The organism is Nocardia sp. NPDC056952, assembly GCF_042674185.1.
In the GTDB taxonomy this organism is placed as follows: domain Bacteria; phylum Actinomycetota; class Actinomycetes; order Mycobacteriales; family Mycobacteriaceae; genus Nocardia.
In genome coordinates, this window is the sequence record NZ_JBHURA010000010.1 from 173,015 (window position 1) to 230,685 (window position 57,671).

49 protein-coding genes (2 of these 49 running past the window's edge) are annotated in these 57,671 nt (G+C 68.7%); 26 read left to right on the forward strand and 23 right to left on the reverse strand.

The window, feature by feature from the left end; translation table 11 throughout:
* From ACFTS5_RS28140 to ileS, 8 genes are all read left to right on the forward strand, one after another.
* Nucleotides 1-2,535, forward strand: the 3' portion of a protein-coding gene (locus ACFTS5_RS28140; protein WP_378636698.1) for an AAA family ATPase. The gene continues 255 nt to the left of window position 1, outside the view; 2,535 of the gene's 2,790 nt are visible here — the last part of the coding sequence; its start codon lies off the left edge, out of view; it ends in the stop codon at nt 2,533-2,535.
* A gap of 146 nt (nt 2,536-2,681) precedes the next feature.
* Nucleotides 2,682-3,413, forward strand: coding sequence for a peptidoglycan editing factor PgeF (pgeF, locus tag ACFTS5_RS28145; protein ID WP_378636701.1), 732 nt, complete (start codon nt 2,682-2,684; stop codon nt 3,411-3,413).
* The gene (locus tag ACFTS5_RS28150) at nt 3,410-4,141 is read left to right on the forward strand and encodes a YggS family pyridoxal phosphate-dependent enzyme (RefSeq protein WP_378636703.1); all 732 of its coding nucleotides are present in this window, start codon (nt 3,410-3,412) and stop codon (nt 4,139-4,141) included. Before pgeF ends, ACFTS5_RS28150 begins: the two co-directional genes overlap by 4 nt.
* Nucleotides 4,142-4,248: 107 nt before the next feature.
* Entirely contained in the window at nt 4,249-5,004 is a 756-nt protein-coding gene (locus ACFTS5_RS28155; RefSeq protein ID WP_378636706.1) for a cell division protein SepF, read from the forward strand.
* Between the two features lie 89 nt (nt 5,005-5,093).
* The gene (locus ACFTS5_RS28160) at nt 5,094-5,396 is read left to right on the forward strand and encodes a YggT family protein (RefSeq protein WP_056816435.1); all 303 of its coding nucleotides are present in this window, start codon (nt 5,094-5,096) and stop codon (nt 5,394-5,396) included.
* Nucleotides 5,397-5,456: 60 nt separating this feature from the next.
* Entirely contained in the window at nt 5,457-6,314 is an 858-nt protein-coding gene (locus ACFTS5_RS28165) for a DivIVA domain-containing protein (protein WP_101463560.1), read from the forward strand.
* Between the two features lie 89 nt (nt 6,315-6,403).
* On the forward strand, nt 6,404-6,604 hold the full coding sequence (locus tag ACFTS5_RS28170) for a hypothetical protein (RefSeq protein ID WP_378636709.1): 201 nt from the start codon (nt 6,404-6,406) through the stop codon (nt 6,602-6,604).
* A gap of 279 nt (nt 6,605-6,883) precedes the next feature.
* Nucleotides 6,884-10,018: an isoleucine--tRNA ligase gene (gene ileS / locus ACFTS5_RS28175; RefSeq protein ID WP_378636711.1), complete on the forward strand. Its 3,135-nt coding sequence runs from the start codon at nt 6,884-6,886 to the stop codon at nt 10,016-10,018.
* Between the two features lie 60 nt (nt 10,019-10,078).
* Here ileS and ACFTS5_RS28180 read toward each other — a convergent pair whose 3' ends face one another.
* A complete protein-coding gene (locus ACFTS5_RS28180) occupies nt 10,079-10,492 on the reverse strand; it encodes an organic hydroperoxide resistance protein (protein WP_378636713.1) in 414 nt (137 codons plus the stop codon).
* A gap of 110 nt (nt 10,493-10,602) precedes the next feature.
* Here ACFTS5_RS28180 and ACFTS5_RS28185 point away from each other — a divergent pair, with 110 nt between their 5' ends.
* Both ACFTS5_RS28185 and ACFTS5_RS28190 read left to right on the forward strand, forming a co-directional pair.
* Nucleotides 10,603-11,136 (forward strand): TetR/AcrR family transcriptional regulator, encoded by a 534-nt coding sequence (locus tag ACFTS5_RS28185; protein WP_378636714.1) that lies wholly within the window; start codon nt 10,603-10,605, stop codon nt 11,134-11,136.
* A gap of 317 nt (nt 11,137-11,453) precedes the next feature.
* Nucleotides 11,454-11,969: an NlpC/P60 family protein gene (locus ACFTS5_RS28190; RefSeq protein ID WP_378636717.1), complete on the forward strand. Its 516-nt coding sequence runs from the start codon at nt 11,454-11,456 to the stop codon at nt 11,967-11,969.
* Here ACFTS5_RS28190 and ACFTS5_RS28195 read toward each other — a convergent pair.
* Nucleotides 11,966-12,847 (reverse strand): UTP--glucose-1-phosphate uridylyltransferase, encoded by an 882-nt coding sequence (locus tag ACFTS5_RS28195; RefSeq protein ID WP_056816413.1) that lies wholly within the window; start codon nt 12,845-12,847, stop codon nt 11,966-11,968. The two genes, ACFTS5_RS28190 and ACFTS5_RS28195, sit on opposite strands and share 4 nt — an antisense overlap.
* A gap of 177 nt (nt 12,848-13,024) precedes the next feature.
* Between ACFTS5_RS28195 and ACFTS5_RS28200 the strand changes: the two genes are divergently transcribed.
* The 3 genes from ACFTS5_RS28200 to ACFTS5_RS28210 all read left to right on the forward strand — a co-directional run bounded on the left by ACFTS5_RS28200 (nt 13,025) and on the right by ACFTS5_RS28210 (nt 18,222).
* Nucleotides 13,025-14,323, forward strand: a complete 1,299-nt coding sequence (locus ACFTS5_RS28200; protein ID WP_378636840.1) for a DNA polymerase IV — start codon at nt 13,025-13,027, stop codon at nt 14,321-14,323.
* A 59-nt stretch (nt 14,324-14,382) separates the two neighbouring features.
* Complete coding sequence (locus ACFTS5_RS28205) at nt 14,383-14,880, forward strand: hypothetical protein (RefSeq protein ID WP_378636720.1); 498 nt, start codon at nt 14,383-14,385, stop codon at nt 14,878-14,880.
* A gap of 105 nt (nt 14,881-14,985) precedes the next feature.
* Nucleotides 14,986-18,222 carry an arabinosyltransferase domain-containing protein gene (locus ACFTS5_RS28210; RefSeq protein ID WP_378636722.1) on the forward strand — a complete coding sequence of 1,079 codons (3,237 nt, stop codon included), beginning with the start codon at nt 14,986-14,988 and terminating at the stop codon, nt 18,220-18,222.
* 90 nt (nt 18,223-18,312) lie between these two features.
* Here ACFTS5_RS28210 and ACFTS5_RS28215 read toward each other — a convergent pair whose 3' ends face one another.
* On the reverse strand, nt 18,313-19,242 hold the full coding sequence (locus ACFTS5_RS28215) for an ADP-ribosylglycohydrolase family protein (RefSeq protein ID WP_378636724.1): 930 nt from the start codon (nt 19,240-19,242) through the stop codon (nt 18,313-18,315).
* Nucleotides 19,243-19,364: 122 nt separating this feature from the next.
* On the reverse strand, nt 19,365-20,282 hold the full coding sequence (gene rarD / locus ACFTS5_RS28220) for an EamA family transporter RarD (RefSeq protein WP_378636725.1): 918 nt from the start codon (nt 20,280-20,282) through the stop codon (nt 19,365-19,367).
* A 34-nt stretch (nt 20,283-20,316) separates the two neighbouring features.
* Between rarD and ACFTS5_RS28225 the strand changes: the two genes are divergently transcribed.
* Both ACFTS5_RS28225 and ACFTS5_RS28230 read left to right on the forward strand, forming a co-directional pair.
* Nucleotides 20,317-22,740 carry a cation-translocating P-type ATPase gene (locus tag ACFTS5_RS28225; protein WP_378636728.1) on the forward strand — a complete coding sequence of 808 codons (2,424 nt, stop codon included), beginning with the start codon at nt 20,317-20,319 and terminating at the stop codon, nt 22,738-22,740.
* A gap of 124 nt (nt 22,741-22,864) precedes the next feature.
* Nucleotides 22,865-23,038 (forward strand): hypothetical protein, encoded by a 174-nt coding sequence (locus ACFTS5_RS28230; RefSeq protein ID WP_378636730.1) that lies wholly within the window; start codon nt 22,865-22,867, stop codon nt 23,036-23,038.
* A 34-nt stretch (nt 23,039-23,072) separates the two neighbouring features.
* Here the strand turns inward: ACFTS5_RS28230 and ACFTS5_RS28235 are convergent, their stop codons facing one another.
* The 3 genes from ACFTS5_RS28235 to lspA are packed head-to-tail and all read right to left on the reverse strand — an operon-like array spanning nt 23,073 to nt 25,433.
* Nucleotides 23,073-23,900 (reverse strand): hypothetical protein, encoded by an 828-nt coding sequence (locus tag ACFTS5_RS28235; RefSeq protein ID WP_378636733.1) that lies wholly within the window; start codon nt 23,898-23,900, stop codon nt 23,073-23,075.
* The gene (locus ACFTS5_RS28240; protein WP_062988582.1) at nt 23,893-24,819 is read right to left on the reverse strand and encodes an RluA family pseudouridine synthase; all 927 of its coding nucleotides are present in this window, start codon (nt 24,817-24,819) and stop codon (nt 23,893-23,895) included. Before ACFTS5_RS28240 ends, ACFTS5_RS28235 begins: the two co-directional genes overlap by 8 nt.
* Nucleotides 24,816-25,433 (reverse strand): signal peptidase II, encoded by a 618-nt coding sequence (gene lspA, locus ACFTS5_RS28245; RefSeq protein WP_378636736.1) that lies wholly within the window; start codon nt 25,431-25,433, stop codon nt 24,816-24,818. The genes ACFTS5_RS28240 and lspA overlap by 4 nt, the downstream gene beginning before the upstream one ends.
* A gap of 148 nt (nt 25,434-25,581) precedes the next feature.
* On the opposite strand from lspA, the gene ACFTS5_RS28250 reads away from it, so the two are divergent.
* Together ACFTS5_RS28250 and ACFTS5_RS28255 are read left to right on the forward strand one after the other, a co-directional pair.
* Nucleotides 25,582-26,472, forward strand: a complete 891-nt coding sequence (locus tag ACFTS5_RS28250; RefSeq protein WP_378636737.1) for a hypothetical protein — start codon at nt 25,582-25,584, stop codon at nt 26,470-26,472.
* Between the two features lie 5 nt (nt 26,473-26,477).
* Entirely contained in the window at nt 26,478-27,185 is a 708-nt protein-coding gene (locus ACFTS5_RS28255; RefSeq protein WP_378636739.1) for a hypothetical protein, read from the forward strand.
* Nucleotides 27,186-27,198: 13 nt separating this feature from the next.
* Here the strand turns inward: ACFTS5_RS28255 and ACFTS5_RS28260 are convergent, their stop codons facing one another.
* The gene (locus ACFTS5_RS28260; protein WP_378636741.1) at nt 27,199-28,047 is read right to left on the reverse strand and encodes a TIGR03619 family F420-dependent LLM class oxidoreductase; all 849 of its coding nucleotides are present in this window, start codon (nt 28,045-28,047) and stop codon (nt 27,199-27,201) included.
* 192 nt (nt 28,048-28,239) lie between these two features.
* On the opposite strand from ACFTS5_RS28260, the gene ACFTS5_RS28265 reads away from it, so the two are divergent.
* The gene (locus tag ACFTS5_RS28265) at nt 28,240-28,707 is read left to right on the forward strand and encodes a VOC family protein (protein WP_378636744.1); all 468 of its coding nucleotides are present in this window, start codon (nt 28,240-28,242) and stop codon (nt 28,705-28,707) included.
* A gap of 55 nt (nt 28,708-28,762) precedes the next feature.
* Here ACFTS5_RS28265 and ACFTS5_RS28270 read toward each other — a convergent pair whose 3' ends face one another.
* Entirely contained in the window at nt 28,763-29,185 is a 423-nt protein-coding gene (locus ACFTS5_RS28270; RefSeq protein ID WP_378636746.1) for a ubiquinol-cytochrome c reductase iron-sulfur subunit, read from the reverse strand.
* Nucleotides 29,186-29,382: 197 nt separating this feature from the next.
* On the opposite strand from ACFTS5_RS28270, the gene ACFTS5_RS28275 reads away from it, so the two are divergent.
* Nucleotides 29,383-30,366, forward strand: coding sequence for an NAD(P)-dependent alcohol dehydrogenase (locus ACFTS5_RS28275; RefSeq protein ID WP_378636749.1), 984 nt, complete (start codon nt 29,383-29,385; stop codon nt 30,364-30,366).
* Nucleotides 30,367-30,368: 2 nt separating this feature from the next.
* Here ACFTS5_RS28275 and ACFTS5_RS28280 read toward each other — a convergent pair whose 3' ends face one another.
* The 8 genes from ACFTS5_RS28280 to ACFTS5_RS28315 all read right to left on the reverse strand — a co-directional run bounded on the left by ACFTS5_RS28280 (nt 30,369) and on the right by ACFTS5_RS28315 (nt 39,417).
* The gene (locus tag ACFTS5_RS28280) at nt 30,369-30,989 is read right to left on the reverse strand and encodes an LON peptidase substrate-binding domain-containing protein (RefSeq protein WP_378636751.1); all 621 of its coding nucleotides are present in this window, start codon (nt 30,987-30,989) and stop codon (nt 30,369-30,371) included.
* Between the two features lie 121 nt (nt 30,990-31,110).
* A complete protein-coding gene (gene acs, locus ACFTS5_RS28285; protein ID WP_378636753.1) occupies nt 31,111-33,015 on the reverse strand; it encodes an acetate--CoA ligase in 1,905 nt (634 codons plus the stop codon).
* A 77-nt stretch (nt 33,016-33,092) separates the two neighbouring features.
* A complete protein-coding gene (locus ACFTS5_RS28290; protein ID WP_378636756.1) occupies nt 33,093-34,730 on the reverse strand; it encodes a cation acetate symporter in 1,638 nt (545 codons plus the stop codon).
* Nucleotides 34,727-35,080: a DUF485 domain-containing protein gene (locus tag ACFTS5_RS28295; RefSeq protein ID WP_378636758.1), complete on the reverse strand. Its 354-nt coding sequence runs from the start codon at nt 35,078-35,080 to the stop codon at nt 34,727-34,729. Before ACFTS5_RS28295 ends, ACFTS5_RS28290 begins: the two co-directional genes overlap by 4 nt.
* Nucleotides 35,081-35,232: 152 nt before the next feature.
* Nucleotides 35,233-36,987, reverse strand: a complete 1,755-nt coding sequence (locus tag ACFTS5_RS28300) for a cation acetate symporter (protein ID WP_378636760.1) — start codon at nt 36,985-36,987, stop codon at nt 35,233-35,235.
* Between the two features lie 31 nt (nt 36,988-37,018).
* Nucleotides 37,019-37,384: a hypothetical protein gene (locus tag ACFTS5_RS28305; protein ID WP_378636762.1), complete on the reverse strand. Its 366-nt coding sequence runs from the start codon at nt 37,382-37,384 to the stop codon at nt 37,019-37,021.
* Nucleotides 37,381-38,178 (reverse strand): LytR/AlgR family response regulator transcription factor, encoded by a 798-nt coding sequence (locus tag ACFTS5_RS28310; RefSeq protein WP_378636765.1) that lies wholly within the window; start codon nt 38,176-38,178, stop codon nt 37,381-37,383. Before ACFTS5_RS28310 ends, ACFTS5_RS28305 begins: the two co-directional genes overlap by 4 nt.
* Nucleotides 38,179-38,238: 60 nt before the next feature.
* A complete protein-coding gene (locus tag ACFTS5_RS28315) occupies nt 38,239-39,417 on the reverse strand; it encodes a sensor histidine kinase (RefSeq protein WP_378636767.1) in 1,179 nt (392 codons plus the stop codon).
* A 201-nt stretch (nt 39,418-39,618) separates the two neighbouring features.
* Here ACFTS5_RS28315 and dnaE point away from each other — a divergent pair, with 201 nt between their 5' ends.
* Nucleotides 39,619-43,182, forward strand: coding sequence for a DNA polymerase III subunit alpha (gene dnaE, locus ACFTS5_RS28320; RefSeq protein ID WP_378636768.1), 3,564 nt, complete (start codon nt 39,619-39,621; stop codon nt 43,180-43,182).
* Nucleotides 43,183-43,239: 57 nt separating this feature from the next.
* On the opposite strand, the gene ACFTS5_RS28325 is transcribed toward dnaE, so the two are convergent.
* Both ACFTS5_RS28325 and ACFTS5_RS28330 read right to left on the reverse strand, forming a co-directional pair.
* A complete protein-coding gene (locus ACFTS5_RS28325) occupies nt 43,240-44,436 on the reverse strand; it encodes a Cmx/CmrA family chloramphenicol efflux MFS transporter (protein WP_378636771.1) in 1,197 nt (398 codons plus the stop codon).
* Nucleotides 44,437-44,519: 83 nt separating this feature from the next.
* Nucleotides 44,520-45,092 (reverse strand): TetR/AcrR family transcriptional regulator, encoded by a 573-nt coding sequence (locus ACFTS5_RS28330; RefSeq protein WP_378636773.1) that lies wholly within the window; start codon nt 45,090-45,092, stop codon nt 44,520-44,522.
* Between the two features lie 130 nt (nt 45,093-45,222).
* Here ACFTS5_RS28330 and ACFTS5_RS28335 point away from each other — a divergent pair, with 130 nt between their 5' ends.
* The 3 genes from ACFTS5_RS28335 (at nt 45,223) to ACFTS5_RS28345 (ending at nt 50,271) form a co-directional block, all read left to right on the forward strand.
* Entirely contained in the window at nt 45,223-47,148 is a 1,926-nt protein-coding gene (locus ACFTS5_RS28335; RefSeq protein WP_378636776.1) for a hypothetical protein, read from the forward strand.
* A gap of 45 nt (nt 47,149-47,193) precedes the next feature.
* On the forward strand, nt 47,194-48,945 hold the full coding sequence (treZ, locus tag ACFTS5_RS28340) for a malto-oligosyltrehalose trehalohydrolase (RefSeq protein WP_378636778.1): 1,752 nt from the start codon (nt 47,194-47,196) through the stop codon (nt 48,943-48,945).
* A gap of 75 nt (nt 48,946-49,020) precedes the next feature.
* Nucleotides 49,021-50,271, forward strand: a complete 1,251-nt coding sequence (locus tag ACFTS5_RS28345; protein WP_378636781.1) for a serine hydrolase domain-containing protein — start codon at nt 49,021-49,023, stop codon at nt 50,269-50,271.
* Between the two features lie 16 nt (nt 50,272-50,287).
* Here the strand turns inward: ACFTS5_RS28345 and ilvA are convergent, their stop codons facing one another.
* A complete protein-coding gene (gene ilvA / locus ACFTS5_RS28350) occupies nt 50,288-51,640 on the reverse strand; it encodes a threonine ammonia-lyase IlvA (RefSeq protein WP_378636783.1) in 1,353 nt (450 codons plus the stop codon).
* Nucleotides 51,641-51,728: 88 nt separating this feature from the next.
* Nucleotides 51,729-52,163: a nitroreductase family deazaflavin-dependent oxidoreductase gene (locus ACFTS5_RS28355; RefSeq protein ID WP_378636786.1), complete on the reverse strand. Its 435-nt coding sequence runs from the start codon at nt 52,161-52,163 to the stop codon at nt 51,729-51,731.
* Nucleotides 52,164-52,260: 97 nt separating this feature from the next.
* Here ACFTS5_RS28355 and ACFTS5_RS28360 point away from each other — a divergent pair, with 97 nt between their 5' ends.
* Complete coding sequence (locus ACFTS5_RS28360; RefSeq protein WP_378636789.1) at nt 52,261-52,476, forward strand: hypothetical protein; 216 nt, start codon at nt 52,261-52,263, stop codon at nt 52,474-52,476.
* A gap of 40 nt (nt 52,477-52,516) precedes the next feature.
* Here the strand turns inward: ACFTS5_RS28360 and ACFTS5_RS28365 are convergent, their stop codons facing one another.
* Nucleotides 52,517-55,351 (reverse strand): AAA family ATPase, encoded by a 2,835-nt coding sequence (locus ACFTS5_RS28365; RefSeq protein WP_378636790.1) that lies wholly within the window; start codon nt 55,349-55,351, stop codon nt 52,517-52,519.
* Between the two features lie 158 nt (nt 55,352-55,509).
* On the opposite strand from ACFTS5_RS28365, the gene ACFTS5_RS28370 reads away from it, so the two are divergent.
* Together ACFTS5_RS28370 and ACFTS5_RS28375 are read left to right on the forward strand one after the other, a co-directional pair.
* A complete protein-coding gene (locus ACFTS5_RS28370) occupies nt 55,510-55,866 on the forward strand; it encodes a nuclear transport factor 2 family protein (RefSeq protein ID WP_378636793.1) in 357 nt (118 codons plus the stop codon).
* Between the two features lie 26 nt (nt 55,867-55,892).
* Nucleotides 55,893-56,312, forward strand: a complete 420-nt coding sequence (locus ACFTS5_RS28375) for a hypothetical protein (RefSeq protein ID WP_378636795.1) — start codon at nt 55,893-55,895, stop codon at nt 56,310-56,312.
* 83 nt (nt 56,313-56,395) lie between these two features.
* Here the strand turns inward: ACFTS5_RS28375 and treY are convergent, their stop codons facing one another.
* Nucleotides 56,396-57,671 carry the 3' portion of a malto-oligosyltrehalose synthase gene (gene treY, locus ACFTS5_RS28380; RefSeq protein ID WP_378636841.1) on the reverse strand. 1,112 nt of this gene lie beyond the right edge of the window, so 1,276 of the gene's 2,388 nt are visible here — the last part of the coding sequence; its start codon lies beyond the right edge, outside the window; the stop codon is at nt 56,396-56,398.

Consider the following 57,671-nt stretch of genomic DNA (forward strand, 5'->3'; position numbering starts at 1 on the left):
TCCGCGGCGGCACCGAAGGACTCGGGAGTGACGCCGGATTCACGCGACCATGCCGACCTGGTTCGCCACGTGCGGCGTGCGCTCGGCGCGGTCGAGACCCTGCTCGTTGTCGACGACGCGCAGTGGGCAGACCTGGAATCGGTGCGGCTGCTGGCCTTTCTGATCCGGAACCGGCCCGCGCGGGGATTCCGCCTGCTGCTCTCCTTCCGCGACGGCGGTTGCCCACCGTCGATCGCCCGATCGGTGCGCGCGCCGCAGGTGCGGACGGTGCACGTGCGGGTTCCACCGTTCACCGAGGCCGATGTCGACGGGTTGCTGCCGGGGGAGGACCCGGGTCGGCGGGCCAGATTGTTCGCCGCGTCCCATGGCAATCCGCTGTACCTGACGCTGCTCGCCGATCTGCCCGACCGCGAATTGGACCGGGCATTGCACGGGGAGGAACCCGACCCCGCGTCGAACGATTTCGCGGCGCTGGACCGGACGATCCGCGCCGAACTGGCCCAGCTTCCGGATACCGAGCGGCTCGTGGCGCAGGCCATCGCGGTGTGCGGGCTGCCCCCTGACCTCGAACTGTTGTGCTCGACGGCCGATCTCGCGGAGGGTGCGGTGGTCGCGGCGGTGGATGGGCTGGTTCGGCGCGGAGTGGTCAGCATCGGCGACGGCGCGGTGACGTTCGCGCATCCGCTGATTCGCACGGCCGCCTACCGGCTGTCCGGCCACGGCTGGCGAGCGATGGCGCACCGCAGGGCCGCGCTCGCACTGCGCGCACGTGGTGCGTCGATGCCCTCGCGCGCACGTCATCTCGAGCACACGCTCCTCGGTGTCGACGAGCTCGCGGGCGCGGAACTGAGACTGGCCGCCGAACAGGTGCTCGCCGACGCCCCGGCGGCGAGCGCCCGCTGGCTTTCGGCCGCTGTGCGGATCGCGCCCGCGACCGACGACCCGCTCGCCGACGCCTTGGCGCTGGGCCGGGCGCAATTGCTGTCCGGTGCGGCCGCACAGGCGGTGGAGACCCTCGAACCGGCTGCCGCGACCGCGGGTCGGCACCAGTTGGAGGCGCTGCTGCTGTCGGCCCGTTGCGCGCGCATGCTCGGTCGCATCGACCAGGCGCGCACGCTGCTCGCGCACGGTGCGACGCTGCCTCGCCGCCCGGGCGACGGACCGGTGCAACTGGAACTCGCGATCCTGGAAATGCAGGACCGCCAGGACTCCGAGGGCCAGGCCCGCCTCACCGCGCTGTTCGACTCCGATGCCATCGACGACCCGGCCGTCCGCGCCGCCGCGACGGCCCTGCGCTGCCTCGGTCTCCTGGCCGACGCGCGCATCGCCGAGGCCGCCCAGCTCTACGACCCCTGTGGCCGAGCGTTCGGCGTGCTCACCGACACAGTCCTGCGTGAAGTGGTCCACGCCGCCCCCGCGTTCGGCTGGTGCGCGTACTTCCTCGACCGCGACGCCGACGGCCTGCACCACCTGGACCGCGCGATCGCGGTGAGCCGCCGCTTCGGCCGCACCTACGCTCTCGCCGAGCTCCACACGGTCCGCGCCTACTCGCTGGCCAAACTCGGCCGTCTCCACGACGCCATCGCCGCCGCCGATGAAGCCACCGACGCCGCGACCACCTTTGGCTATCCCGACCTGCTCTCCTTCGCAGGCGCGCTGAAACTGCGCACTCTCCAACTGACGGCCCCGCAGGCGGCGGTAACCACCCAGTGGCACACCGTTTCCGCGCTCGCGCGCCCCACCGTGCGCTGGTGGCGCCAGGTTGTGGAGACAACCCTCACCGAAGTCGCCCGCACCCTGGATCTGCCCGCCTGCGCACCCCCACCCCAGAACGGCCGCCCCGGCCCGCTCACCCCGACGCACCTGTCCAGGGCCGCCCGCGCCGCGATAGCCACCGGCGACCTCACCGCCGCCGCGGACCTGATCACTCGTGCCGAAGCGGCCGCCGCGGCGACCAGCCACGCCGTCCACCTCGGCGAGCATTCCGTCGCGACCGTGCAGATCACCCCGGGCAGTGACCTCGGCAGTCAGGTGGGCGCGGCCGCGCTGGCGCGGGCCGACTACGCCGCGACCACGGGCGAGCTGGCCGTCGCGGCAGCGGCTGCCGAGGTAGCGGTCGCGGCGTTCGCGCGTGCCGGAATGGTGGTGAACCGGGCACAGGCCGAATTGATCGCCGGTGTCGTCGCGGGCAGAGGTGGTGATTTCGGTCGCGCGACCAGTCGATTCGCCTCCGCACGCGCGGTCTTCCTCGCCACCGGTGCCACCCGGCTGCTCGACGAGGTGACCACCGAACAACGTCGTCTCGCAGGCGCCCAGCGGGTCGGCCCCCCGGCCGCGCTGACCAGGCGCGAACGCGAAGTCGCCGACCTGGCCGCCAACGGCCACACCAACAAGGCCATCGCCGAGCACCTCTGCCTCAGCCCCCGCACCGTCGAAGACCACCTCAGCCGAGTGCTTCGCAAACTGGGTCTGGCCGGCCGCGCGGGCATCGCGCGCAAGCTCGGCGAGCTCGACATCGCGGAGTCCACCGCGTGACCGGGCGCGCGGGCATCGCCGTAGCGGTCGACGGCGGCGGTCCGTTCGGTGCGGTCGGGCACCTGTCCGCCCTGTCGTTTCGCGCTTGACCGACGTCACTACGCGCGATGACCGCCCGACCCGGTGACCGCACTACGCTCGAACACATGACTTCCGCACCCTCAACCGTGACCGTTCGCCGGGTGACCACCACCCGCGCCGGTGGCTTCTCCGCCGCGCCCTACGACTCGTTCAACCTGGGTGACCACGTCGGTGACGATCCGGAAGCTGTGCGCCGTAACAGGATTCGGCTGGCCGAGGGCATCGGCCTCACTCCCGACCGGCTGGTGTGGATGGAGCAGGTACACGGGCGCACCGTCGAGATCGTCGACGGGCCGCGCGCCGAACCGGTGCCGGTGACCGACGCGCTGGTCACGACCGTGCCGGGACTGGCGCTGGTGGTGCTCACCGCCGACTGCGTGCCGATCCTGCTCTCCGACGACGAGGCCGGCGTCATCGCCGCCGTGCACGCGGGCCGCATCGGCGCCCGGATCGGCATCGTGCCGCGCGTGCTGGACGCGATGGTGTCGGTCGGCGCCCGCGTCGACCGCATCGGCGCCTTCCTCGGCCCCGCCGCCTCGGGTCGTCAGTACGAGGTCCCGGCCGCGATGCGCGCCGACGTCGAAGCCCACCTGCCCGGCAGCGCGACCACCACCGTCCGGAAAACTCCCGGTCTCGACCTGCGCGCGGGCATCCGCCGACAGCTCACCGAGGCGGGGGTCGCCGGAATCGCCGTCGACCCCCGCTGCACCATCGAGGACAAGACCCTGTTCAGCCACCGCCGCGGCGCCCCGACCGGCCGCATCGCCGGCGTGATCTGGATGGATGCCGCCGCATGACGACGGAAACCGCGACGGACCGCACCGCGGAGCTCTCGGCCCGTCTCGACGGGCTGCTCGCGCGCGTCGACGCCGCCGTCGACGCCGCCCGACGCCCGGCGGGCTCGGTCCGTCTGCTCCCGGTGACCAAGTTCTTCCCCGCCACCGATGTGGCCATCCTGCACGCCCTCGGCCGGCGCGAATTCGGTGAGTCGCGCGAGCAGGAAGCCTCGGCGAAGGTCGAGCAGCTGGCCTACGACGATGTCGAATGGCACATGATCGGCCGTTTACAACGCAACAAGGCGCGCTCGGTCGCGCGATGGGCGCACACCGTGGCCTCGGTCGACAGCGAACGTCTGGCAAACGCCCTGGACAGGGCTGCGCAGGACGCACTCGCAGCCGGCGAGCGTATCGCGCCGCTGCGGGTGCTGCTGCAGGTGAGCCTGGACGCCGACCCCGGACGCGGGGGTGTCGCACCGGCCGATCTGCTCGCCCTGGCCGACCTGGTAGCGAAGGCGCCCGGGCTGCATCTGGCCGGTCTGATGGCGATTCCGCCCCTTGACGCCCCGAGTGATGTGTCGTTTGCGAATCTTGCGACATTGCACACTTCGCTGCTCGCGCAACACGCCGAAGCCACCGAGCTTTCTGCAGGTATGTCGGGTGATTTGGAGATTGCGGTCGAACACGGTTCGACGTGTGTGCGTGTCGGAACCGCCCTGATGGGCGCGCGACCGATAACCTCGGCGTAGCAAAGAAACCTCACCAGTCACATTCGACACATACGATTGGGCTGAAGAGGCGCTGAGCAAGAACTTCAACACCCGGCCGCCACCGGGGCCGAAGGAAGGTCGACCAGATGAGTACCCTGCATAAGTTCAAGGCGTACTTCGGCATGGTTCCGCTCGATGAGTACGAAGACGACTACGTCGACGATCATGCCCCTCGCGGCGTCGAGGAGCGCGCGGGTCGCGTTCGTCCGCGCAGCTACGACCGTTATGCCGAAGACCGCTACGGCGCCGACCGTTTCGAGGACGAGGCCGACGACTTCCCGCAGCCGGCATACAAGTCGGCCTACCAGGCGCGTCGCGACGACTATGTCGCCGACACCTACGCCGACGATCGCTACGAGACGCCGCGTCGCCCCACCAGGATCGAAACGGCGCCGTCGTCGGGCCGGTCCTTCCGGGCAGGCGGTGTCGCACCCGGTATGCGCGGCTCCACTCGTGGTGCGCTCGCGGTCGATCCCGACGCCGAGGAGCGCAGGCTGGAGGAGCGCTTGCGCCCCGAGCCCGCCCCCGCGCGGCGTCCTGGGATCTTCGAGGACGGAGGTCCCTTGTCCAAGATCACCACGCTGCGTCCGCGCGATTACAGCGAGGCCAGGATCATCGGTGAACGGTTCCGCGAAGGGAATCCGGTCATCATGGACCTGGTCGACCTGAGCAATGCCGATGCCAAAAGGCTGGTCGATTTCGCGGCCGGACTCGCTTTCGCGCTGCGTGGTTCGTTCGACAAGGTGGCGACGAAGGTGTTCCTGCTCTCACCGGCCGATGTCGACGTATCAGCGGAAGAACGCCGCCGCATCGCCGAAAACGGCTTCTACAACCAGAAATAGAGAACGCACACCGGATACCGAGATGGCCGCCCGCGCACTGCGCGGCGCGGCCATTTTGCACCATGCCGATTTTGCGGCAGAGTGAAGCCGTGGCCCTGTTCGCGGTTCTGTACCTCGTGCTTTTCATCTTCTGGCTGTTGCTCATCAGTCGGGTGATCGTCGAGTTCATTCGCAGTTTCGCGCGCGACTGGCGCCCGACCGGTGTGGTGGTGATCGTCCTCGAGGTGATCTTCACCGTTACCGACCCCCCGGTGAAACTGCTGAGGCGGTTGATACCTCCTGTGAATCTTGGGGGGATTCGTCTCGATCTTTCGATAATGGTCCTGCTCTTCCTCGTCTTCATCCTGATGTCGATCGTGGGTAGGCTCGGTCAGCCCGTGACCTCCGTGTGACACAATGAATCGAGAAGACCGCTTGCTAGTTCTCCAAAAGACGCGTGAAGGGATCCTTCGATGCCGCTGACTCCTGCCGATGTGCACAACGTCGCGTTCAGCAAACCGCCGATCGGTAAGCGCGGCTACAACGAGGACGAGGTCGATGCCTTCCTGGATCTCGTCGAACAGGAGCTTTCGCGCCTGATCGAGGAGAACGCCGACCTGCGTCAGCGGGTCGCCGAACTCGACACCGAGCTGGCCGACGCCAAGAAGAACCGTGGTCCTGCCCCGGTCAGCGCCGTGAAGGCGCCCGTGCAGCAGGCACCTCCTCCCGCGCCGGAACCTGTTCCGCAGCCGGTTCCCGTCGCGCCGCCCGCTCCGATGCCCGTCGCGGCGCCGGCGCAGAACAACGGCCCGGACGCGAACATGCAGGCCGCGAAGGTGCTCACCCTGGCGCAGGAGATGGCCGACCGCCTGACCACCGACGCCAAGACCGAGGCCGAGGGGCTGCTCTCGAACGCGCGAGCAAACTCCGAGCGACTGGTCGGCGACGCCCGCACCCGTTCGGAAGCGATGATCGCCGACGCGCGTCAGAAGTCCGACGCGATGCTGGCCGACGCGCAGAACCGCTCCGACACCCAGATCCGGCAGGCCAAGGACAAGGCAGAGGCGCTCACCGCCGACGCCGAGCGTCAGCACGCCGAGATCATGGCCACGATCACTCAGCAGCGCACGGTGCTGGAAAGCCGCATCGAGCAGCTGAAGACCTTCGAGCGCGAGTACCGCGTGCGCCTGAAGTCCTACCTGGAATCGCAGCTGGAAGAGCTCGAGAACCGTGGGTCGGCCGTGCCGGTCGACGGTGGCGAGTTCGCGGGCGAAACCAACGGTTCGGCCAACAGTCTGGCTCCGGCTTCCTTCGCCAAGGGCGGCAAGTAAACTGGTTCCCGAGTCGCGCGACGCAGCGCGTCGCGTGATTCGGGAATGCCCAGTTATCGTCGGGCTGCTCGGTTGGCTTGGGAGTCACCATGCTCGTCTTGACGCTTGTTCTAGCGGCGATCGGCTTCGGACTGCTCGTCGCGGCGCTCGCCACCGGTTCGGTGGTGTGGGCGTGGGGATGCATTCTGATCTGCGTAGTCGGTGCCGCGAGTTTGCTCGTGAGCGCGCTGGCCACCCGAAAACCCGAGAGCGAACCGGCCTCACCCGGCCGACACGCCCGGCGGAACTGAACGGGCGCGGAATATCCACTGGACGCGCCCGGTTAGAATCGAACTACACATAGCGCTGATCCGGCTATCACCGGGGAGCTTTCGGAAGAACGGCGCGCAGCGCTCAGTAGAACCGAACGGGTGAGCCCGTCACAGCTCACACAACGAGAGGCCTGAACCCTTCGCAGGGAGTGGATCAGGCAAACGGGGTGGTACCGCGGTACGGCGCACCGGCGCCGACATCGTCCCCGTGCCCACATCTCGCGCTCACGGCGCGGCGGCACGAGGAGCAGATCCGCGATGGCGGACGAGACAACTACCGGTAGCGCATACCCCCGGGTCGATTTCGGCGCGGCTGCGGGCGCGACGTTCCCGGAGCTCGAAACCCAGGTGCTCGACTACTGGGCTCGCGACGACACCTTCCGCGCCAGCATCGACAATCGCGACGGTGAGGGTGAGTTCGTCTTCTACGACGGGCCCCCGTTCGCCAACGGCCTGCCGCACTACGGCCACCTGCTGACCGGCTACGTCAAGGACCTGATCCCGCGCTTCCAGACCATGCGCGGCAAGAAGGTCGACCGCCGCTTCGGCTGGGACACCCACGGTCTGCCCGCCGAGATCGAAGCCGAGAAGCAGCTCGGCATCACCGACAAGGCCCAGATCGACGAGATGGGGCTGGCCGAGTTCAACGCCGCCTGTAAGTCGTCGGTGCTGCGCTACACCGGTGAGTGGCGCGATTACGTCACCCGGCAGGCCCGCTGGGTCGACTTCGACAACGACTACAAGACCCTCGACCTCGACTTCATGGAGTCGGTCATGTGGGCGTTCAAGTCACTGCACGAGAAGGGCCTGATCTACCAGGGCTTCCGCGTGCTGCCCTACAGCTGGTACGAGCAGACGCCGCTGTCGAACCAGGAGACCCGCCTCGACGACGCGTACAAGATGCGCCAGGACCCCGCGGTCACCGTCGACATGCGCCTGTCCGTCCCCGCCGAGCACCCGTTCGCCGCGCTGGACGGCGCGAACGCGCTGATCTGGACCACCACGCCGTGGACTTTGCCGTCCAACCTCGCGATCGCGGTGCACCCCGACGTGCGCTATGTGCACGTGCGCGGCGCCGACGACAAGCGCTACCTGCTCGCCGCCGAACGTCTGTCGCACTACAGCCGCGAACTGGGCGAGGAGCCGGAGGTGCTCGGCGAGTACGACGGTGCGGCCCTGGCCGACCTGTCCTACGCCCCGCCGTTCGACTTCTTCGTCGGCCACCCGAACTCGCACCGCGTGCTCACCGCCGACTACGTCACCACCGACTCCGGCACCGGCATCGTCCACCTCGCACCGGCTTTCGGTGAAGAGGACATGGACGTGGCCTCGGCCAACGGCATCGAGATCGTCCAGCCACTGGACCCGGCGGGCAAGTTCACCTCGATGGTGCCGCCGTACGAGGGTCTGATGGTCTTCGACGCCAACCCGGTGATCATCAAGGACCTCAAGGCCGCCGGAAAGCTGTTGCGGCACGAGACGATCGAGCACTCGTACCCGCACAGCTGGCGCTCCGGTCAGCCGCTGATCTATATGGCCGTGCCGTCCTGGTTCGTCGCGGTCACCAAGTTCCGCGACCGGATGGTGGAGCTGAACCAGCAGATCAGCTGGGTGCCCGAGCACATCCGCGACGGACAGTTCGGCAAGTGGCTCGAAGGCGCGCGCGACTGGAACATCAGCCGAAATCGCTACTGGGGCAGCCCGATCCCGGTCTGGGTCTCCGACGATCCGGCCTACCCGCGCGTGGACGTCTACGGTTCGCTGGACCAGCTCGAAGCCGACTTCGGCGTGCGCCCCACCGACCTGCACCGCCCGCACATCGACGACCTCACCCGGCCCAATCCCGATGACCCGACCGGGAATTCGACGATGCGCCGGGTCCCCGAGGTGCTCGACTGCTGGTTCGAGTCGGGCTCGATGCCCTACGCCCAGGTGCACTACCCGTTCGAGAACAAGGAGTGGTTCGACAGCCACTTCCCCGGCGATTTCATCGTCGAGTACAACGGGCAGACTCGCGGCTGGTTCTACACGCTGCACGTGCTCTCGACCGCGCTGTTCGACTCGCCGTCGTTCAAAACCGTGGCCGCGCACGGCATCGTGCTCGGTGAGGACGGCCTGAAGATGTCGAAGTCGAAGGGCAACTACCCCGACGTCAACGAGGTATTCGACCGCGACGGTTCCGACGCCATGCGCTGGTTCCTGATGAGCTCGCCCATCCTGCGCGGTGGCAATCTCATCGTCACCGAGCGTGGCATCCGCGAGGGCGTGAGCCATGCGATGCGGCCGCTGTGGAACGCGTGGACCTTCCTGCAGCTCTACGCCTCGAAGCCCGGTGTGTGGCGCACGGATTCGCCGAATGTGCTCGATCGCTACATCCTGGCCAAGCTCGCGGTCACCCGCGACGTGGTCACCGAGGCGCTGGAGACCTACGACATCGCCGGTGCCGCCGACGAGTTGCGTGGGTTCGCCGACGCGCTCACCAATTGGTATGTGCGCCGGTCGCGTTCGCGGTTCTGGTCCGAGGATCGCGACGCGGTCGACACCCTGCACACGGTGCTGGAGGTGGTCACCCGGCTCGCGGCGCCGCTGCTGCCGCTGATCACCGAGGTGATCTGGCGCGGGCTCACCGGCGAGCGCTCGGTGCACCTCACCGACTGGCCGACCGAGACCGAGCTGCCGCACGATCCCGACCTCGTCGCCGCCATGGACGAGGTGCGGGTCGTGTGCTCGACGGTGCTGAGCCTGCGCAAGGCGCAGAACCTGCGGGTGCGGTTGCCCCTGGCCGAGGTCACCATCGCCGCGGCCGATGCCGAGCGGCTCGCGCCGTTCACCGAGCTGATCGCCGACGAGGTCAACGTCAAGAAGGTCGACCTGACCACCGACGTCTCCGCGCACGGCAGGTTCGAGCTGGTCGTGAACGCGCGCGCCGCTGGCCCGCGCATCGGCAAGCAGGTCCAGACGGTGATCAAAGCCGTGAAGGCGGGGGAGTGGAGCGAGTCCGCCGACGGTGTCGTCACCGCCGCGGGGATCACCCTGCTGCCCGAGGAGTACACCCAGCGTCTGGTGGCCGCCGAACCCGAGTCCACCGCCGCCCTGCCCGGCAATGCCGGCCTGGTGGTGCTGAACTCGGTGGTCACCGAGGATCTGGAGGCCGAGGGCTGGGCCCGCGACCTGATCCGCGACCTGCAGGAAACCCGCAAGTCGCAGGGGCTGGAGGTGTCCGACCGGATCAGTGTGGTGCTGGACGTACCCGCCGAGCGGGCCGAGTGGGCCGCGACCCACCGCGACCTGATCGCCGGGGAAATCCTCGCCACCGCACTGGCTTTCGGTGATGCCGGTGCCGATGCCGCCGAGATCACGGGCGGCGTGAAGGTGTCGGTCACGAAGGTCTAGTACTTCGAGACAGCGAAAGGGCGGGACCTGCCGGTCCCGCCCTTTTTCGCGTGAATGCGGTTACTCGACAACCAGTTCCACCGGGATGTTGCCCCGAGTGGCGTTGGAGTACGGGCACACCTGGTGGGTCGCCTCGATGAGCTGCTGCCCCTGCTCGTTGTGCAGGTGCTCGGGCAGTTCCACGCGCAGCACGACCGAGAGTCCGAATCGGCCGCCGTCGAGGGGGTTCAGGCCGACTTCGGCGGTCACCGACGCGTCGTCGGCGTCCAGCTTCATCCGCTTGGAGACCAACTGCAGCGCACTGGCGAAACAGGCCGAATAGCCCGCCGCGAAGAGTTGCTCCGGGTTGGTGCCCGCGCCGTCGCCGCCCATCGCCTTGGGGCGGGCGAGCGTCAGGTCGAGCACGCCGTCGTCGGTGTAGGAACGGCCGTCGCGGCCGACCGAGGTGGCTACTGCGGTGTAGATGGGTGCCATGGTGTCCTCCTAGACAGACTTGTCTGTTCGTTTGTGTCCTCAGAGTAGACAGACCTGTCTGGTATCGTCAAGGGAAAGCGCTGAATCCCGGAAAGGACACAGGTCAGGCGATGAGTGCGGCTCGTGAACGTCTGCTCGATACGGCAACCCGGTTGTTCTATACCGAGGGTGTCCACACGGTGGGCATCGACCGGATCATCGCCGAGGCCGGCATCGCCAAGGCCACGTTCTACCGGCACTTCAAGAGCAAAGACGACCTGGTAGTCGCCTATTTGCAGCGCGAATACGCGCGCCAGCGCGAGGCGCTGGAATCGGTCGAGGGCGAAGGCTTCGCCGCGGTCACCACCATCTTCGACGCGCTCCGTGACATCAGTTGCGGCCCCGGCTTCCGTGGCTGCCCTTTCCTCAACGCCGCCGTCGAATTCACCGACCCGCAACACCCGGTCCGCCGCGTCGTCGACGACTACCGCACCTGGTTCCGTGAACTCATGGCCGAACACCTCCGCGCCGGCGGTCACTCCGCCCCCGACGACGCGGCCCGCGCCCTGCTGCTCACCCGCGACGGCGTCACCATCAGCGGCGGCGTAGGCGACAACGACACCGTGCGCGCCGGCATCGAGGCGGCGCTGAAACTCATCGGCTGATCACGCGAGAAGACGGGGAACTCGCCGGGTGCGCCCATACGGCCCGGCTACCTCCTGGCCACGCCGTCACGACCGGCGGAAGTCGGGGAGAGGCCGCACAGTCGTGCAGAATTATGGCGTTACTGCTGATGCGCATGGAACCGCTGAGGCGACAGTGACTGCTCGTGACGTTTGTCCTGTGGAAACGGTGCCGCGCCGATGATGGCGACATCCCGGCGCGACACCGGATCAGTGGGTGGCTCACCCGGATCAGGCGATGCCGCCCGATAGCCGACCAGCCGGAAGCTCCGCTCCCGGCCGTGAGGAAGGGCGCGCACATGAAGCGAGAACTCCTGGGACGGTTGGCCTTCGGCTTCGTCGCCACCGTCACCACCACCATCGTCCTCGCTGGGCCCGCGTGGTCGCAGCCGGGCAGCTCGTCGGGCTCGGGGACGTCAGGTTCCTCGTCGGGTAGTTCCAGTGGCTCCGGCATGATTCCGCTGCCCAGCGCCACCGGCATCGGCGCGCTCACCGCCGCCATGACCCAGCTCGGCAAACCCTACGAGTGGGGCGCCATGGGGCCGCACTCCTGGGACTGCTCGGCGCTGGTCCAGTGGGCGTTCCGGCAGGTCGGCGTCACCTTGCCACGCACCACGTGGGAGCAGGCGAAGGTCGGCCTCCCGGTGACCTTCGGCGGCCTGGCACCCGGCGATGTCGTCATCCTCAACGGCGACGGCTCCCACGTCGGCATCTACGCGGGCATGGGCCAGCTGCTCGACGCCCACGACTGGGGCGTCCCGGTCGGCCTGCACCCGTTGCGCGAATTCGATATCTTCGCGATTCGCCGGTTCTAGTTCTCGTCCACCAGCTGACGCAACAGCGGGCCGTATTCGGGATGGGCCAGTGCCGAGGCGAACTGGGCCACCAGGTAGTCGGCGGGGTTGCCGGTGTCGTACCAGCGGCCCTGGATGACCTGGCCGTACACCGCGTGCTCGGCGGCGTAGTTGTTGATCGCGTCGGTCAGGTACACCTCGCCGGTCTGGTGGGTGTACCAGTTCTCGGTCTGGATGCGCAGCTCGTCGATGATGCCCGGCGTCACCACGTAGCCACCGATCGCCGCGAAGGCCGACGGCGCGTCTTCGGGCTTGGGCTTCTCCATCAGGCCGGAGATGCGCAGCAGCCCGTCGTCGAGGTCCTCACGCACCACGGGCACGCCGTAGCGCTGCGATTCGCCCGGCGACATCGGCAGCAGCGCCAACACCGGGCATCCGGTGGATTCGTAGGCGGTGATCAGCTGCTGAGCGCGCGGTACCTCGGCGACGAACACGTCGTCGGGCCACAGCACCAGCATCGGTTCGTCGCCCAGATGACGTGCGGCGTTGAGCACCGGCGTGCCGTTGCCGTACGGGCCGTGCTGGTCGAGGTAGGTGATGTGGCCCTCGCGGGAGAGCTCGCCGACCTCCTCCACGGCGTCGGCGTAGGCGGACTTGCCGTCGGCGCGCAGCTGCGCGACCAGTGCCGGATTCGGCCGGAAGTGATCCTGGATCAACGACTTGCCGCTGCTCACGACGATGGTGATGTCGGTGATCCCGGAGGCCACCAACTCACGCACGGTGTGCTCGATGACCGGTTTGTCCCCGACCGGCAGCATCTCCTTCGGCGTCGCCTTGGTCAGCGGAAGCAGCCGGGAGCCGATTCCCGCCGCCGGAATGACAGCCTTGCGGATCTTCATCTCCCGATCATCACATATTCGGCTGTGTGATCGGTGTGCGACGGCTGGCAACGGGCTCGAGGAATTGTCGGTGACCCGGCGTAGATTGCGCTCGTGAGCACTCACACTCCTGCCGCCGGGGCTCCGGCCAGGCCAGATGCGGCGGTCACCGCCCGTCGCTGGGTGCTGCACATCGATATGGACGCTTTCTTCGCCTCGGTCGAACAATTGACCAGACCCACGCTGCGCGGCCGTCCGGTCCTCGTAGGTGGGGCGAGCCAGCGTGGCGTCGTCGCGGGGGCCAGCTACGAGGCTCGGGTCTACGGCGCGCGTTCGGCCATGCCGATGCACCAGGCCCGGCGGCTGATCGGCGTGTCGGCGGTGGTCGTCCCGCCGCGTGGCGCGCTGTACTCGGTGCTGAGCGGGCAGGTGTTCGACGCGTTGCGCAGCTGTGTCCCGGTGCTGGAGACGCTGTCGTTCGACGAGGCCTTCGCCGAACCGGCCGAGCTGGCGGGAGCGAGTGTCGCGCAGGTCGAGGACTACTGCGCGATGCTGCGCGCGCTCGTCCGAGCGCAGACCGGGCTCACCGCCTCGATCGGCGCGGCGACCGGGAAACAACTCGCCAAGATCGGCTCCGGTCTCGCCAAACCCGACGGGATGCGGGTCATCTCGCCCTCGGAACAGGGCGAGCTGCTCGCCTCGCTGCCGGTGCGCAAGCTGTGGGGGATCGGCCCGGTAGCCGAGTCGAGGCTGCGCAGCCTCGGCATCGAGACGGTCGGCGCGTTCGCCGCGCTGCCGGAATCGGAGGCGGTCTCGACCCTCGGCGGCAGCATGGGCGCCGCCCTGCACCGGCTCGCGCGCGGGATCGACGACCGGCCGGTCACCGAACGCGCCGAGGCCAAGCAGATCAGCGCCGAGAACACCTACGAGCGCGACATCGTCACGATGGCCGACCTGCGGGCCGCCGTCACCGCGATGGCCGCGTCGGCGCATCGCAGACTCGAACGCGACGGCCGTGCCGCCCGCACCGTGGTCCTCAAGCTCAAGAAGTCCGATATGGGCATCGTGACCAGGTCCTTCACCCTGCCGTACGCCACCGCCGACCTGACCACCCTGGCCGCGGCCGCGCAGCGTTCGGCGATCGATCCCGCGGAGCTGGGCCCGATCCGGCTCGTCGGCGTCGGGTACGGGGGATTGTCGCTGGTGCGCCAGGAATCGCTGTTCCCCGAACTGGATCAGGCGGTACCCGCCGATCTCGGCACCGTCGAGGATCCGCCGCCGCCGTCGCCGGACGAGCCGAATCTGCCTGCGGGACTGTGGTTTCCTGGCATGGATGTGCATCATCCGGAATTCGGGCACGGCTGGGTGCAGGGCGCGGGCTACGGCGTGGTGACCGTGCGTTTCGAGACCAGCTCGACAGGTCCCGGTGCGGCGCGTACCTTTCCAGCCGACGACACGGGGCTGACACGGGCCGATCCGCTCGCCAGTCTCGCGTGAAGAGTAGCCTCGGCTACCGCGATGGAACGACTCCCACCTCGAACGCAAAGGACGAGCAGTTGAAGCTTCGTACGACCGGACGTGTAGCGATCGCCGGACTGGCCGTGGTCGCCGCCCTCGGCCTGAGCGCGTGCAGCGACGACAAGGGTGACAAGCCCGCCGCCAAAGCCACCACGAGCGCGAAGGCTTCGGCTTCGGCGGCCGCGGACCTGCCCCCCGTGCCGACCGTGGAACAACTCAACCAGCAGCTCACCACCGCGCTGGATCCCTCGGTCCCCAACGACCAGAAACTGGACTTCGTGCAGGGCGGCGAGGCCGACCCCGAGCTGCCGAACCGCTTGGCCCAGGCCGCCTCGGACGCCAATGTCCAGGTGCAGGTCACCGAGGTGACCTCCTTCGGTGACAGCGTCAACGCCAAGGCCAACTTCACCGTCAACGGCCAGACCAACGTCGTCGACGTGCCGTTCGTGGCCGAAGACGGCAAGTGGAAGGTCCAGAAGTCGTGGGCCTGCGGCATGATGACCAACCTGGGCCAGACCTCGGTCGCCTGCCCCTGATCTGCCACGCTCGAGCCCCGTTCGGATGTTTCCGGGCGGGGCTTTCGCGTGTGAGTCGCGACGGTGTTTCGCCTGCTGCCGGTGGCGCGGCTACTATCGGGCCCCGTGGTAGAGACGATCGTGCGGCAGGGGCATCCGCCCAAGGATGTGTCGGAGCCGGCGCGACGTGATCGCCCGGGGTGGGCGCGCATCGTCGCGATCGTCGCGGGACTGATCGGCATTCTCAGCGCCGCGGTGATCCCGTTCCTGCCCGTGCGGGTCGACGCCGCGACGGTGTCCTGGCCCCAGCAGGGGTCGCCCGCCGCGGTCGAATCGCCGCTCGTCGCCTACGCGCCCGCCGCTCTCTCGGCGACGGTGCCGTGTGCCGCGCTGAGTTCGCTGGCCGCGACCGGCGGTGTCGCGGTCTCGACCGTGCCGCGGCAATCGGCCGATATGGAGAAGTACGGCTTCGTCGTGAAGGTGGTCGCCGACACCGCCGAACGCCCCGGCCGGGTGGACGTGGTCTCGCGCTCGACCCTGGTGTGGACGGCACCGCTCGCCGACGTGCTCGACCGGTCCTGCGCGCTGACGATCGCGATCACTCCGCAGGAATCCACGGTCACCACAACAGGTCTCGGTGCGGGCGCCGCCGTGGCCGCCGATCTGCGTCCCCAGGTCGTGGGCGTTTTCAGTGAACTCACCGGCGCCGCCCCCGCCGACCTCGCGGTGCGCGTCGATGTCGACGCCCGCTACACGTCGTCGCCGACCTGGCTCAAACTGGCCGCCATCGTGCTGTGCCTGCTGGCCACCGCGGTGTCGTTGTTCGCCCTGCACCGTCTCGACGCCCTCGACGGCCGCTCCGCGCGCCGGTTCCTGCCGCAACGCTGGTGGCGGCTGCGCCCGGTCGACTGGCTGGTGTTCGCGGTGCTGCTCGTCTGGCATTTCATCGGCGCCAACACCTCCGACGACGGCTACATCCTCGGAATGGCGAGGGGCGCGCGCAGTTCGGGCAACATGTCCAACTACTACCGCTGGTTCAGCGTCGACGAGGGCCCGTTCTACACCCCGTACGTCGACATCATCGGCTGGCTCACCCACATCTCCGCGGTCAGCCCGCTGGTCCGGCTGCCTGCCCTCGGTGCGGGCGTGCTCACCTGGTGGTTGATCAGCCGCGAAGTGCTGCCCCGCCTCGGCGTCGCAGTGCGCCGTGAACGCATCGCCACCTGGACCGCGGCCTTCGTCTTCCTGGCCTTCTGGCTGCCCTACAACAACGGGCTGCGTGCGGAATTCGTTGTCGCGCTGGGCGTTCTGGTCACCTGGGTATCGGTTGAACGAGCGATCGCGACCCGGCGGCTCGTGCCGTTCGCCGTCGCGGTGATCGTGGCCGCCTTCACCCTCACCGGCGCACCCTCGGGCCTGATCTGCCTCGGCGCGCTGGTGGCCGGTGCGCGCGTCGTCACCGCGATGATCGTGACGCGGTCGAAGTCGGTGGGCTACCTCGCGCAACTGCTGCCGATCCTGGCCGCGGGCACGGTGGTGCTCACCGTCGTCTTCGCCGACCGGACGTTCGCGGGGGTGCGGGAGATGTTCGCCGTGCACAGCGTGATCGGGCCGGGGGAGTCCTGGTTCTTCGAGTTCCTGCGTTATCAATATCTTCTGCAGCTCAATGCTGATGGCTGGCTGACCAGGCGATTCGGTGTCTTCGCGATGCTGATCGGCCTGATCGTGTGCACTGCCGTCATGCTGCGGCGCGGCGGCCATATCCCCGGCATCGCCGTCGGCCCGACTCGGCGCATGCTCGGCATCACCCTCGCCGCCATGGTGCTGATGATGTTCTCGCCCACCAAGTGGACCCACCAGTTCGGCGTGTTCGCGGGCCTGGCCACCTGTGTCGCCGCGGTGACGGCGGTCGCGGTGAGCGCGCACGTCCTGCGGCCGATGCGCAATCGCGCGCTGTTCGCCGCGGGTGTCTTCTTCGCCCTCGCCATGACCTGGGTCGGCGCCAACGGCTACTGGTATGTCTCTTCGTGGGGGATCCCCTGGTGGGACAAGCCGCCGACCGTCGCCGGATACGGCGTCTCGACCTTGTTCGTCGGTCTGACCCTGCTCGCGCTCGCCGCGGCGGCGTGGTACCACGTCCATCCGAACCTGAACCCGAAGGCCAAGGTCGGCTGGTTCGCGGGGACACCCGTTCTCGCTGTCGCCGCCGCGCTGATGGTGCTGTTCGAGGTGGCCTCGTTCGCCAAGGCCACTGTCGCCCAGTACCCCGCGTACTCCCTCGCCGGCTCCAACCTCTCCGCCGCCTTCGCCGGTGGGTGTGGGATGGCCGACGAGGTGCTCGTCGAAACAGACCCGAACGCCTCGATGCTCGCGCCGCTGTCCGGCGACCTGACCAGCACGATGAACGGCACCGACTCGACCGGCTTCCGGGCCGGCGGTGTCGCGCCGGTGCTCACCTCCGACGAGGTGGAATCGACCACCGGCCAAGCGAATTCGGTATCCGACGACCCCGACAAGCTGCGCGACGCCTCCACCTCGGCGGGCTCGGAATCACGACAGGGCTCGCTGCAACTGCCCTTCGGTCTCGACCCCGCGACCCCGGTTCTCGGCAGTTACCGCCCCGGCACCCAGGAGCCCGCGGCGCTGACCACGGGCTGGTTCCGGCTGCCCGACGGCCCGCGCGGCCCGCTGCTGGCGATGTCGGTGGCAGGCCGGATCCGCTCGGTCGACGCCGACGGCATCGTCCACCCCGGCCAGGAACTGGCCCTCGAATACGGCACCGCCGCGGCCGACGGCACTGTCACCGTGACCGGCCAGATCGCGCCGACCGATATCGGCCCGGCGCCGATGTGGCGCAATCTGCGTGTCCCGATGGATCAGCTGCCGTCCGAGACCAGCGTGGTCCGCTTGGTCGCCGTTGACAAGGACCTCGGCCCCGACCAGTGGCTCGCGCTCACCCCGCCGCGCATGCCGCAGACCACCACGCTCAGCGCGCTGGTCGGCCGTGAGGCGCCGGTGCTGCTGGATTGGGCTGTGGGACTGCACTTCCCGTGCCAGAACCAGATGCCCACCTACAACGGCATCGCCGAACTCCCCGAATACCGCATCCTGCCCGACCGCAACGGCGCCACCATCACCAACCTCTGGCAGGGCCACGACGGTGGCGGCCCGCTCGGCTGGACCCAGCTCCTCTTCACCGCCCGCACCCTGCCGACGTACCTGAACAACGACTGGGACAGGGACTGGGGCTCCCTCGAGCAGTACCTTCCCCTCGACGCCACCGCCGGCCCCGCGAAGGTCACCGTCGACTCCGAAAACCGCTGGGGCACCTGGACCCCCGGCCCGATCATCACCGCCTGGTAGTCATACCGGTGGACAGCTGATCACCACGCTGTCAGGGGAGCATCGCCGAGTGCGGTCCGCCACCACGGTGGGGTGATCGGCTGCCCACCTTCAGCGGGAGTTGGTGGCGATGCGCAGAGCCAGATCGGGGAGGTCGGCGCCGGTGAGGCCGGGGTAGCCGTGGAGGATGGCGCGCCAGCGGGCGGGGACCGCCGAGGCGCCCCAGCGGGCGCCGAGGAGGCCCCCCGCGATGGCCGCGGTGGTGTCGGTGTCGTTTCCGGCACGGACACACGCCTCCAAGGCGAGCGGAAGGTGCTCCGGCGTCGACTGATCGGTGGTCGTGATCGCCCACCACGCGGTCTGGAGGGCGTGCACGACCCAGCCGTTGTTCGGGAAGTCGGCGGGCGTGCCCTTCTCCGCTTCGTCGAGACGGTCGGTCCAATAGGCGGACTGCGGTGAGCCGCTGACGTATTCGCGAACGCCGTCGAAATCGGCGTTCAGTACCGCATGCCGGATCGCGTAGGTCCACATCTTGCACGCCTCGACAGCGTTGTCGTCGTAGTGCGTGAGCAACCCGACCCGGCCCGCCGCCGCGACGCATTCGGCGGCGTCGTCGAGATAGGCCAGCGCGACCGGCGCGGTCCGCATCAGCGAGCCGTTGCCGCCGGTTCGGCCGGTGAGCGACATCGCCACCGCCTGCATGTCCAGTGCGGAGGAAGGTCTGGCGGACAACACGTTTCGCGTCTGGTTCCCGATGTCCGGCGGCTTCGAGTCGTACCAGGAGACGAACCCGGCCGCGACCGCGTCGAGATCGATGCCCGGCCCACTGGACGCGGCTACCGCCACGGCGACCGACATCGACGTATCGTCGGTCCACTCGCCCGGCGCCCAGTCGAATACCCCGCCGCCGATCATGTCGATCACAGTGTCCGGTCCGGGATGTGTGAACTCGTAGCCTGCCCCCAGCGCGTCGCCGGCGGCGGTACCGACCAGCACGCCGGCGACCCGATCCGAGTACCCCGCATCGTGCACAGAATCCACCCCTCTCGGGTGTGCCCACTATCCGATTGTCCGATGGGCAAGCCTACCGGTCGGCTTGTGGTCCACCGGCGATTCATGCCGGTGTGACACCGAATCGAGCTTCGGGTGTGACACCGAACGGGCTAGTGCGTGGCCGCGTCCGCCGTCTCGGCCACCGAGAGCTGCCTGGTGCGGCGCGCACGCAGCAGGGCGTCGGTGGTGAACACCGCCAGCGCCGTCCAGATCAGGGCGAATCCGGCCCAGCGTGACACGGGCATGGGTTCGTGCATGACCGCCACCCCCCAGGCCATCTGCAGGGCGGGGGTGAGGTATTGCAGGATGCCCATGGTCGAGAGCGGGACCCGCTTGGCCGCCACGGCGAACAGCAGCAGCGGCAGCAGCGTGACGGGCCCGGTCGCCAGCATGAGACCGAAATGAGCGGGGCTGGAGGTCATCTCGCCGCGGCCGGTGGCTATCAAGACGATCAGAAAGGCCAGGGCGAACGGCACGGCGACAATCCCCTCGGCCGCGATGCCGGGGAGCGCGTCGAGCCGGATCACCTTCTTCACCAGCCCGTAGGCGGCGAACGAGCAGGCCAGGATCAGCGCGATCACCGGCGGCCTGCCGTAGTCGACGGTCAGCACCACCACCGCCAGCGCGCCCAGCCCCAACGCCACCCACTGCGCCCTGGTGAGCCGCTCCCGGAACAGCAACACGCCGATGGCGACGGTGACCAGCGGATTGATGAAGTAGCCGAGCGCGCATTCGACGATGTGCCCGGTGGTGACGCCGAAGACGTACACGCCCCAGTTCAGCGACAAGGCCGCCGAGGCCGCGGCCGCCAGGCGCCAGGTTCTGGCATCGATGCCGCGCAGGTTCCCCAGCCGTCCCGTCAGCGTGAGTACCAGCAGGACCACGACCAGCGTCCACACGATCCGCTGTGCCACCACCTCGGCGGGGGAGGCGAACGACAACAGCCCGAAGAAGGCGGCGAACGAACCCCAGATGAGGTAGGCCCCCGCCCCGAAAACGACACCGGGCGGGGATGAGCTGCGCTGCATTCATCCCATGTTACGACCGGCTAATCTGGCGAGCATGTCCATTTCCGTGCAGGAACCGGCGGCTGCCGGGCTCACCGCCGCACAGGTCGACGAGCGCCGCCGCGACGGGCGCACCAACGATGTCCCCGCCAGGGCGAGCCGGTCGGTCGGCGAGATCGTCCGCGCGAATGTGTTCACCCGCATCAATGCCATTCTCGGTGTGCTGTTCCTGCTGGTGCTGTCGACGGGCTCGATCATCGACGGCATGTTCGGGCTGCTCATCGTGGCCAACAGCGCGGTCGGCATCATCCAGGAGGTCAGGGCGAAGCGGACCCTGGACGAGCTGGCGATCGTCAGCCAGGCCAAGCCGACGGTGCGCCGCGACGGCGTCGCCCAGCAGATCTCCCCCGGCGAGGTGGTGCTCGACGATCTGATCGAGCTCGGCCCCGGCGACCAGATCGTGGTCGACGGTGAGGTCGAGGAGGCCGCCGCGCTCGAGATCGACGAATCGCTGTTGACCGGCGAGGCCGACCCGATCGACAAGGGCGTCGGCGCGCCGGTGATGTCGGGCAGTTTCGTGGTGTCGGGTTCGGGCGCCTACCGCGCGACCAAGGTCGGCAAGGACGCCTACGCGGCGAAACTGGCCGAGGAGGCCAGCAAGTTCACGCTGGTGCACTCCGAATTGCGCTCGGGCATCGACAAGATCCTGAAATTCATCACCTACCTGCTCATTCCCGCCGGCCTGCTCAGCATCTACAACCAGCTGGTCTCGAGCGGGGAATCGTGGCGCCCGGCCGTTACCGGCATGGTCGCGGCGTTGGTGCCGATGGTCCCCGAGGGCCTGGTCCTGATGACGTCGATCGCCTTCGCGGTCGGTGTGGTCCGCCTGGGTAAACGCCAGTGCCTGGTGCAGGAATTGCCCGCGATCGAGGGCCTGGCCAGGGTCGACGTGGTGTGCGCCGACAAGACCGGCACCCTCACCGAGAACGGCATGCGCCTGGCGCAGGTCGAACCGCTCGGCGCGTTCGACGAGGCGCAGGTGAAGGCCGCGCTGGCCGCGCTCGCGAGCGACGACCCGCGGCCCAATGCCAGCGTCCAGGCCATCGCCGAAGCGCTGCCCGACTCGCCCGGCTGGTCGCAGACCGCCGTCGCGCCCTTCTCCTCGGCCAAGAAGTGGAGCGGCATTTCCTATGGCGCCCACGGTGATTGGCTGCTCGGCGCCGCCGACGTGCTGCTCGACCCCGCCTCCGAGGACGCCGCCCACGCCGAGCAGCTCGGCTCGTCGGGCCTGCGCGTGCTGCTGCTGGCGCGCAGCGACCGCTCGGTCGACGCCGACGACGCGCCCGGCCGGGTCGAGCCGGCCGCGCTGGTGGTGCTCGAGCAGAAGGTGCGTCCCGACGCCAAGGCGACGCTGGAGTATTTCGCGAGCCAGCAGGTGTCGATCAAGGTGATCTCCGGCGACAACGCCGTCTCGGTCGGCGCGGTCGCCTCCTCGCTCGACCTGCCCGGCGGTGACCACGCCGTCGACGCGCGCACCCTGCCCGACGATCCGGCCGCGCTCGCCGACGTGCTCGATCACGAAACCACCTTCGGCCGGGTGCGTCCCGACCAGAAGCGCGCCATGGTCGGTGCTCTGCAATCGCGCGGGCACACCGTTGCCATGACCGGGGACGGCGTCAACGACGTGCTGGCGCTCAAGGACGCCGATATCGGTGTCGCGATGGGCGCCGGTAGCCCGGCCACCCGCGCGGTGGCGCAGATCGTGTTGCTGGACAACAAGTTCGCGACCCTGCCGTATGTGGTGGGGGAGGGGCGCCGGGTGATCGGCAATATCGAACGCGTCTCGAACCTGTTCCTCACCAAGACCGTGTACTCGGTGCTGCTGGCCTTCCTCGTCGGCATCGCAGGGGTGGGCTCGCAGATCTTCGGTTACGACCCCATCGGGTATCCGTTCCTGCCGCGTCATGTCACCATCGCGGCCTGGTTCACCATCGGCATCCCCGCGTTCGTGCTCTCGCTCGCGCCCAACAACGAGCGCGCCCGCACCGGCTTCGTCGGCCGGGTGATGCGCCTGGCCGTGCCCTCCGGCGTGGTGATCGGCGTGGCGACATTCGTGGCCTACCTCATCGCCTACGCCGGGCCGGAAGCCACCGAAACGCAGAAGGTGCAGGCGGGCACCACCGCCTTGATCACCCTGATCATGATCGCGGTGTGGGTGCTCGTGCTGGTCGCGCGACCCTATGTGTGGTGGAAGGTGGTGCTGATCGCGGTGTCCGTGCTGGCCTATGTCGCACTGTTCACGATCCCGTTCACCCGCGAGTTCTTCAAACTCGACCCGTCCAACCCGCGTCTGACGCTGGCGGCGGTGGTCTGCGGTGTGATCGGCATCGTGCTGGTCGAGCTGGCATGGTGGGTGCAGGCGCGGCGCTCGGGCGGCGCGGGCAAGCTCTTTCCCCCGGTGGGCGCGCAGGGGGCGTGACCGACCGCTGACCCGGATCGGGTGGTTTCGAGAACCCTTGTGCCGGACGAACATTCGGTGTTGGAGTACCTTTGCCGGTTATGGAGGTATTGCTGCCGCTGTCGCACCGTCTCGGGAACACCCGGTGACCCCCGACGAATTGGACGATCTGTTCGCCGACCTCATCGGGCAGTTGGATCGGCTCGACGTCGATGCGCTGGAATTGATGGCAGCCGCGTATGACCAGGCTGGAGATGTCGACCGGGCCCGCGAGCTGTGGGTGCTGGCCGAGACACGTCGCGGCAGTGATCGGCCGTAGCCGCAGCGGCTCGACGCTATCGAGCGGCGCGGACCTACTCGGCGGGAACCGGGCCGTCGTCGGGGCTCGATGTGACGGTGTCGCTGCTGCCGGGCAGTAGGGGACTCACCGCGAACCGTCCCGCGACGGCGTCGGCCGGCAGCGCCTGCACCGCTCTGACGCCGGGTTGTGTTGCGAGGTCACGTAATTGGGTCAGGGTGCCGCGCACCACGAGGCCCGCCGTGCACGCGCAGCCCGCACGCAGGCGGCTCTCGGTGACGTGAGCGACAGCGGCGCTGCGCTCGTCGCGGAACTGCTGGGCCGCGACCAGCCCTGCCGCCGCCTCCCCGGACTTCACCGCGGGTTCGTCACCACCCGGCGTCGCGACGGTGATCACCGGTGTCTGCACCCGGTCGACCGGCACGTGCTGGATCACCCCGGAGATCCGCAAGCCGTCGGCCGCGGCCGGAAGCTGTTGGGGTGCGATGTATTCGGTGAACGACACGAGCGCCCAGTGCTGGTCGGTATCGGCACCGTCGAGGGAAGCCTTCGCGTCGACCAGGTAGTGCTCGACCTGCTCGCCGGGCGCGGGCCCCAGTCGATCGGTGGCCACCGCCGACGCGGGTGGCGGCTCACGGAAGGCGATCACCAACAGGATCACCGCGCCGACAGCGGCGATCCCGAAGATCACCGAGTTGCGCAGCGATATCCGCCGGGTGGCCGAATCATCGTCGGCGGCAGTCGATTCGGCGGGCATGTTCCCGAGGTCCTCGGCGGTCGAACCCGGACCACCGTCGCGCGGCGCCTGCCCGGCCGATGAATCCCCGCGGTCGTCCGGCGCCGTCTCCGGCGCCGGTTCGGACGACCGCGGGTCGTCAGGCATTGCGTAGTACGTCCAAGGCGCCCGCCAGATCGGCGGGGTACTCGCTGGTGATCTCCAGCCAGCGACCGTCGGCGGGATGATGGAAGCCGAGCTGGCGCGCGTGCAACCACTGCCGTTCCAGGCCGAGGCGTTTGGCCAGCGTCGGGTCGGCGCCGTAGGTGAGGTCGCCGGCGCAGGGGTGGCGGACCGCGGAGAAGTGCACCCGGATCTGGTGCGTGCGACCGGTCTCGAGGTGCACGTCGAGCAGGCTGGCCGCCTGGAACGCCTCGATGGTGTCGTAGTGGGTGACGCTGGGCCTGCCGTCGCCGGTCACCGCGAACTTCCAGGCATTGCCCCGCGCGCGCCCGATCGGCGCGTCGATGGTGCCGCTGCTCGGATCCGGGTGTCCCTGCACGAGTGCATGGTATTGCTTGTCGACCGTGCGTTCCTTGAAGGCGCGCTTGAGCATCGTATAAGCGTGTTCGGATTGTGCCACCACCATCACCCCGGAGGTGCCCACGTCGAGCCGGTGCACGATGCCCTGGCGTTCGTGCGCGCCCGAGGTGGAGATGCGGTAGCCCATCGCCGCCAGGCCGCCGACCACGGTCGGACCGGTCCAGCCGACGCCGGAGTGCGCGGCGACCCCGATCGGCTTGTCCACGGCGACGATGTCGTCGTCGGCGTAGAGAATGTTCATCCCGTCGACCGGGGCGGCCTCGACCGTGAGCTCGCGCTTGGGTTCGGGGAAGATCACTTCCAGCCACGCGCCCGCGGTCAGCCGGTCGGACTTGCCCGCGGCGACTCCGTCGATCTGCACCGAGCCGTCCTCGGTGAGCGCCACGACCGCGGTCCGCGAGAGGCCGAGCAGGCGGGCGAGTCCCGCGTCCACCCGCATCCCGTCCAGTCCGTCGGGAACGGGCATTGTCCTGGTTTCTCTCATGCGGTCTCCTCGGTGTGTTTGCGACCGCTGCGGGTGCCGTCCGGTTCGAAACCGAACACGGTGAGCGCGACCAGCAGGATCGCCCCGCACACGATGGCCGAGTCGGCGACGTTGAAGACCGGCCACCAGCCGACGGCGACGAAGTCGACCACATGGCCCTGCAGCGGGCCTGGGTATCGGAAGAGCCGGTCGACCAGGTTGCCCAGCGCGCCACCCAGGACCATGCCGAGGCCGATGGCCCACCACAGTGATCGCAGGGTGCGTCCGATCCGGATCACACCGATCACCACCGCGGCGGCGATCAGGGTGAGCAGCCAGGTCATGCCGGTCGCCATCGAGAACGCCGCGCCCGGGTTGCGGACCAGGGTGAACCGCGCGAAATCGCCGATGATCGGCACCGATTCGCCCGGGTCGATGAAGGCGACCGCGAGGCACTTGGTCAGCAGGTCGAGCCCGAACAGTACGACGGCGATGATCAGCAACGTCGTCAAACGACGGCGACCAGCGGGTTTCGCCGTCTCGGCCGTCTCGGGCACGGCAGCCGCCGACGGTGTGGCTGAGTCGTCGCCGGTCTCGGGGACAGCAGCGTTGTCGGTTGGCCGGTCTTCACTCACGCGTCCATCATTCCCTAGTGGCGATCCGGCCCGCGCCGCGGTGCCGAGGAGTCCCAGGTGTTACTCAGGAAGCGGTCGTACCCTGATGGCTGTGACGGTGTTGTCTAGATCTCGCTTACCCCGCATCGCGCGCCCCGGGGTGTTACTGGTGGCGCTCGTGCTCGGGTTCGCGACCTTCGGCGCCGGCTGCGCCGATCGCTCGGCCCCTGCCGCGGAGGTGGACGGCACCGAGCCGCTCGGCATCGGCAAGGAAGTCACCGTGCCGATCTCGGCCGCGGTCACCACGATGGTCTCGCCCGGCGAGGAGCCGCGCGATCTGCTGCGGCCGCGCTATGCCGCGGGCACCACGCAGGAGGTGACGCTGCGCACCGACTACCGGATCCAGCAGCAGGTCAACGATCAGCCCGCTCGCGACTTCTCGCCTGCCGCGCTGACCATCCCGATGACCGCGCGCACGGGCGCCGACGGCGTCGATCTCACCGTCGGTGCGGTCACCACTCCCGACCCCGCGCTCAACAAGGCGTTCACCTCCGCCGACGGTTCACACGCCGGTTTGGGGATGAGCGACTTCGGCGCGATCACCGAGCTGCGCATGGCGCCGTCGCCGGACACCCCGAACACCGCGCGGGCCGCGCTCGAACAGGCCTTCTATCAGGCTGTGTACCAGTCGATCGCGTTCCCGGACCAGCCCGTCGGCGTCGGCGCGGTGTGGACGGTGCACCAGCAGATCACCGGCGGGGTCACCCTGGACCAGATCACCACCGCCACGCTCACCAGCCGCGAGGGCGATCGGCTCACCATCGATCTCCAGGTGAATCAGACGCCCACCGACAACGTGTGGGAGTTGCCCAACGACGCCGGTGAGCTCGACATCGACGGCTACGTCATGGAAGGCGTCGGCTCGATCACCATCGATCTCGGTATGCCGCTGCCGGTTTCGGGTTCCATCGAGATCGGTGGGCAGCAGACCTACCGCGACGCGCGCAGTGTGAGCACCCTGGTGCAGACGCAGTCGACCCGCGTCTCCTGGACGGAATGATGCGGGTGGATTCGCTGCGCGTAGGCGCGGCTGTTTCGGCGTGTGTCGGGTTGGTCGGCGTCGCGGGCTGTGGGTCCGACGACGCGGTGGACTCGCCGGGATCGGGTCCGTTCTCCGCCGCCGTCACGGCCGCACCGGGAACCGGGGCCGTGATCCGCGATGCGGCGCAGTTGTCGGCCGGTCTGCTCGCCGCTACCGATCTGCCCGGTGATTTCGCGGTCGTACCGTCGCGCGGTGAGTCCGACGAGCCCGCGGTGCCGCCCGCGGCGCTGACGGATCCGCCGGACTGCGGACGGCTGCTCTCGCCGATCGCGCAGCAGTGGCCGGGGTCGGCTGCCGCCGCGTCGGTGCAGTTCGCGGGGCCCAGCTTCGCCACCATCGACATCGACGCCGCCAGCTACCCGGACGCGGCGCTGGTGCCGGCCTTCGACGCGCTCCAGGCGCAGCCCCGGCGCTGCACCAGCTACTCCGGCGACGACGCGGGCGTGCGGATCGAGTACCGAACCAGCGCGCTCGCGCAGCCGGCCGCGGGCGACGCGGGCTCGGCGTTCACCCTGACCGCCACGAGCGAGGGGCTCACCCTCACGTCGGCGACATCGCTTGTCCAAGTGGGGAACACGCTGGTTCAGGTTGTCGTCACGGCACCGGAAGTCGTCGATCCCGGTGTGCTGGCCGATCTCACCGCGGCGCAAGTGCGCAAACTCCGCGGCTGAGACCGGCTCGGGTTCACGCCGAGACGGCGAGTTTCCCGCCGAGGTGGCCGAGGTAGCCACGGACCTCGTCGGCACTCTTGTCGGGAAGCCCGAAGACCACCTCGGTGACGCCCTGATCGGCCCAGCTCGCGAGCTGCTCGGCGTTGTGACGACCGGCCAGCGCGATCACCCGTGGGGTGCCGTCGCGGCCCGCTTCCTTCCAGATCCGGTGCAGGAGCTCGACTTTGGCGCCCAGGTCGCCTTCGGTCGGGGTGGTGATCCAACCGTCCGCGTTGGCGGCCAGCCATCCGAACGATTTCTCGGTACCGCCCGCTCCGAGCAGCACCGGAACCCCGGCGCGCACCGGCTTCGGCCAGGACCAGCTCGGGCCGAACTTCACGAAGTCGCCGGCGAACTCGGCCTCCTCCTGCGACCACAGTGCCCGCATCGCGTCGAGGTTCTCGCGCAACACCGTGCGTCGCTTGTTCGCCGGAACGCCGTGATGGGCGAGTTCGTCGGTGTTCCAGCCGAATCCCACACCCAGCTCCACCCGCCCACCGGACAGGTGATCGAGCGAGGCGATGGTCTTGGCGAGGGTGATCGGGTGGTGTTCGGCGGGCAGCGCGACCGCTGTCGACAGGGTGATCCGCTCGGTGACCGCGGCGGCGGTGGCCAGCGCGACCCACGGGTCGAGCGTGCGCAGATACCGGTCGTCGGGTAGCGAGGAGTCGCCGGTCTGCGGATGGGCCGCGGCCCGCACGACCGGGATATGGGTGTGCTCGGGGACGTAGAACGCGTCGAATCCGGCGTCCTCGGCGGCCTTGGCCGCATCGGCGGGCGCGATGCCCCGGTCACTGGTGAACAAGACAACCCCGTAGCGCACGTCCCGGCCCTCCGACTTCGGCAGCAAAACTGAAACAGGTTCTAAACCTGAGACAAGTTCTACAGGAGTAAAACGAGTTCTACTAGTCCTGATCTCAGCGGGATGGCCGAAACGGCGACGCCCTTTTCCCGATCAGGCGAGGGGAATACGCTGGTGGTCGTCCGAGCATCACTCTCGACACGGAGGTATCCGATGTCTGATGTTTCCCCTTTTCCCGAAGGTTATCCGCGGATCTGTCCCGGCCTGGCGTGCGTGGGAGCGGCCGCCGCGATCGACTTCTACACCGCGGTCTTCGGCGCCACCGTGCGCATGAAGATGGACGGCCCCGGCGGCACCATCGTCCACAGTGAACTGCTCGTCGGCGATTCGGTGCTGATGGTGGGCGATCCGGTCCCCGAGATCGGCTTCAGTGACCCGAAGGCCGTCGGCGGTTCGCCGGTGAACCTGATGGTCTACGTCGCCGACGCCGACGCCGCCTTCGGCGCGGCCCTCGACGCGGGCGCTACCGCCATCACTCCCATGACCGACCAGTTCTACGGCGACCGCAGCGGCGCCTTCGAGGACCCGTGGGGTCACCGCTGGACCGTGGCCACCCACATCGAGGACGTCTCACCGGAGGAAATGGAACGGCGCATGTCCGACATGATGAACGCGGGCTGATCGGATCGGCACGCCCGCACCGTGCGCGAAGGCCGCGGTGCGGGCGTGCCGCGCGTTACGCGGGAACGATCGAGTTCCCCTCGACGCGAACAGGTTTGGCGGGCAGCGGCGCGGTCGCCGGGCCGCCGCGTACCGCGCCGTCGAGCTCGAATCGGCTGCCGTGGCACGGGCAGTTGATCGTGCCTCTGGCCACGGTGGCGACCTTGCATCCAGCGTGCGTGCAGGTCGATGACAGCCCGACGAAAGTGCCCGCGGTCGGCTGCGTGACGACGGTGTCGCCGACGATCACCCCACCACCCACCGGAACATCGGCCACCGTGGTCAGCGCACCCGCCGGCGCCCCCGGTTCGGGTGGAGCAGCGGCTGCCGACTCGGTGTTGTCGTCGCCACCGCACGCGGTCAACGTCGCCGCGGCGGCCAAGGCGCCGGCACCCACCACGACGGTGCGGCGGTTCAGCGAGAAATCGTTGATGGTCATCGGTCGTTCTCCGCTTCCGTTGATGAGGCTGCCGGCCCGCTTTCTCACGCCCACCGGCTCCTTCCCTGTCAACGGCCCACACTCCCTCCCGGTTCGACCGATTCCGATGTCGAGCCGGTGACCCGGCGTGAAATCTCCGGACTTATCGGGGGATTCCCTGATGTGGGTGGGCGGTCAGGGCGCCTAGCGTTCTCGGTGTGCGGGCGATTGTGCAGCAGGTATACGGGTCATCGGCGATGTTGGCGACCGCGGAGGTCGGGCGGCCATCGGCGGGAGCGGGGGAGGTGCTGGTCCGCGTTCACGCCGCGTCGGTGAATGCGCGGGATTGGCATGTGATGCGGGGAGATCCGAAGATCGCGCGGTGGATGGATCGGTCGGTCTTCGGCCGCCGGGGACCGGCGAATCCGGTGCAGGGCGGTGATTTCGCGGGCACGGTCGAGCAGGTGGGGGACGGTGTCACGGATCTGGCGGTGGGCGACGAAGTCTTCGGGGAGGCGGTCAGCGGTGCGTTCGCGGAATACGTCGCGGTGCCCCGGGGGCTGCTCGACCGGAAGCCGGCGAACCTGAGTTCCGAGGAGGCGGCGGCGGTGCCGTTGGCCGCCAATACCGCCCTGACCTGCCTGCGTCACGTCGTCGACGGCGAGCGGGTGCTGATCATCGGCGCGTCCGGTGGCGTCGGCACTTTCGCGGTCCAGATCGCCCGGGCACGGGGTGCGCGGGTCAGCGCGGTGTGCAGCACGCGCAACGTCGAGGCGGCGCGCGCACTCGGCGCCGAACGCGTCGTCGACTACACCCGCGATACTCTGACCGGCCGCTACGACACTGTCCTCGACCTGGCCGGAACGCGGTCGCTGCGGGAACTGCTCCGACTGGTCGAACCCACCGGCACGCTGGTCCTGTCCGGTGGCGGCAACTTCGACGGCGGCAGCTGGTTCGGCCCGGTCGGCCTGCTCGCGCGCGGTCAGCTGGCTCGACCGTTCGTGAAACCGGCCATCCGTGCTCCGCTGGCGCAGCAGACGCCGGAGTCGCTCACCGAGCTCCGCGAACTGATCGAGTCGGGTCTGCTCCGCCCGGCCATCGACCGGACCTACCCACTGGCGGATACGCCCGCCGCCATCGAGTACATGGAGACCGAACACGCCCGCGCGAAGATCGTGATCACCATCGCGCCGGCGGGCTGACGTCACAGCAGGCGAAACTCCATCATCGCGATCGCGTCGTCGACGGAGGCGGACAGGGTCTTCAGCCGACTGTGCGCATTCGGCGCGGACAGGGCCGCCTGGCGATCGGTCGGGCCGATCGGCAGGCGAGCCGCGAGCTCGTAGGACCGCGTGGTCGGATCGTCGGACAGATCGTCCAGCGAGGCGGACGGCGGCGGACGGCGGATGCCGTTGCGTCGCGCGAACTGCGCCGTGAGGGTGTGCAGGCGGTCCGCGCGTTCACGCAAACCCGCCAGCAACGCGCTGTCGTCGGTGCCGGGGTCGTCCGGCCATGTTTCGGCTTCCGCCTGCGGATACGGCGCGTCGACGAGCCACTTCTCGATGCGAATGCGGTCGGTTCCCTTGCAGCGCAGCCGGTATCGCGAGCCGGGCAGTTCGATGACCTCGGTGATCCGGGCGACGGTGCCCACCTCCGTGCGTACCTCACCGCCGCCCACTTCGTGCCCGCGCGCGATCAGCACGACACCGAATTCCGGCTCCCGCCGACCGTTCATGCAGTCCTCGACCAGCGCCACGTACCGAGGCTCGAAGATCTGCAACGACAACGACTCACCGGGTAGCAGCACCGCCCCCAGCGGGAACATAGGTATCTCCACCGTCCCAGCATGCCCGGTGTCGCGCCTACTGTGCCCATCCGGCGCGCTCACGCTGTGTCCTTTCGGCAGGTTCGGGTCCGGCCCACGGTGACATGGGCCAGCCGTTGCTTCACGCGGTGGCGATCGACTCGAATACCGTCGGATCGACCAGTGTCGAGGTGTCACCGAGCTCTCGGCCCTCGGCGACATCGCGCAACAGCCTGCGCATGATCTTGCCGCTGCGGGTCTTGGGCAGCTCCGGCACGATGTGGATCTCGCGCGGCCTCGCGATCGGACTGATCTCGAGCGACACCGCCGCCTCGAGCTCGGACACGAGCGCGTCGGCCGTGGCCGCCGATCCGGTGAGGATGACGAAGGCGACGATTCCCTGCCCGGTCGTCTCGTCGGAGGCACCGACCACCGCGGCCTCGGCGACGGCCGGGTGCCCGACCAGCGCGGATTCCACCTCGGCGGTGGAGATGCGATGACCGGACACATTCATGACGTCGTCGACGCGCCCCAGGATCCACAGATCACCGTCGGCATCGAGCTTGGCCCCGTCTCCGGCGAAGTACCAGCCGTCGGAAGCGAAACGCTGCCAATAGGTTTCGCGGTAGCGGTCCATGTCGTTCCAGATGCCGCGCAGCATCGACGGCCACGGCTGATCGAGGACGAGCAGCCCGGATTCATCGGGCCCCAGTGGCGTGCCGTCGTCGTCTACGACCTTGGCGGAGATCCCCGGCAGCGGGCCCATCGCGGCGCCGGGCTTGGTGTCGGTGACGCCGGGCAGCGGCGCGATCATGATGGCGCCGGTCTCGGTCTGCCACCAGGTGTCGACGATCGGAGTCTTGTTCGCGCCGAAGACTTCCCGGTACCAGCGCCAGGCTTCGGGATTGATGGGTTCGCCGACGGAACCGAGCAGTCGCAGCGTGCTCAGATCGTGGGCGTCGGGGATCTCACGACCCCACTTCATGAACGTGCGGATCAACGTCGGCGCGGTGTAATAGATGGTGACGCCGTACTTCTCGATGATCTCGAAATGACGATTCTGGTCGGGGAAATTCGGCGTGCCCTCGTACACGATCTGCGTCGCGCGGTTGGCGAGCGGCCCGTAGACGATGTAGCTGTGCCCGGTGACCCAGCCGATGTCGGCGGTGCACCAGTAGATGTCGTGTCCCGCTTTGTGGTCGAAGACGTTGTGGTGGGTGTAGGCGGTTTGGGTGAGGTATCCGCCGGTGGTGTGCAGGATGCCCTTGGGCTTTCCGGTGGTGCCGGAGGTGTAGAGGATGAACAGTGGATGCTCGGCGGGGAAGGACTGTGCCTCGTGCGAAGGTGAAGCGACAGCGACGGTTTCATCCCACCACAGATCGCGCACCTCGGTCCACGGAACGTCCAGGCCGACCCGGCGCACCACCAGCACATGCTCGACGCTCGACGGATCCGAACCCAGCGCCTCGTCGACGGCGTACTTCAGCGCGGCGGGCTTGCCGCGACGCCACTGCCCGTCGGTGGTCACGATCAGCTTGGCCTCGGCGTCGTCGACCCGCTGGCGCAGCGCCGTGGGGGAGAACCCGGCGAACACCACCGAGTGGGTGAGACCGAGCCGCGCGCACGCCAGCATCGTCACGATCGCTTCGGGCACCATCGGCATGTAGATCGCGACGCGATCGCCCGCCGCGAGTCCTAGCGCGGTGAAAGTGTTCGCGGCCCGGCACACCTCATCGAGCAACTCCGCGTAGGTGATCGCGCGGGAGTCGCCGGGTTCGCCCTCCCAGTGGATGGCGACCTGGTCGCCGTGGCCGTCGATGACGTGGCGGTCGAGGCAGTTGTAGGCGACATTGAGCTCGCCGTCGCCGAACCAGCGCGCGACCGGCGCGTCGGTCCAGTCGAGTACCTCGGTGAAGGGCTTGTGCCAGTGCAGCCGGTTGGCCTGCTCTGCCCAGAAACCGTCGCGGTCGGTGCGCGCCCGCTCGTACAGCGTGGCATCGGCATTGGCCTGCGCGACGAACTCCGGGGCGGGCGGGTAACTGGTCACAAGAATCTCTCCTTCGAAAAGCATGGGGGTACAACCCGTGCCGGTGGGGCGAACCACCGGCACGGGCAGGGTGGGCGTCAGTGCGAGATCGCCTTCTCCGCACCGACGCCGGTCAGGGACCGGACTTCCATCTCCGCGGCCTTGGCCTGGTCGACCTGCTCGCCACGGCCACCCAGGAAGGTGCCGAGTACACCGAGCGCGAACGCCAGCGGAATGGACACGATGCCCGGGTTGGACAGCGGGAACCAGTCGAAATCCGCATCCTTGATCATCGCGGTCTTGTTGCCCGATACCGCGGGCGAGAACACGATGAGCACGATGGTCGAGATCAGGCCGCCGTACATCGACCACAGCGCGCCGGTGGTGTTGAAGCGCTTCCAGAACAGCGAATACAGGATTGTCGGCAGGTTCGCCGCCGCCGCCACCGCGAACGCCAGCGCCACCAGGAACGCGATGTTCTGGCCGTTGGCGAGGATGCCGAGACCGATCGCGAGCACACCGATCACCACGGCGGTGATCCGCGAGACCCGCACCTGCTTGACCTCGTCGACCTTGCCCTTCTTGATCACACTGGCGTAGATGTCGTGGGCGAACGACGCCGATGCGGTGATGGTGAGTCCGGCCACGACCGCGAGGATCGTCGCGAACGCGACCGCCGAGATCACCCCGAGCAGGATCACCCCGCCGAGTTCGAACGCCAGCAGCGGCGCCGCCGAGTTCTGGCCACCCGCCGCGGCGAGGATCTTGTCCGGGCCCACGATGGCCGCCGCGCCGTAACCGAGCACCAGGGTGAACAGGTAGAAGGCGCCGATCAGGCCGATCGCCCACACCACCGAGCGCCGAGCCTCTTTCGCGGTCGGGACCGTGTAGAAGCGCATCAGCACGTGCGGCAGACCCGCGGTGCCGAGTACCAGGGCCAGGCCCAGCGACAGGAAGTTCAGCTTCGACATCTCGCTGCCGCCGTATTGCGCGCCGGGAGCGAGCACATCGCGGGCGGCGACCGCCTTGCTGGTGGACTCGCTCACCGATTCCTGTGCGGCACCGAGGATGTCGGAGAAATTGAACCCGTACTTCGACAGCACCATCACCGTCATCAGACCGGCACCGGCGATCAGCAGCACCGCCTTGATGATCTGTACCCAGGTGGTGCCCTTCATGCCACCGACCAGCACATACACGATCATCAGCACACCGACGGCCGCGATGACGATGGATTGCCCGGTGCGGCTGGAGATATCGAGCAGCAGCGCGACCAGGCCGCCGGCGCCCGCCATCTGCGCGAGCAGATAGAACAGCGAGACGGTGAGGGTGGTCAGCGCGGCCGCGGTGCGCACCGGGCCTTCCTTCAGCCGGAAGCTGAGTACGTCGGCCATGGTGAATTTGCCGGTGTTGCGCAGCATTTCGGCCACCAGCAGCAGCGCGACGAGCCAGGCGACGAGGAACCCGATCGAATACAGGAACCCGTCGTAGCCGTAGACGGCGATCGCGCCCGCGATGCCGAGGAAGCTCGCGGCCGACAGGTAGTCACCGGCGATGGCGATGCCGTTCTGCGGGCCGGAGAAGCCGCGTCCGCCGGTGAAATAGTCCGCGGCGCTGGCGTTGTTGCGGCTGGCCCGGATCACCACGACCATGGTGACCGCGACGAACAGCAGGAAAATGGCGATATTGGCGATGGGATTGCCCACCGTCGAAGACGCGGCAAGGGTGACGCTCATGCCTGGCCCCCTTCGAGTTCGTCGCGGATGGCCGCGGCGCGCGGGTCCAGTTCACGGTTGGCGAATCGGACATAGAGCCCGGTGATGAGGAACGTGGAGACGAACTGCCCGAGGCCGAGCAGCAGGCCCACGTTGATGTTGCCGAAGACCTTCTGCGCCATGAAGTCGTGCGCGTACGCGCCGAGCAGCACATAGCTCAGATACCACACCAGGAACAGCGCGGTCATCGGGAAGATGAAGCGGCGCAGCCGGTTTCGCAGATCTTGGAACTGCGGACTCGCTTGTACCGCGAGCCATTCGTCGGCACTCGGCGTGCGCGGATCTGGCGCCTCGGTGTCGGTTTGGGTCATGCCGGTCGTCCTAGCGTGAAGGGGGGTCGTGCGTGGAGATGACGGTAGGTCCCCGGACGCGAGCGCATGGTGGTGTGGTGTGGGTCACTCGGTGAAGGTGGCCGCCCGTGCGGTGAGCGGTCGGTGTGGTGCGACGAACGGTCGGTGCGAGATCACCGGCGAGTGGCGGTTTCGGGGTCGCGATCCGCACTCATCCCGAGCCGTTCGGGGGCGTGCATGCGCAGGAACACCCCCGCCACCGCCCGGGGATCCTGACCCGTGGTGGCGAGGCTGACCAGGATGGTCACCGCGAAGGCCAGCGGTACGCTCACCGCGCCCGGATAGTCGACGATCGCGGCGGGCCACCCGTTCGCCAGGTCGGGGGAGACGCCACCGAGCACCGCCAGCACGGTCGCTCCGCCGGCGGTGACGCCGCCGGTGAGCATGCCCGCGGCTGCACCGGTCGCGGTGAGTCCGCGCCACCAGATGCCGAGCACGAGCAGCGGGCACAGCGTCGACGCGGCCACCGAGAAGGCCAGGGCGACGGTGCGCGACAGATCCAGGGACGCCACGGTGACCGCGAGGGTCAGCGGGACCAGGCCCGCGACCAGGGCGGCGAGGCGGAAGTCCCGGATCCGGCCGCGCAGCACGTCGGTACTGAGCACACCCGCCAAGCTGACCAGCAGCCCCGACGAGGTGGACAGGAATGCCGCGATCGCCCCGGCGGCCGCCAGCGCGGCCAGCAGTTGTCCGCCGAGTCCGCCGAGCACCGCGCCCGGTAGCAGCACCACCGCAGCGTCGGAGGCGCCGGTGATCAGCAATTGGGGCACGTAGAGGCGGGCGAAGACGCCGAGCAGGATCGGGAACAGGTAGAAGACGCCGACCAGCCCGATCACGGTGAGCGCGGTCCGCCGCGCGGACGGGCCGTCACGATTGGTATAGAAGCGAACGAGCACATGCGGCAGTCCCATGGTGCCGAGGAAAGTCGCCACGATCAGCGAGAACACCTGGTACTGCGGATGTTGTCCGCCGAAGCCGCCGCCGGGCGCCACCCAGCTCGCGCCGTCGGCCGGTGCTCCGGCCACCACCGGAACGGCCGAGCCCGGCGCGAGGACCAGTTCGCTGCCTTCGGTGAGGGTGTGATCGCCCGGTGTCAGCACCACCGGTCCCGCGCTGGGTTGCCCGTCGAGTGTTCCGGTGATCGTGACCTGTTGTGAAACATCCAGGTGCACGACGACATCGGTGGAGATGTCGACGGTGGTGCGCGCGTCGACCGTGGGCGGTACCGGGGTGGCGACCGGTCGTTCGTCGGCGAGGAAATGCATTCCGAGCACCAGCGCGGGCACCGCCACCGCCGTCAACTTCAGCCAGTACTGGAATGCCTGCACCAAGGTCACAGAGCGCATTCCGCCGCCGATCACATTCGCCGATACGATCGCGCCGACCGAGACCGCACCTACCCAGGCGGGTACTCCGAGCAGAATGTGCAGCGTGAGTCCGGCTCCCTGGAACTGCGGAATCAGATACACCGCGCAGACCAAGACGACGAGTCCGGCGGCCATGCGCCGCAATCGAATCGAACCCAACCGGAATTCGGCGAAGTCCGGCACGGTGTAGGCACCAGATCGGCGCAGCGGCGCGGCCACGAACATCAGCAGGCCCAGATAACCAGCGGTGAAACCCACCGGATACCACAGGGCGTCCGCGCCGTATTTGGCGATCAATCCGGCGACACCGAGAAAGGAAGCGGCGGAGAGGTATTCACCGGAGATCGCTGCGGCGTTCCACCGCGAGCCCACGGTGCGTGAAGCGACAAGGAAATCGGAAGTCGTGCGGGACAGGCGCACTCCGTAGAACCCGATGCCGACAGTGGCGAGCGCCGCCAGCAGCAGTGCGGCGACGGTGAGCGCGGGAGTGCCGGGGTTCATAGGGTCAGCGTCTGTTCGCGCGGCATGTGTGTCAGTCCCCGGCCAGTTCCAGGAAGTCGTCTTCGTTGCGCTGGGCCAGGCGAACATAGGACCACCCCACCGCATAGAGCACCGGGAACGCGACCACGCCGAGGATCAGCCACGGCACCCGAATGCCGAGGACCGCGGCCTCGGCGATCGCGTCGATGCGAAACAGCACCGGCAGCGCGCCGAACCCGACCGCCACCACCAGCCCGAGCCGCAAGGCCAGACCCAGCTGCGCCCGGATCAGCCCACCGATCAGCGCCGCGCCCAGGTCGGTCTGCTCGACCACCTCCGTGCGAGTGCGCACCTGACGCGCACCCCGCCGCTGCGCCAGCACCACGCGTTCACGCGGCGGTCGCTGCGGACCCGTCACCGCTGTGACCAGTTCTGCCGTGGCCCGTGCACCAGCCGCTGCTTGAGTTCGCGCACCTGCCGTCGGCTCACCGGCAATTCCACCGCGCCCGCCGCCCCCTCGGCCCGCAGACACACCACCGTCGCGTTCCCCGCGCTGCGCAACCCGGTCACCAATCGCAAGGCCACCAGATATGACCGATGCACCCGCAAAAAACCGGCATCCTCCCATCGTGATTCCAACGCCGACAGCGGAATTCGCACCAGATGCGACCCACTTCCGGTATGCAACCGTGCGTAATCCCCATCCGCTTCGACCCACGCCACATCAGCCCGGTTCACCAAGGTGGTCACCCCGCCGAGCTCCACCGGAATCACCTCGCTCGGATGCGCGGACTCCGCCACGACCGTCGCGGGCACCGAGATGCGTCCCGCCAGAATCCGCCGCACCGCCTCACCCAATCGAGCTCCGCGCAGGGGCTTCAACAGATAATCCACCGCCCCCAAATCGAAGGCGGCCACCGCGTGATCATCGTGGGCGGTCACGAACACCACCGCGGGCGGCTCCGCGAATTCCGACAGGATTCCCGCCAATTCCATCCCCGTGAGACCTGGCATATCGATATCGAGGAATACCGCGTCGATGGGATGTGCCCGCAACAACCGCAATGCCCCGGTCGCCTCACCGGCCCGATAGATCTCACCGACCCCCGCCTGCGTGCTCAGCAGATACACGAGCTCGTCCAGCGCCGGTTTCTCATCATCGACGGCGAGCACCCGCAGAGCGGTCGAGGGTTCATCGGTGTTCCAAGTCACAACCCATCCATCGTAACCGGCACCCTCGGCGGCGGTGTCGAACGCCGCCCACGCGAGGAGTCAGGCGCGGATACCGGCGCGGAACTTCGGGACGCGCATGCTGACTTTCGTCCCCGCACCGGGTGCGGTTTCCACGACCAGGCCGTAGTCGTTGCCGAAGGCGGCGCGGAGGCGGTCGTCGACGTTGGCGAGGCCCACGTGGGCTGCCTCGCCGGTGCGGGCCGGGCCGGAGCCGGTGTCGACCGCGTCGAGGGCGCCGGAGCGCAGGAGGTCGGGGTCCATGCCGATGCCGTCGTCTTCGACACTGATCAGGCAGTCGGTGCCCGCGTCGGTGGCGACGATGCTCAGCTGGCCGCCTCGGCCGCCGCCGGCGAGGCCGTGCCGGACCGCGTTCTCGACGAGTGGCTGCAAGGCGAGGAAGGGCAGCACGACACCGAGAACTTCCGGTGCGATGCGCAGACGCACGTCGAGCGCGTCGCCGAAGCGGGCCTGTTCCAATGCCAGATATCGCTCGATATTGCGCAGTTCGTCGGCGAGCACGGTGAATTCGCCCGCGGCGCGGAAGGAATAGCGGGTGAAGTCGGCGAATTCGAGGATCAGTTCGCGGGCCCGATCCGGGTCGGTGCGGACGAACGAGGCGATCGTGTTCAGCGCGTTGTAGATGAAATGCGGGCTGATCTGGGCTCGCAGCGCCCGCAGTTCGGCCCGGTCGACCCGAGCCCTCGACGCATCCAGCTCGGCGAGTTCCAACTGCCCACACGCGTAGCGCGCCACCTCCGCGACCGCCCCGAGCATGCCCGGCCCCGGCGTCCCGGTCGTCACCATGCCGAGCACACCCACCGCCGCCCCCGTGTCGATCGGCAACGGCTGCGCGATCAACGTGTGCTCGTCACCGGTGACCAGCACCGGCCGCTCGTCGGCGACGGCCCGCCGCGCCGCCTCGGCGAACGAGGCGAACATCCCGGTATGCGGACCGTCCCACGCCAGCAGTGTCCCCTCGGCATCGGCCACGCCCAGCGCCTCGGCGCCCGCGAGAGCCCGCAGGTGTGGCGCCGCTTCACTCGCGGACTCCTCGGTCAGCCCACGTCGCAACGGCACGGCTGCCAGCGACGCGGTGTGCAGCGCTTGGTGCACAGCCCGCTGGGCGGGTGTGGTGACCACCCGCTGCGTGCGCCGCCACACCAGCAAGGCCACGACCAGCAGGGCGAGGGCCGCAGCGGCCACGATGAAGGGGGTCATCGAGTCGGCCGATCGGAGTGCACCGATCGATTATGTCGGTGTGGGTGCCGGAATCGGATCAGGTCGCCTTCTTCTCGAGATCGAGTGCCCGTCGGTGACGTTCACCACGACACGCCGCCTCCCGCCCAGGCGCGCTTCGTAGCCTGCCGAATGTGTCGGACCCCCGTGCATAGAATGCCAAGGCCAACCCCCGCCGACTCTATGGGAGGAAGGACCGTCTTGGCTCCGTCCGGATCGTTCGTTCACCTGCACAACCACACCGAGTACTCGATGCTCGATGGAGCGGCGAAGATCTCGCCGCTGTTCGCGGAGGCGGATCGGTTGGGCATGACCGCGGTCGGCATGACCGACCACGGCAACATGTACGGCGCCTCGGAGTTCTACAACTCGGCCAAGAAGGCGGGCATCAAGCCGATCATCGGCATCGAGGCCTACATCGCACCGGGCTCGCGCTTCGACACCAAGCGTGTGAAGTGGGGCGATCCGGGCCAGAAGGGCGACGATGTCTCGGGCTCGGGTGCCTACACCCACATGACCATGGTCGCCGAGAACGCGACCGGCCTGCGCAACCTGTTCAAGCTGTCGAGCCTGGCCTCCATCGAGGGCCAGCTGGGCAAGTGGGCCCGCATGGACGAGGAGATCATCGCCCAGCACGCCGAGGGCATCATCGCGACGACCGGCTGCCCGTCGGGCGAGGTGCAGACCCGGCTGCGTCTGGGCCACGATCGCGAAGCGCTCGAAGCCGCCGCGAAGTGGCAGGAGATCTTCGGCGCCGACAACTTCTTCCTCGAGGTGATGGACCACGGTCTGTCCATCGAGCGCCGGGTCCGCGAGGGCCTGATCGATATCAGCAAGCAGCTCGGCATCCCGCCGATCGCCACCAACGACTGCCACTACGTCACCAAGGACCAGTCGGTCAACCACGAAGCGCTGCTGTGCATTCAGACCGGCAAGACGCTCTCGGACCCGACCCGCTTCAAGTTCGACGGTGACGGTTACTACCTCAAGTCCGCCGCGGAGATGCGCGCCATCTGGGACGCCGAAGTCCCCGGCGCGTGTGACAACACCGAGCTCATCGGCGAGCGCGTCCAGCCCTACGACGACGTATGGGCCCACCGCGACCGGATGCCGATCTTCCCGGTGCCCGAAGGCCACGACCAGGCCAGCTGGTTGCGCAAGGAAGTCCTCGACGGTCTCGATCGCCGCTTCCCGGACGGTCCCTCGCGCGAATATCTCGACCGCGCCGATTTCGAACTCAAAGTCATCTGCGAAATGGGTTTCCCGGCTTACTTCCTCGTCGTCGGTGACCTGATCAAGCACGCGCTCGAGGTCGGCATCCGCGTCGGCCCCGGCCGTGGTTCGGCGGCAGGCTCGCTGGTCGCCTACGCGATGGGCATCACCAATATCGACCCCATCCCGCACGGCCTGCTGTTCGAGCGATTCCTCAACCCCGAGCGCGTGTCGATGCCCGATATCGATATCGACTTCGATGATCGCCGCCGCGGTGAGATGGTCCGCTACGCCACCGAGAAGTGGGGCAGCGACCGTGTTGCCCAGGTGATCACCTTCGGCACCATCAAGACCAAGGCCGCGATCAAGGACTCCGCGCGAGTCCTGTTCGGCCAGCCCGGTTTCGCCATTGCCGACCAGATCACCAAGGCGCTGCCGCCGCCGATCATGGCCAAGGACATCTCGGTCGCCGGCATCACCGATCCCGACCACGAGCGGTACAAGGAAGCCACCGAAGTTCGCGAACTCATCGCGAGCAACCCCGATGTCGCCAAGATCTACGAAACGGCGCGCGGTCTGGAAGGCCTGATCCGCAACGCCGGCGTGCACGCCTGCGCGGTCATCATGTCCTCGGAGCCGCTCACCGACGCGATCCCGGTGTGGAAGCGCGCCCAGGACGGCGCGATCATCACCGGCTGGGACTACCCGTCGTGCGAGGCCATCGGTCTGCTGAAGATGGACTTCCTGGGTCTGCGCAACCTCACCGTCATCGGTGATGCCCTGGAGAACATCAAGGCCAACCGCGGCATCGATCTGGACATGGACAACCTGCCGCTCGACGACCCGGCCACCTACGAACTGCTCGCCCGCGGCGACACCCTGGGCGTGTTCCAGCTCGACGGCAGCGCCATGCGCGACCTGCTGCGCCGCATGCAACCCACCGGCTTCGGCGATATCGTCGCCGTCCTCGCGCTGTACCGCCCCGGCCCGATGGGCATGAACGCGCACAACGACTACGCCGACCGCAAGAACAACCGGCAAGAAGTCAAACCGATCCACCCCGAACTCGAAGAGCCACTGAAAGAGATCCTGGCCGACACCTTCGGCCTGATCGTCTATCAGGAACAGATCATGCAGATCGCGCAGAAGGTGGCCGGGTACTCGCTCGGCCAAGCCGATATCCTGCGCCGCGCCATGGGTAAGAAGAAGCTGTCCGTCCTGGAAGAGGCCTACGCCGGCTTCCGCGACGGCATGCTCGCCAACGACTTCTCCGAGCCCGCCATCAAGGCGCTGTGGGACACGATTCTCCCGTTCGCCGGGTACGCGTTCAACAAATCACACGCCGCGGGCTACGGCCTCGTCTCCTTCTGGACCGCCTACCTCAAGGCCAACTATCCGGCCGAGTACATGGCGGGTCTGCTCACCTCGGTCGGTGACGACAAGGACAAAGCCGCCATCTACCTGTCGGATTGCCGCAAGATGGGTATCACGGTGCTGCCGCCCGATGTCAACGAATCGGAGCTGAACTTCGCCTCCGTCGGCACCGACATCCGCTTCGGCCTCGGCGCGGTCCGCAACGTCGGTACCAACGTGGTCGGCTCGATCATCACCGCGCGTAAGGAGAAGTCGAAGTTCACCGACTTCTCCGACTACCTGAACAAGATCGACGCGATCGCCTGCTCCAAGAAGGTCACCGAATCCCTCATCAAGGCAGGCGGATTCGACTCACTCGGGCACCCGCGCAAGGGCCTGCTGCTGATCCACTCCGACGCGATCGACGCGGTGATGTCGACCAAGAAGGCCGAGGCGATCGGCCAGTTCGACCTGTTCGGCGGTCTCGACGACGGCGACGACTCGATGGCGTCGGTGTTCAATGTCAAAGTCCCCGAGGACGAATGGGAGACCAAGCACAAGCTCGCCCTCGAACGGGAGATGCTGGGCCTCTACGTGTCCGGCCACCCGCTCAACGGTGTCGAGCACGTGCTGGCCGCCCAGGTCGATACCCCCATCCCGGCGATTCTGGAAGGCGACGTCAAGGACGGCGCGCAGGTGACCATCGGCGGCATCCTCGCCTCGGTGAACCGCCGGATCAACAAGAACGGGCTGGCCTGGGCCTCGGCGCAATTGGAAGACCTCACCGGTGGCGTGGAGGTGCTGTTCTTCCCGCAGTCGTACTCGGTGTACGGCATGGATGTGGTCGAAGACGCCGTGGTGCTGGTGAAGGCCCGCGTCTCGGTGCGTGACGACCGCATCTCCCTGATCGCCAACGACCTCGTCGTCCCCGACCTCTCGGCCATCGGCGTGGCCAAGCCGGTGGCGGTGGTCATGACGACCCGGATGTGCACGCCCGACAAGCTCGGTGAGCTGAAGAAGGTTCTCACCCGGCACCAGGGCACCTCGGATGTCTTCATCCGCCACGTCGGCGCCCGCGAGAAGACCACCATGCTCAAACTCGACGACGCCTGGCGAGTGTCGCCGTCCTCCGCGCTGATGGGGGACCTGAAAGCGCTGCTCGGCCCGGGCTGCCTCGGCTGAGCCCCGATACGTCGAAACCACCCGTATCTGCCGCGGGTGGGTTTCGACGTCTCGAGGTTACGGGTAGGTGAGCGCGGGCACTCGCGGCTCGGAAGTGGCAGCGGCCGTGCGAGGTTCACGTTCCAGCCGATGGGACAGCCCGACGGTGGCGAGCATGGCCAGACCGAGCCCGGCGCCGATCCAGCCGACCGAGGTGAAGCCGAGTCCCGCGCCGATGGCCAGCCCGCCCAGCCAGGGACCGACGGTGATCCCGACGTTGAACGCTGAGTAGTTGGTCGCCGCGGCCAGTGTGGGGGCGCCGTCGGCCAGCGTGAAGACGCGGGTGTTCAGGGCCGGGTTCGTGGCGAAGCCGAAAGCGCCGAGCAGCAACACGAGCACGATCATCGGGGCAGGGGAGTGTGCGGTGACCGCGATCGCGGCCGCGACTACCGTCATCCCGGCTGCCCCTACGTACAGCGTGCGGAACGGGTGCGCGTCGGCGAATCGACCGCCGATCGTGATGCCGATCAATCCGCCGACGCCGTACAGACCCAGCACGGCGGGGACCCATGCCACCGAGATGCCGGTGGTGTCGGCCAGCATCGCGCCGAGATAGGCGAAGGTGACGAACGCCGACCCCGTCGACAGCGCGGTGGCGCCGTAGGACACCCACAGCCGGGGGTTCGCCATCACCCGCAATTCGCTGCGCAGCGCGGGGAACGCGGCGGGTCGACCGCCGGGAATCTTCGTGAACACACCGATCATCGTCAGAGCGGACAGCCCGGCGACCGCCCAGAAGGCCGCGCGCCAGCCCAGATGCTGGCCGATGACGGTGCCCGCGGGTACCCCGAATATCGTGGCGATGGTGAGTCCACCCGCGACGATGCTCATCGCCCGTCCGCGTAGCTGTGGGGCTACCAGACTCACCGCGGTCGCCGCCGCCAGCGCCCAGAATCCCGCGTAGACGAAGGCGCTCACCACGCGGGTCCCGAAGATCACCCAGTAGTCGCTGCTCAGCGCGCCCACGACATGGGCCGCGACGAAGATCGCGAGGAAGGCCAGCAGCGCGTCACGGCGTGGCCAGCGCAGCGTCACCACGGCCAGCAGCGGCGCGCCGACCAGCATGCCGAGTGCGAAGGCCGAGATGAGCAGTCCCGCACTGGGAATGGAGACGCCCAGGTCGGCGGCCATTTCGGGGAGGAGACCGGCCAGCATCAGCTCGGAGGTGCCCTGGGCGAAGATGGACAAGCCCAGGATGTAGACAGCGGTCGGCATGACAACCTCTCGTACGTCGAAATGTTTTGGATCAATCAGTTCAAAATATGGGCATGGTGAAAGACGGTGTGGGCCGGTGGAACTCAGAGGCAGCGCATCGCGGTATCGGCGATCGCGGTGAGGGTGGCGCGATCGGCGCCGCCGCGTGCCGCGACGCGCATGCCGCTGATGGTGGCGGTCAGGAACTGGGCGATGGCGCGTGCGTCCCGATCGGCGGCGAATTCGCCTGCGCGCTGGCCACTTTCGACAGTCGCCGTGAGCGCGTCGAGACGGCGCTCGCCGTCGGTGTCCAGGAGTTCGCGGGCAGCGGCATCGTGCGGGGCGAGTTCGACGATCGAGTTCACCACGAGGCAGCCCGCTGGTTCGGTATCGGGCGCCTCGGCGGTACGGCGCAGGATGTCGGCGATCCGCTCCCTGGCCGGTGCGTCGCTGCCGAGGATGTCGAAGAGGGGGGTGTTCTTCGTGGTCATGTAGTGACGCAGAGCGCGATCGAACAGGTCGCGCTTGCTGGTGAAGGTGTTGTAGATGCTGCTGCGGCCCAAACCTGTCGCGGCGCAGAGGTCCTGGGTGGAGGTCGCCTCGTAACCGGCGGACCAGAATGCCCGCATCGCGGCGTCCACGGCGCGGTGCTCGTCGAATTCCTTGGGTCTGGCCATGTCGACGACCGTAGCACATTTTGAACAGTTCAGTCCAAAACTGGGCTGTGGGTGGACACAGCCCCTCGGTGACTCCCCTGTGGTGGGTCGTGATGGCCGCCCCGCGAACTACGGGCTAGCGTCGAGAGACGTGACGTCCGTGCCGCTGCTCGACTCGCCACCGCACTCCCGTGACCCGTCGCGGCCGGTGCCGTGGCGGATGACCGGGCGGACGGTGCTGCTCGTCGCGGCGGCGCTGATCGTGGCGCAGCTGGTTCTGCGCGGCTGGGTGGCCGCGTCCGGATTCTTCTACTGGGACGATTTCCTGCTGATCGGCCGGGTGAGCAGCCAGCCGGTGCTCTCGACGGAATTGCTGTTCACCAGTCACGACGGGCACGTCATGCCGTTGGCGTTCGTGCTGACCTGGCTGGTCACCGAGGTGGCGCCGTTGAATTGGGCAGCCGCTGTCGTGGTGCTGACCGGGTTGCAGTTGCTCGCTTCGCTGGCGGTGCTGCGACTGTTGATCGTGCTGCTCGGGGTCCGCACCCGCCTGCTCGGACCCCTGGCGTTCTACCTGTTCGTCCCGCTGACGGTGCCCGCGTTCGCCTGGTGGTCGGCGGCGGTGAACGCGCTGCCGTTGCAGCTCGCGCTGGCATGGGTGAGCGCGGACGCGGTGCGGCTGGTGCGAACCGGGCGGCGTCGATATGCGGTGTCGGGGGCTGTGGTGTTCGCGGTGGCGTTGCTGTTCTTCGAGAAATCGGTGGTCGTGCTGCCGGTGGCTTTCGCGGTGGCAGTGCTGGCCGCGCACGTGACGGGTCGATCCGTGCGGGCAGCCGCTCGGCGTGGGGGCGCGCTGTGGGCGGCGGGCGGCGCGGTGCTGCTGACGTGGTCGGCGGGTTTTCTGCTCGTCATCCAACGCCCGAGGGGACTCTCGGCTCCCGAACATCCCGGGTCCCTGTGGAGCCGCGCGCTGTCCGACGGGTTGGTACCCGCGCTGTTCGGCGGTCCATGGCGCTGGGAACGCTGGCAACCCGCCACCCCGTGGGCGGACTCGCCGAGCTTGCTGGTCGCGCTGAGCTGGCTGTCGCTGATCCTGTTCGCGGCGTGGACGATTCGTACCCGCTGCCGGGTCGGCGCGATCTGGGTGAGCGCCGCCGGATACGCGGTCCTGACCATCGCGCCCGTCGTCCTCCTGCGTGACGGCCCGAGTACCGCAGGTCTGCTCCTCCAATCGGTGCGCTACTTCGCCGATTTCGCCGTCATCGCGACCGTCGCGCTCGCGTTGATCACGCTGGCACCCCGTCGGCACCGGTGGAGTTCTGTATTCGGATCGAACGAGCCTGCACACCAGCGAATTCCGGCCGGCGTAGATCCGGCACGTGCGCGCACCGTCAGCGGATCGGCTCCGGTCGAGGTGGGACGCGATGGTCGAGCTCGGCAGATAGTGGGTGTCTCGGCGATCGTCGTGTTCCTCGCGAGCAGTGTGTACTCGACGATCACCTTCACCGAATCCTGGGAACCGAGCCCGGCCCGCACCTACGTCAGCGGCGTGCGAGCCGCGCTCCCCGGCGCCGCCGACGCGCCGCTGCTGCCCCAAGAGGTTCCGTGGAACGTCTTGAACCCGTTGGCCTTCCCCGAGAACATGACCGACCGTGTCTTCGCCCCGATCTCGACCCCCACCACCTTCGCCCTCTCGACTCCGCGCCTGCGAATGATCACCGACGAGGGCGCCGTCGTCCCCGCGCAGGTCTGGTGGAACCGTGCCATCGTCGAGGGCCCCGAACCCCGCTGCGGGTACCGGGTGCACGGCACCACCGGCGCCAACCTCCCCCTCGACGGCCCCATGCAGATCCGCGACTGGACGGCCCAGGTGAACTACAACGCCGAACGTGACGGCCGGATCGCGCTGTCCTTCGAGGGCGAGACCGAGACGATCGCCGACGTGCGCGCGGGCTTGAACACCGTGTACATCCGGCTGCTCGGAGGCGGCGACACCCTGCGGATCAGATCCCTCGACGAGCGGCAGTCGCTGTGTGTCGGCGCCGGACCGGTCGGGGTCGCCGCACACGCGCGGTGAATCGTTGATCGAGCACACCGGCGCGGGGCATGCGATGCTGGGCCGATGAGGCAGTTTCGGGTGTGGGCGCCGGAGGCGGGGGCGGTGCGGCTGCAACTGGACGGGGTCGAGCACCCGATGCGAAGAAACGGCGGCGGCAATTGGTCGGTCCGCGTCGAAGCAGGTCAGGGTGCCCGTTACGGATTCCTGATCGACGACGACCCGATGGTGTTGCCCGACCCACGCTCGGCCCGCCAGCCCGACGGCGTGCACGAAACCTCCGCTGTCCACGACCTGGACGAGACGGTCTGGACCGACCGGAACTGGACCGGCAGACCCTTGGCCGGCTCGGTGTTCTACGAACTCCACATCGGCACCTTCACCCCCGAAGGAACCTTCGACGCGGCGATCGAGCACCTCGACCATCTCGTGACACTGGGCGTCACCACCGTCGAACTCATGCCGGTGAACGCCTTCGACGGCACCCACAACTGGGGCTACGACGGCGTCGGATGGTACGCGGTACAGGAAAGCTACGGCGGTCCCGACGGCCTGCAACGCTTCGTCGACGCCTGCCACGCCCGTGGCCTCGCGGTCTGCCTCGACGTGGTCTACAACCACCTCGGCCCGTGCGGCAACTACCTGCCGCGCTTCGGCCCCTACCTCACCGCGGGCCGCAACACCTGGGGTCAGAGCCTCAACCTCGACGGGCCCGGCTCCGACGCGGTCCGCGCCTACATCATCGACAACGCCCTGCGCTGGCTGCGCGAATTCCACCTCGACGCCTTGCGCATCGATGCCGTCCACGCGCTGGTCGACCGCACCGCCACCCACCTGCTCGACGAGCTCGTCGTCGAAACCACCGCGTTGGCAGCACATCTGGGCCGACCGCTCAGCTTGATCGCGGAGAGCGACCTCAACGACCCCCGCCTGATCACACCGCGCGCGGCAGGCGGCTACGGGCTCACCGGCCAGTGGAACGACGACCTGCACCACGCCGTGCACACCGCCGTCTCCGGCGAAAGGCAGGGCTACTACGCCGATTTCGGCTCACTGGCCTGCCTCACGCAGACACTCACCCACGGCTTCTTCCATGCCGGGACCTACTCCAGCTTCCGGGGCCGCACTCACGGCGCGCCGCTGCGTCGCGACCTCATCCCCGGCAGCGCGCTGTTCGGCTACACCTGCAATCACGATCAGATCGGCAATCGCGCGATCGGTGATCGGCCCAGCGCCTACCTCACCCCCGGTCAACTCGCGGTGAAGGCGGCGCTGGTGCTGCTCTCGGCGAGCACGCCGATGCTGTTCATGGGGGAGGAGTGGGGCGCGCGCACCCCGTTCCAGTTCTTCACCTCCCACACCGACCCGGTCGTCGCCGCGGCCACCGCCGCCGGGCGCCGGGCCGAATTCGCCGAGCACGGCTGGTCCAGCGACGAGGTGCCCGACCCGCAGGACCCGGACACCTTCACCCGCTCCAAGCTCGACTGGACCGAGGTCGGTCGCGAACCGCATGCCCGGTTGCTCGCCTGCTACCGCGGCCTGCTCGCCCTGCGCAAGTCGCGGCCCGAGTTCGCCGATCCATGGCTGGAACGGGTGTGGGCCGACTATGACGAAGCACAGCGTTGGTTCATCCTGCGTCGTGGCCGAATCTCGGTGGTGTGCAACCTCGCCGAGGACGAAGTCGTGATCCCGGTGCACGGTCGGGTGCTGCTGGCCTGGTCACCTGCCACCGAAAGCGGTGCGGGAACACTGATTTCGGGCCACAGTTTCGCCGTGCTCGAGGAAGGTGACGGCGCGGGGACGGTGGTCACCGAGTGATGACGCCGGGCTACGGGTCGGCCACAGTCCGAAACGCGGCGTTGCCGAATGGGCATAACGCCGTATAGTCGGATGATGAGCAATGACGCTTACGGGCAGGAAAGCACTGCCCTACCGGCCGGTGTCGGGGGTTATGCCCCGGCCGGATTCGGTCCCCTGGTGCGCGCTTTCGCCACCTTGATCGGCCATCGCCGCGACGCAGGCGGGGCACTCGCCATCTATCGGCACGGTGAACCACTCGCCCATTTCTGGACCGGTAGTGCGGGTGACCGGCCGTGGACCGCCGATACCGGCGCGATCGTGTTCTCCGCGACCAAGGGCGTCACCGCCACCGTGATCCACCGGCTCGCCGATCGCGGACTGATCGACTACCAGGCGCCGGTCGCCGAATACTGGCCGCGTTTCGCCGCGCACGGCAAGGGCGCGATCACCGTCGCCGACGTGCTCACCCACCGGTCCGGGCTGTCGTCGCTGTCCTCGGTCGCCACCACCGCCGCGGAAGCCCTCGATCACGAGTTGATGGAGGACCGCCTGGCCATGGCCACCCCGGACCGGATGCTCGGCACCCCCACCTATCACGCGCTGACCTACGGCTGGCTGCTCGCGGGCCTGGCCAGGGGCGTGACCGGCCGGAGCATGAGCGAGCTGATCCGCACCGAGGTCACCGATCCGCTCGGGATCGACGGCATCCACCTCGGTCGCCCCGCCGCGGACTCGTCGACCGAATACGCCCGGCTGGCCGGCGCGCACATGAGCTTCGCCGCGCATCCCGTCGCCGCCAGTTTCCTCGCCAATGTCGGATTCCGGCTGCCCGGACCGCTCGGCGCGGCCGCCCGCTGCCTGTTCGTGCCCGGCCTCGACGGCATCCTCGACGGTGACGACCCCACGATCCTGAACACCGAGATGCCCGCGGGCAACGGCGTCGCGACCGCCGCCGGACTGGCGAAGATGTACGCGGCGCTGGCCGACGGCGTCACCGTCGACGGTACGCCGTACCTGCAGCAGAGCACGCATGCCGCGATCCGCCGGGTGCAGAGCTACCGGCTCGACCACGCGCTGTTCTACCTGCCGATGATGTGGCACCTGGGCTACCACTCGTTGCCCGTCCCCGGCGCGCGGCACGGCTTCGGCCATATCGGGCTCGGCGGTTCGTTCGGCTGGGTCGACCCGCAGTCGGGTCTGTCGGTGGCCTACGTGCACAACCGTCTCGACCAGATCCTGCTGCCCTACGACCAGCTCGCCATGGGCTGGTTGCTGCCGCTGGTCGTGTCGAGCGTGCGCGCGAGTCGCACGTCCGGACACCACGAGGACCGCGCGGCGGCGTGACCGCCGCGCGGCGAACCTACGTCAGGTAGCGATAGGCGGGGGAGCCCGGTTCCAGGCGTTCGGCCTGGATCGGGGACTCCTCGATGCGGTGCATCAGCGACGACAGGTTGTCGGTGGCACCGAGCTCGATGCCGACCAGCGCGGCCCCGGTATCCCGGTTGTTGCGCTTGACGTACTCGAACATGGTGATGTCGTCGTCGGGGCCGAGGACATCGTCGAGGAAGCGGCGCAGTGCACCGGGCTCCTGCGGGAAATCGACCAGGAAGTAGTGCTTGAGACCGCGGTGCACCAGTGAGCGCTCGATGATCTCGCCGTAGCGCGACACATCGTTGTTGCCACCCGAGACCAGCACCACGACCGTGCTGTCGGGCGCGATGTCGATCTCGGCCAAGGCCGCGGTGGCCAGCGCGCCCGCGGGCTCGGCGATGATGCCTTCGCTCTGGTAGAGGTCGAGCATCGCGGTGCAGATAGCACCCTCGTCGACCAGCATCACCCGGAAAGCCGCTGTCCCGGTGGAGGATCCGGGTGTGGTGAGCAGGGGCAGCGAGGCATGCGAGACCATCCGGCCGCCGAACGACGCCGCCGCCCGGTAGGGCAGTTCGCCGATGCGGCGCACGGCGGCGCCGTCGACGAACGGGTCGATCTCGGGCAGCGTCACCGGTGCGCCGGCGACCAGTGCGGCGGTCAGCGAGGCCGCGCCCGCGGGTTCGACGGCCAGCAGGCCGGTGTGCGGTGCGCGTTCGCGCAGGTAGGTGCCGATGCCGGCGAGGCAGCCGCCGCCGCCGACCGGGACGATCACCAGGTCGGGGGCCGTGCCGAGCTGGTCGAGGAACTCCGCGGCGATAGTGCCCTGACCCGCGGCGGTGCGCGGGTCGTCGAACGGCGGCACCATGGTGGCGCCGGTGCGGGCGACATCGTCGGCGGCGGCCGCGGCCGCGGCGTCGTAGGTTTCGCCGACGGCGATCAGCTCGACGAACTCGCCGCCGTGCACGCGGATGCGGTCGCGCTTCTGCTTGGGGGTGGTGGTCGGCACATAGATGCGCCCGCGTACACCCATCGACCGGCAGGCGAACGCCACGCCCTGCGCGTGATTGCCCGCGCTGGCGGTCACCACACCGGCCGCGCGCTCGGCGGCGGTGAGCTGCACCATCAGGTTGTAGGCGCCGCGCAGCTTGTAGGAGCGAACCGCGGTGAGGTCTTCGCGCTTGAGGTGCACCTGCGCACCGGTGCTCGCCGACAGCCGCGCGCTGTACTGCAGCGGAGTCGGCTCGATGATGTCGGAAATTCGCTTGGCGGCGGCGTCGATCTCGTCCGCGGTGAGCGGCGGACGGATTACGGACACTTCGGCGACGTCAGCGATGGGGGACACCCGGACAATGCTACCGAGGCGGTTCGCGCGCTCGGCGAGCGGAACCACCCGCCGGGGCGACCGCGGCGGGTGGGCTCGGACCTGCGGTTCAGCGCGGTGTGAGGACGAAGACCGGGATCACGCGATCGGTCTTCTTCGTGTACTCGTCGTAGTCTGGCCAGACGGCGACCGCGCGCTCCCACCACCGCGCTCGCTCGTCGCCGACGACCTCGCGTGCGGTGTAGTCCTTGGTGGTGGTGCCGTCGCGCAGTTCGACGTGCGGATCGGCCTTGATGTTGTGGTACCAGACGGGATTCTTCGGCGCCCCGCCCAGCGACGCGACGACGGCGTACTCGCCGTCGTGCTCGACCCGCATCAGCGGCGTCTTGCGCAGCTTGCCGGTCTTGGCGCCCTTGGTGGTGAGCAGGATGACGGGCTTGCCCTGCAACGAGGTGCCCTCGGCGCCGCCGGAGTTCTCGTAGGTCTCGGCCTGTTCGCGTGCCCAGTCCGAAGTGCTCGGTGCGTACTCTCCTGTGAGTGGCATGACCTGCACAACGAACCATCGCCCTGTGATGTTCCCGATAGAGCCACTCGAACAAGTTCGGTGGACCGAACTTCGATGTACGCCTATCCTGGTCTGCATGGCAGTGCTCACCTCATCGGCAGCATCCGCGACCGTCGACATCGCGGGTAGCGCTTGGCCGGTCTACAAGCTCGAGGCGCTCGCCGCCGCGCTCGTGGTCGCCGCGCTGTTGCTGCTGATCATCGGGTCGCCGCAGGTCGCGGTGCTGGCGGCCGCCGCCGTGGCCGCCGTCCGCTGGACCGTCGGCGCCACCCGCACCGCGTCGCGCAACTGATTCGGGCACCGGGCCAGGGTCGTTCTCCCCGGATGGCGGATCATTCCGTCAGGTCGAGCGAACTCAACTCACCGCGCGACAGCACGCCCAGCTTCGGATACGCCTTGTAGAGGTGATGGCCGACGGTGCGGTGGCTCAGGAACAGCCGTGCCGCGATCTCCCGATTCGACAATCCCTGCGCCGCCAGCCGCACGATCTGTGATTCCTGCGGGGTGAGCAGGCTCAGCGGGCCGCCGCTCGCACGCGTACCGGTTCCGACACCGAGCGCGCCCAATTCGGTGCGCGCGCGTTCGCTCCACGGTGCCGCGCCGAGCCGATCGAACAGCTCTGTCGCCTGTTCCAGCTGGGTCCGCGCGTCGACCTTGCGCTTGTCGCGGCGCAGCCACTCGCCGTAGAGCAGCCGAGTGCGGGCTTCGTCGAACGGCCGGTTGGCGGCGAGCGCGGCCACGAAGTGCTGTTCGGCCGCCGAGCCGTCGGCCAGCAACGCGCGTCCACGGGCCGCCAGCGCTGCGATCCAGTCCTGCTCGGCCCGCTGCGACCAGGCGGTGAGCCGATCCAGCGCCTCGGCAGCGCGGTCGGTCGCGCCGAGCCGAACCGCCACCTCGATCTGATCCGGGAGTGTGCGCAGCCCGATGACGTGGTGTCGCGCCGGTTCGATCGTCATATGCGCGAGCTCGGTCCCTGCCTGCTCCAGCCTTCCCTCGCCGAGTGCCAGCAGTGCCACGGCCGCGTGCGCCCACGACGCACCGACCGCGCCCGGCCCGCCGAACTCCTCGGCCGCCGCACGCTCGGCATGGTCTCGACACGATGTCGAATCACCCTGTAGCGCGGCGAGATACGCGAGAAATGCGTGGATCTGACTGATCCACTGCGCCTGCCCGATGTCCTGTGCGATCCGCAGCCCTTCCTCGGCCGCGATCCGGCCCTCCCTCGGTCGCCCGCCGAACAACAACCCCTCGGATCGGAAGAACAGCAGCGGCGCCAGCAACCCGATCCGCCCCTGCTCCCTGCATTCCCTGATCAACTCGCCTGCCAGTTCCTCGACCTGCTCGTCCTGCCCGACGACCAAACCGCTGCCACACAGCTGCACGAGGTCGGCCGGACTGTCCGCCCCGCCGGTCCGGGCGGCGGCCGCCGCGTCCCGCAGGTCGGCGACCCGCTGACCTGTCACCGACCCGGTCAGATATCGCGCGATCGGCGTCGCCGGGTCTTCCTCCACCAGTCGCAGCGTCGCCAGGACATCGGCGACCTCGTCGAGCTCGCCGGGTCCGAGGTACCACGCGGTGTGCACGGCCTTGGTCAGGATCCGAGCCGCGCCACGGGGATCGGATGCGCGCATCGCGACGGCCGCTGACATCAACCGCCGATGCGCGGAACCCGGTTTGCCGCCCGCGAATTCGGCCTGCGCCCGTACCAGGTCCAGCCGCAGCTCGAACGCGGCTCCGCCTTCCTCGGGCGCGGTGGCCTGCTCGCCACTCCCGGCGACCACCCCGGCAGAGCTGACAGGCCCTCGTTCGCCAGGCCGCGCCGCCTGCTCCGTCGGGCCGCCGGTTGCTCGGCCGCCGGGGGCAGCCTCGCCCGCCGGCTTCCGGACCTCGCTCGACAGCGACGCGGCTCGCTCGGCCAGTCGCTCCGCGCGGTCGGTGAGGCCGGCCTCCGTCGCGGACTCGGCGGCGAGGACGAGTCTGCGCACGCGCGCGCTCGCGTCGATGCTCAGCGCGGCCGCGCGATCGTAGGCGGTCACGGCGGCATGGAGGCCGTGGCGGCGCCGGGCACGGTCGGCCGTGTGCTCGAGTGCGGTGGCGGTGTTCTCGTCGGGACCTGTTGCGGCACTGGCGAGATGCCATGCCCGCAGGTCCGCGGTGTCGTCGCCGCTCAGTGCGTCGGCCAGGGCGCGGTGGGCGGCGAGTCGGTCGGTGAGCGCGGCGCCTTGGTACACCGCCGACCGCAGCAGTGGGTGGTGCCAGGTCAGCACCTGACCGTCGGTGCCGATCATGCCCGCGTCCTGGGCGGGTTGCAGATCCGGCAGTGACGCATCGAGACCGGCCGCGGCACGCAAGATCGGCGCCAGGTCCGCGGCACCGGCCGCCGCCGCGACCAGAAGCACGGTCCGCGTCGCCGTGGGCAAGCGGGTGACGCGGCCGTGGAAGGCCAGCTGTAACCGCTGCGTCAACGGCAACGGATTCGCGTCATCGACACTGCCGTCGCCGACTACTGCCGGAAGTTCCAGCAGCGCGAGGGGATTACCGCCCGACTCGGTGAGCAATCGATACCGAACGGCCGGACTCAGCGGGGTTGGACCGGCATCGAGCAGTGCCGCCGACGCCTCGGGACGCAGACCGGACAGGGCGAGTTCTGTCAGCCCGGGCGCGGGAAAATCCTGCGGCCCCGAGCGCGTCGCGAACAGCATCACCACCCCTTCGGCCTCGAGCCTGCGCGCCGCGAACAGCAGTGCCTCCGCGCTGGCCCGGTCCAGCCAATGGGCGTCGTCGATCAGGCACAGCAGCGGCCCGTTGGCTGCTTCCTCGGCGAGCAGGGTCAGTACCGCCAGCCCGATCAGCATCCGATCGGCGGGCTCGCCCTCGCCGAGCCCGAACGCCGCCTCGAGTGCGTCACGCTGCCGCGACGGCAGCTGCCCCACCAGCTCCATACCCGGCCGGACCAGCAGATGCAGTGCCGCGAAGGGCAATTCGGCCTCGGACTCGATCCCCGCGCTACGCACTGTCGCAACACCTTGCGCTGCCGCGTAATCCAGCAGCGCGGTCTTCCCGATCCCGGCCTCGCCGCGCACCACCAGGGCCCCGCTTCGCCCCGCGCGTGCCCCGCCGAGCAGGTCATCGATCCTGGCCTGTTCGGCATCGCGTCCGTGCAGCATGGGCTCCACCGTATCGCCGTACCGGTACCGCAGGCAGTCGCGCTGGGAAAAGTACCTATACGCGACTGATTCGACCGACCCCCCGCACGCCATAACGTTGTGTCCATCGCAGGAACAACCAGCGAAACACCAGCTCACAGCCTATTTCGGAGGTCGAGATGAACACCGTCGTCGCACAGTACCTGGAAGCGTGGAACACCCGCGAGCCCGCTGCCCGCCGCTCCGCGGTCGCCCGTCTGTTCACCCCGCAGGCCCGCTACGTCGACCCGCTGGTCGCGGTCACCGGCCACGCCGAACTCGAGGCCGCGATCGCCGGTGTCCAGGCTCAGTTCCCCGACTGGACATTCACCCTGGCCGGTCCCGTCGACGCCCATCACGACCAGGTCCGCTTCACCTGGGGTCTCGGCCCCGCCGACGCCCCTGCCGTGGTGATCGGCTTCGACGTCGCCGTCCTCACCGACGGCCGCATCGACAGCGTCTACGGCTTCCTCGACCAGGTCCCCGCCACCACCTAACCCCCTCGCAGCCAAGGAGATCCGCCATGACCACCACCGCTCCGTCCCGTCTGTCCGCGTTGTTCGCCTCCGGCGAGAACCTGCTGCGGCTGTCGCTGCGCCTCGACGCCGTCGTCACCACCGCCAACGGCCTGGCCTACCTGGCACTGGCGCAACCACTGGAACGGCTACTCGGACTCGATGCCGGTGTCGGCCTCGCGATCGGCGCCTTCCTCACCGCCTACGGCCTGGCCGTCGCGATCGTCAGCCGATCGGCACCGGTCAATCGGGCTGCGGCGTCGGCGGTGGCGACGGGGAACACCGCCTGGGTCGTGGCCAGTCTCGCCGCGCTGTCGACCGGTGCGCTCGGTCTCACCACGGTGGGCGCGGTATGGGCGGTGCTGCAGTCGGTGACCGTCGGCGGATTCGCCGCGCTGCAATATCTGGGACTACGTCGTAGTCACTGAGCTGGACACGAGGGACCGACTCACGCAGTGTCGGTCCCTCGCCGGCGCGCGCCTTCGGGCTCGCGTGTGCTGCCCTCGTGCTGTCAGCGCACCAGCAACGCGACAGGAAGTCGAGCGAACAGCTTGTCCACCCGCGCACTACCCGCGAAGGTGTTTCCGGTGAGCCGATCGGTCCAGTTGCCCTGCGGCAGCGGCAAAGTGGTGTCCAGCCAGCCCGCGGTGCCGAGCCCGACCGAATGCCGGGTCGCCGCCACGATCACCTCCGGGGCTTCGCCCGCGGGCCCCCGCCCGTAGGCGATGAACCGATGCGCGTGCTCACCGATGGCATAGAGCGGCCGGTACATCCCGCCGACGAAGCACTCCGGCCGCTCCCGGCGCAACCACAGCGCATAGGCGACCACCCACATCTTCGCCGCACCGGTGGTGTCCAGAGTCGGTGTGTCGGTGAGTGACTGGAGCATCCCGACCCGGGTGGCGAAGTTCACCGGCCGCCGGTTGTCGGGGTCGACGAGGGAGTCTTCCCACAACTCGGTGCCCTGATAGATATCGGGAATCCCCGGCGCGCCCAGCTGCAAGAGCTTCTGCGACACCGCGTCCGACCACGCGTGCGGCGCGAGCTCGTGGGCCAGATCGCCGATGCCGGTACCGACCGGCCCATCGATCACCGCGTCGAGCCAGCCGTGCACGGCCGATTCGAACGCCGCGTCCGGCTCCTCCCAGGAAGTCTTCGTGCCCGCCTCGCGAATCGACTTCTCCGCGAACATGTGCAGCCGGTCCCGCAGCCCCGGCACCGACGAAGCGGGCCGCCCGTCGGCGGGCCACACCCCGAACATGTTCTGCAACAGGAACAACGCGGTGGCCCCGTCGGGCGCGGGGGTGGTCTCCAGCCAGCCTCGAACCCGCTGCGACCAGACATCGGCGACCTGTGACAGCACCCCGATCCGGGCACGCACGTCCTCCCCGCGTTTGGTGTCGTGGGTCGAGATCGTCGTCATGGTCGCGGGCCAGCGCTGCGCGCGTTCACTGTTGGACAGGTGGAAGTCGTTGACGGAGTGGCCGAATCGGGCCGGATTGCCGCCCACCTCCTGTAGCGACACCAGCCGCGCACCCTGATAGAACATCGTGTCCTCGACCGACTTGGCGGTGATCGCCCCACACACCTGCGAGAACCTCGTCGCCGCCTCACCCCCCACCGACAGCGCGGTCACCAGGACCGACAGCGGCGCCGTCAGCTCGGCGTTGCGCTTCTCCACCTCCGCCACGACCGCGGCCGTCATCCCGGCCAGCGGTGCGTAATCCACCCGGTACACCGGCATGAAAGCCAGTACCTCGATGGTCGCGTTGCTCACCGCGAGGGTG

Excerpts from the sequence above, each read along its gene's own strand:
- treZ (WP_378636778.1), top strand. The coding sequence starts at position 47,194 with ATGAGGCAGTTTCGGGTGTGGGCGCCGGAGGCGGGGGCGGTGCGGCTG.
- ACFTS5_RS28155 (WP_378636706.1), top strand. The coding sequence starts at position 4,249 with ATGAGTACCCTGCATAAGTTCAAGGCGTACTTCGGCATGGTTCCGCTC.
- ACFTS5_RS28290 (WP_378636756.1), bottom strand. The coding sequence starts at position 34,730 with ATGAGCGTCACCCTTGCCGCGTCTTCGACGGTGGGCAATCCCATCGCC.
- ACFTS5_RS28170 (WP_378636709.1), top strand. The coding sequence starts at position 6,404 with ATGCTCGTCTTGACGCTTGTTCTAGCGGCGATCGGCTTCGGACTGCTC.
- ACFTS5_RS28375 (WP_378636795.1), top strand. The coding sequence starts at position 55,893 with ATGACCACCACCGCTCCGTCCCGTCTGTCCGCGTTGTTCGCCTCCGGC.
- ACFTS5_RS28180 (WP_378636713.1), bottom strand. The coding sequence starts at position 10,492 with ATGGCACCCATCTACACCGCAGTAGCCACCTCGGTCGGCCGCGACGGC.
- ACFTS5_RS28315 (WP_378636767.1), bottom strand. The coding sequence starts at position 39,417 with ATGACCCCCTTCATCGTGGCCGCTGCGGCCCTCGCCCTGCTGGTCGTG.
- ACFTS5_RS28225 (WP_378636728.1), top strand. The coding sequence starts at position 20,317 with ATGTCCATTTCCGTGCAGGAACCGGCGGCTGCCGGGCTCACCGCCGCA.
- ACFTS5_RS28300 (WP_378636760.1), bottom strand. The coding sequence starts at position 36,987 with ATGAACCCCGGCACTCCCGCGCTCACCGTCGCCGCACTGCTGCTGGCG.
- ACFTS5_RS28185 (WP_378636714.1), top strand. The coding sequence starts at position 10,603 with ATGAGTGCGGCTCGTGAACGTCTGCTCGATACGGCAACCCGGTTGTTC.
- ACFTS5_RS28270 (WP_378636746.1), bottom strand. The coding sequence starts at position 29,185 with ATGACCATCAACGATTTCTCGCTGAACCGCCGCACCGTCGTGGTGGGT.
- ACFTS5_RS28280 (WP_378636751.1), bottom strand. The coding sequence starts at position 30,989 with ATGTTCCCGCTGGGGGCGGTGCTGCTACCCGGTGAGTCGTTGTCGTTG.
- ACFTS5_RS28370 (WP_378636793.1), top strand. The coding sequence starts at position 55,510 with ATGAACACCGTCGTCGCACAGTACCTGGAAGCGTGGAACACCCGCGAG.
- pgeF (WP_378636701.1), top strand. The coding sequence starts at position 2,682 with ATGACTTCCGCACCCTCAACCGTGACCGTTCGCCGGGTGACCACCACC.
- ACFTS5_RS28165 (WP_101463560.1), top strand. The coding sequence starts at position 5,457 with ATGCCGCTGACTCCTGCCGATGTGCACAACGTCGCGTTCAGCAAACCG.
- ACFTS5_RS28345 (WP_378636781.1), top strand. The coding sequence starts at position 49,021 with ATGAGCAATGACGCTTACGGGCAGGAAAGCACTGCCCTACCGGCCGGT.
- ACFTS5_RS28325 (WP_378636771.1), bottom strand. The coding sequence starts at position 44,436 with ATGCCGACCGCTGTCTACATCCTGGGCTTGTCCATCTTCGCCCAGGGC.
- ACFTS5_RS28355 (WP_378636786.1), bottom strand. The coding sequence starts at position 52,163 with ATGCCACTCACAGGAGAGTACGCACCGAGCACTTCGGACTGGGCACGC.
- rarD (WP_378636725.1), bottom strand. The coding sequence starts at position 20,282 with ATGCAGCGCAGCTCATCCCCGCCCGGTGTCGTTTTCGGGGCGGGGGCC.
- ACFTS5_RS28330 (WP_378636773.1), bottom strand. The coding sequence starts at position 45,092 with ATGGCCAGACCCAAGGAATTCGACGAGCACCGCGCCGTGGACGCCGCG.
- dnaE (WP_378636768.1), top strand. The coding sequence starts at position 39,619 with ATGGGAGGAAGGACCGTCTTGGCTCCGTCCGGATCGTTCGTTCACCTG.
- ACFTS5_RS28365 (WP_378636790.1), bottom strand. The coding sequence starts at position 55,351 with ATGCTGCACGGACGCGATGCCGAACAGGCCAGGATCGATGACCTGCTC.
- ACFTS5_RS28200 (WP_378636840.1), top strand. The coding sequence starts at position 13,025 with ATGGACGCTTTCTTCGCCTCGGTCGAACAATTGACCAGACCCACGCTG.
- ACFTS5_RS28235 (WP_378636733.1), bottom strand. The coding sequence starts at position 23,900 with ATGCCTGACGACCCGCGGTCGTCCGAACCGGCGCCGGAGACGGCGCCG.
- ACFTS5_RS28240 (WP_062988582.1), bottom strand. The coding sequence starts at position 24,819 with ATGAGAGAAACCAGGACAATGCCCGTTCCCGACGGACTGGACGGGATG.
- ACFTS5_RS28150 (WP_378636703.1), top strand. The coding sequence starts at position 3,410 with ATGACGACGGAAACCGCGACGGACCGCACCGCGGAGCTCTCGGCCCGT.
- ACFTS5_RS28360 (WP_378636789.1), top strand. The coding sequence starts at position 52,261 with ATGGCAGTGCTCACCTCATCGGCAGCATCCGCGACCGTCGACATCGCG.
- ACFTS5_RS28295 (WP_378636758.1), bottom strand. The coding sequence starts at position 35,080 with ATGACCCAAACCGACACCGAGGCGCCAGATCCGCGCACGCCGAGTGCC.
- ACFTS5_RS28195 (WP_056816413.1), bottom strand. The coding sequence starts at position 12,847 with ATGAAGATCCGCAAGGCTGTCATTCCGGCGGCGGGAATCGGCTCCCGG.
- ACFTS5_RS28190 (WP_378636717.1), top strand. The coding sequence starts at position 11,454 with ATGAAGCGAGAACTCCTGGGACGGTTGGCCTTCGGCTTCGTCGCCACC.
- ileS (WP_378636711.1), top strand. The coding sequence starts at position 6,884 with ATGGCGGACGAGACAACTACCGGTAGCGCATACCCCCGGGTCGATTTC.
- ACFTS5_RS28265 (WP_378636744.1), top strand. The coding sequence starts at position 28,240 with ATGTCTGATGTTTCCCCTTTTCCCGAAGGTTATCCGCGGATCTGTCCC.